At 45.0% G+C, this 41,963-nt stretch carries 38 protein-coding genes, 1 pseudogene and 1 riboswitch; of the genes and pseudogenes, 13 read left to right on the forward strand and 26 right to left on the reverse strand.

All coding sequences use genetic code 11. From position 1 onward, the window contains the following. Window positions 1-411 precede the first annotated feature (411 nt). The gene (locus AB4405_RS21475; protein ID WP_372062760.1) at window positions 412-858 is read left to right on the forward strand and encodes an RNA recognition motif domain-containing protein; all 447 of its coding nucleotides are present in this window, start codon (window positions 412-414) and stop codon (window positions 856-858) included. Here AB4405_RS21475 and murI read toward each other — a convergent pair. From murI to AB4405_RS21490, 3 genes are all read right to left on the reverse strand, one after another. Continuing rightward, window positions 827-1,630: a glutamate racemase gene (murI, locus tag AB4405_RS21480; RefSeq protein ID WP_372062761.1), complete on the reverse strand. Its 804-nt coding sequence runs from the start codon at window positions 1,628-1,630 to the stop codon at window positions 827-829. The genes AB4405_RS21475 and murI overlap by 32 nt on opposite strands. A 70-nt stretch (window positions 1,631-1,700) precedes the next feature. Then, the gene (locus AB4405_RS21485; protein ID WP_372062762.1) at window positions 1,701-2,363 is read right to left on the reverse strand and encodes an ATPase; all 663 of its coding nucleotides are present in this window, start codon (window positions 2,361-2,363) and stop codon (window positions 1,701-1,703) included. A gap of 33 nt (window positions 2,364-2,396) precedes the next feature. Beyond that, window positions 2,397-4,244 (reverse strand): TonB-dependent receptor domain-containing protein, encoded by a 1,848-nt coding sequence (locus AB4405_RS21490; protein WP_372062763.1) that lies wholly within the window; start codon window positions 4,242-4,244, stop codon window positions 2,397-2,399. A 58-nt stretch (window positions 4,245-4,302) separates the two neighbouring features. Continuing rightward, window positions 4,303-4,508, reverse strand: a riboswitch (cobalamin riboswitch). Window positions 4,509-4,663: 155 nt separating this feature from the next. On the opposite strand from AB4405_RS21490, the gene trmA reads away from it, so the two are divergent. Then, on the forward strand, window positions 4,664-5,776 hold the full coding sequence (gene trmA / locus AB4405_RS21495) for a tRNA (uridine(54)-C5)-methyltransferase TrmA (protein WP_102470929.1): 1,113 nt from the start codon (window positions 4,664-4,666) through the stop codon (window positions 5,774-5,776). Between the two features lie 58 nt (window positions 5,777-5,834). On the opposite strand, the gene AB4405_RS21500 is transcribed toward trmA, so the two are convergent. After that, entirely contained in the window at window positions 5,835-6,206 is a 372-nt protein-coding gene (locus tag AB4405_RS21500) for a YijD family membrane protein (protein ID WP_102470928.1), read from the reverse strand. Further along, window positions 6,206-6,847 (reverse strand): HTH-type transcriptional repressor FabR, encoded by a 642-nt coding sequence (fabR, locus tag AB4405_RS21505; protein WP_102470927.1) that lies wholly within the window; start codon window positions 6,845-6,847, stop codon window positions 6,206-6,208. The genes AB4405_RS21500 and fabR overlap by 1 nt, the downstream gene beginning before the upstream one ends. 417 nt (window positions 6,848-7,264) lie before the next feature. Between fabR and sthA the strand changes: the two genes are divergently transcribed. Continuing rightward, a complete protein-coding gene (gene sthA / locus AB4405_RS21510) occupies window positions 7,265-8,665 on the forward strand; it encodes a Si-specific NAD(P)(+) transhydrogenase (protein WP_372062764.1) in 1,401 nt (466 codons plus the stop codon). Between the two features lie 117 nt (window positions 8,666-8,782). Here the strand turns inward: sthA and dinF are convergent, their stop codons facing one another. The 3 genes from dinF to AB4405_RS21525 all read right to left on the reverse strand — a co-directional run bounded on the left by dinF (window position 8,783) and on the right by AB4405_RS21525 (window position 12,444). Next, the gene (gene dinF / locus AB4405_RS21515) at window positions 8,783-10,129 is read right to left on the reverse strand and encodes an MATE family efflux transporter DinF (protein ID WP_372062765.1); all 1,347 of its coding nucleotides are present in this window, start codon (window positions 10,127-10,129) and stop codon (window positions 8,783-8,785) included. A 120-nt stretch (window positions 10,130-10,249) separates the two neighbouring features. Next, the gene (locus tag AB4405_RS21520; protein WP_372062766.1) at window positions 10,250-11,062 is read right to left on the reverse strand and encodes a class I SAM-dependent methyltransferase; all 813 of its coding nucleotides are present in this window, start codon (window positions 11,060-11,062) and stop codon (window positions 10,250-10,252) included. Window positions 11,063-11,826: 764 nt separating this feature from the next. After that, the gene (locus tag AB4405_RS21525; protein ID WP_102470923.1) at window positions 11,827-12,444 is read right to left on the reverse strand and encodes a cytochrome c; all 618 of its coding nucleotides are present in this window, start codon (window positions 12,442-12,444) and stop codon (window positions 11,827-11,829) included. A gap of 197 nt (window positions 12,445-12,641) precedes the next feature. Between AB4405_RS21525 and yihA the strand changes: the two genes are divergently transcribed. Next, window positions 12,642-13,322 (forward strand): ribosome biogenesis GTP-binding protein YihA/YsxC, encoded by a 681-nt coding sequence (yihA, locus tag AB4405_RS21530; RefSeq protein WP_198593073.1) that lies wholly within the window; start codon window positions 12,642-12,644, stop codon window positions 13,320-13,322. A 697-nt stretch (window positions 13,323-14,019) separates the two neighbouring features. Here yihA and polA read toward each other — a convergent pair. The 3 genes from polA to hemB all read right to left on the reverse strand — a co-directional run bounded on the left by polA (window position 14,020) and on the right by hemB (window position 18,981). Further along, a complete protein-coding gene (polA, locus tag AB4405_RS21535; RefSeq protein ID WP_372062767.1) occupies window positions 14,020-16,815 on the reverse strand; it encodes a DNA polymerase I in 2,796 nt (931 codons plus the stop codon). Window positions 16,816-17,430: 615 nt separating this feature from the next. Further along, window positions 17,431-17,883, reverse strand: a complete 453-nt coding sequence (locus tag AB4405_RS21540; RefSeq protein WP_372062768.1) for a GNAT family N-acetyltransferase — start codon at window positions 17,881-17,883, stop codon at window positions 17,431-17,433. Between the two features lie 60 nt (window positions 17,884-17,943). Continuing rightward, window positions 17,944-18,981 (reverse strand): porphobilinogen synthase, encoded by a 1,038-nt coding sequence (gene hemB, locus AB4405_RS21545; protein WP_372062769.1) that lies wholly within the window; start codon window positions 18,979-18,981, stop codon window positions 17,944-17,946. Between the two features lie 184 nt (window positions 18,982-19,165). On the opposite strand from hemB, the gene AB4405_RS21550 reads away from it, so the two are divergent. Then, entirely contained in the window at window positions 19,166-19,927 is a 762-nt protein-coding gene (locus AB4405_RS21550; RefSeq protein ID WP_372062770.1) for a TatD family hydrolase, read from the forward strand. Window positions 19,928-19,993: 66 nt separating this feature from the next. Here AB4405_RS21550 and tatC read toward each other — a convergent pair whose 3' ends face one another. The 15 genes and pseudogenes from tatC to AB4405_RS21625 form a co-directional block, all read right to left on the reverse strand. Continuing rightward, on the reverse strand, window positions 19,994-20,746 hold the full coding sequence (gene tatC, locus AB4405_RS21555; RefSeq protein WP_372062771.1) for a twin-arginine translocase subunit TatC: 753 nt from the start codon (window positions 20,744-20,746) through the stop codon (window positions 19,994-19,996). 80 nt (window positions 20,747-20,826) lie between these two features. After that, window positions 20,827-21,210 carry a Sec-independent protein translocase protein TatB gene (gene tatB, locus AB4405_RS21560; protein WP_372062772.1) on the reverse strand — a complete coding sequence of 128 codons (384 nt, stop codon included), beginning with the start codon at window positions 21,208-21,210 and terminating at the stop codon, window positions 20,827-20,829. A 3-nt stretch (window positions 21,211-21,213) separates the two neighbouring features. Beyond that, a complete protein-coding gene (gene tatA / locus AB4405_RS21565) occupies window positions 21,214-21,483 on the reverse strand; it encodes a Sec-independent protein translocase subunit TatA (RefSeq protein ID WP_102470918.1) in 270 nt (89 codons plus the stop codon). A 47-nt stretch (window positions 21,484-21,530) separates the two neighbouring features. After that, window positions 21,531-23,165, reverse strand: coding sequence for a ubiquinone biosynthesis regulatory protein kinase UbiB (gene ubiB, locus AB4405_RS21570; RefSeq protein ID WP_372062773.1), 1,635 nt, complete (start codon window positions 23,163-23,165; stop codon window positions 21,531-21,533). Continuing rightward, window positions 23,162-23,812 (reverse strand): SCP2 domain-containing protein, encoded by a 651-nt coding sequence (locus AB4405_RS21575; protein WP_372062774.1) that lies wholly within the window; start codon window positions 23,810-23,812, stop codon window positions 23,162-23,164. The genes ubiB and AB4405_RS21575 overlap by 4 nt, the downstream gene beginning before the upstream one ends. A gap of 11 nt (window positions 23,813-23,823) precedes the next feature. Then, a complete protein-coding gene (ubiE, locus tag AB4405_RS21580) occupies window positions 23,824-24,606 on the reverse strand; it encodes a bifunctional demethylmenaquinone methyltransferase/2-methoxy-6-polyprenyl-1,4-benzoquinol methylase UbiE (protein ID WP_372062775.1) in 783 nt (260 codons plus the stop codon). Between the two features lie 47 nt (window positions 24,607-24,653). Beyond that, a pseudogene (rmuC, locus tag AB4405_RS21585) lies at window positions 24,654-25,979 on the reverse strand (DNA recombination protein RmuC); the annotation flags it as partial. A 256-nt stretch (window positions 25,980-26,235) separates the two neighbouring features. After that, a complete protein-coding gene (gene fliJ / locus AB4405_RS21590) occupies window positions 26,236-26,670 on the reverse strand; it encodes a flagellar export protein FliJ (protein WP_372062776.1) in 435 nt (144 codons plus the stop codon). A 42-nt stretch (window positions 26,671-26,712) separates the two neighbouring features. Beyond that, a complete protein-coding gene (locus AB4405_RS21595) occupies window positions 26,713-28,068 on the reverse strand; it encodes a FliI/YscN family ATPase (RefSeq protein WP_372062777.1) in 1,356 nt (451 codons plus the stop codon). Continuing rightward, complete coding sequence (gene fliH, locus AB4405_RS21600; protein WP_372062778.1) at window positions 28,061-28,900, reverse strand: flagellar assembly protein FliH; 840 nt, start codon at window positions 28,898-28,900, stop codon at window positions 28,061-28,063. Before fliH ends, AB4405_RS21595 begins: the two co-directional genes overlap by 8 nt. A 3-nt stretch (window positions 28,901-28,903) precedes the next feature. Then, entirely contained in the window at window positions 28,904-29,920 is a 1,017-nt protein-coding gene (locus tag AB4405_RS21605) for a flagellar motor switch protein FliG (protein WP_372062779.1), read from the reverse strand. Then, window positions 29,886-31,637 (reverse strand): flagellar basal-body MS-ring/collar protein FliF, encoded by a 1,752-nt coding sequence (gene fliF, locus AB4405_RS21610; RefSeq protein WP_372062786.1) that lies wholly within the window; start codon window positions 31,635-31,637, stop codon window positions 29,886-29,888. Before fliF ends, AB4405_RS21605 begins: the two co-directional genes overlap by 35 nt. 3 nt (window positions 31,638-31,640) lie before the next feature. Continuing rightward, window positions 31,641-31,997, reverse strand: coding sequence for a flagellar hook-basal body complex protein FliE (gene fliE, locus AB4405_RS21615; RefSeq protein ID WP_102470909.1), 357 nt, complete (start codon window positions 31,995-31,997; stop codon window positions 31,641-31,643). Window positions 31,998-32,009: 12 nt separating this feature from the next. Further along, window positions 32,010-33,365: a sigma-54-dependent transcriptional regulator gene (locus AB4405_RS21620; RefSeq protein WP_372062780.1), complete on the reverse strand. Its 1,356-nt coding sequence runs from the start codon at window positions 33,363-33,365 to the stop codon at window positions 32,010-32,012. Next, window positions 33,362-34,249, reverse strand: coding sequence for an OmpA family protein (locus AB4405_RS21625; protein ID WP_372062781.1), 888 nt, complete (start codon window positions 34,247-34,249; stop codon window positions 33,362-33,364). The genes AB4405_RS21620 and AB4405_RS21625 overlap by 4 nt, the downstream gene beginning before the upstream one ends. A 544-nt stretch (window positions 34,250-34,793) precedes the next feature. On the opposite strand from AB4405_RS21625, the gene AB4405_RS21630 reads away from it, so the two are divergent. The 8 genes from AB4405_RS21630 to AB4405_RS21665 all read left to right on the forward strand — a co-directional run bounded on the left by AB4405_RS21630 (window position 34,794) and on the right by AB4405_RS21665 (window position 41,944). Beyond that, the gene (locus tag AB4405_RS21630) at window positions 34,794-35,627 is read left to right on the forward strand and encodes a FliM/FliN family flagellar motor switch protein (protein ID WP_372062782.1); all 834 of its coding nucleotides are present in this window, start codon (window positions 34,794-34,796) and stop codon (window positions 35,625-35,627) included. Beyond that, complete coding sequence (fliN, locus tag AB4405_RS21635; protein WP_102470905.1) at window positions 35,624-35,992, forward strand: flagellar motor switch protein FliN; 369 nt, start codon at window positions 35,624-35,626, stop codon at window positions 35,990-35,992. The genes AB4405_RS21630 and fliN overlap by 4 nt, the downstream gene beginning before the upstream one ends. Window positions 35,993-36,058: 66 nt before the next feature. Further along, window positions 36,059-36,790 (forward strand): flagellar type III secretion system pore protein FliP, encoded by a 732-nt coding sequence (fliP, locus tag AB4405_RS21640; protein ID WP_372062787.1) that lies wholly within the window; start codon window positions 36,059-36,061, stop codon window positions 36,788-36,790. A 15-nt stretch (window positions 36,791-36,805) separates the two neighbouring features. Next, a complete protein-coding gene (gene fliQ / locus AB4405_RS21645) occupies window positions 36,806-37,075 on the forward strand; it encodes a flagellar biosynthesis protein FliQ (protein WP_102470903.1) in 270 nt (89 codons plus the stop codon). Further along, a complete protein-coding gene (gene fliR / locus AB4405_RS21650) occupies window positions 37,075-37,851 on the forward strand; it encodes a flagellar biosynthetic protein FliR (RefSeq protein WP_102470902.1) in 777 nt (258 codons plus the stop codon). Before fliQ ends, fliR begins: the two co-directional genes overlap by 1 nt. Then, window positions 37,848-38,975, forward strand: coding sequence for a flagellar biosynthesis protein FlhB (gene flhB, locus AB4405_RS21655; protein WP_372062783.1), 1,128 nt, complete (start codon window positions 37,848-37,850; stop codon window positions 38,973-38,975). Before fliR ends, flhB begins: the two co-directional genes overlap by 4 nt. 70 nt (window positions 38,976-39,045) lie before the next feature. After that, a complete protein-coding gene (locus tag AB4405_RS21660; RefSeq protein ID WP_372062784.1) occupies window positions 39,046-41,139 on the forward strand; it encodes a flagellar biosynthesis protein FlhA in 2,094 nt (697 codons plus the stop codon). Then, the gene (locus AB4405_RS21665) at window positions 41,132-41,944 is read left to right on the forward strand and encodes a diguanylate phosphodiesterase (protein ID WP_372062785.1); all 813 of its coding nucleotides are present in this window, start codon (window positions 41,132-41,134) and stop codon (window positions 41,942-41,944) included. The genes AB4405_RS21660 and AB4405_RS21665 overlap by 8 nt, the downstream gene beginning before the upstream one ends. The last annotated feature ends 19 nt before the right edge of the window (window positions 41,945-41,963 follow it).

Genomic DNA, 41,963 nt, shown 5'->3' on the forward strand with positions numbered 1-41,963 from the left:
CCACACAGATTGATATAGGTCTATATTTTTAAAGAACATTTCTAACTCACTTGAAGCTAAGCTTCTCGTCGTTAGGGGTGCGAATCTTACGCTTCCCAGCTGGATAGTCAAGAGGTTTTTTCAAACTTTCTTTTTACCTTCCAGACCGACTCTTCTTTGTGACTTTCGTCTCATTCCGTGTCGATGAGGCGGCATTATAGAGATCAATCACTTGATGACAAGCCTTTTTTTGAAATTAATTCTCGTTTGCTTAAAATGCCATCAAAAGGCCGTTTTGCCGATAAAAATCCAACATTTGAAATACATCACATCAATTAATTGGAAAAATCCCTCTCAACTACGTAATATTCTTATATCTATTTATTAACGATAGATGCCATTATTCGCAATTAAGAAAAGTAGTATTTATATATGGATTCTAAAAAATCAATCTTTATGGTGATCGCAGTAGCTGTATTAGGGGGAATTATATTCTCTCAACTAGCAGTATCACCAGCTCTCGCGTTTGTTATTGGTGTGGTTGCCACTTTTTTCGTCGTAAAGCTTTCCACCTCTACACCTAAACAAGTATCCGAATCATCGAATTCCACTAAAACGCTCTATGTAGGGAATCTACCTTATAAAGCCAACGAATCTCACGTCAGAGATTTGTTTGGTGAATATGGTGAAGTCTTTGCCGTGAGATTAATGAAGGATAAAAGAACAGGAAAGCGCCGAGGCTTTGGGTTTGTTGTTATGGCAAGCTCTGATGTCGATGCCGCGATTAGTGCTATCAATGAGAAAGACTATATGCAGCGCACATTAAAAGTACGTGTTGCCAATGACCCTAAGCATCCTGAAGGGGAAATAATTGAATAGGTGGAAAGCCTAACAATTGTATTGCTTTATTTAGTGCCGCCTCCTCTTCAGGGGGCGCACTACAAAACATGGCCATCTCTCCTGCCTGTTTATATTGAATCCTATCTCCTAACAAACACTCTACTCTTCGTGCTATTGCTTCTCCAGAATCAATCAATTCAACATTCTCACCCAGCGCAACCCCAATCTCCTCTTTCAATAAGGGAAAATGCGTACACCCCAATACAGCGACATCAATACAGCCATTGAGAGTAGATAAAATCTGGTTAACCTCCTCCTGCGCTATTTTCTCGCCTCTTAGCTTACTTTCCGCCAATTCAACCAAACGTGTAGATCCTAGTAATTTAACTTCTCTATCGGTAGAAAAGTCCCGAATAAGATCATGCGTGTATTGTCTAGTAATCGTCGCGGGGGTAGCAATCAAGGCCACCGCTGTCTTTGATAACAATGACGCAGGTTTAATAGCAGGCACAACGCCTACAACAGGGGTAGAGGTTTGTTGACGTAAATGAGGCAACACAATAGTGCTCGCGGTATTACAGGCGATAACAATGATATCAACCGTTCTAGTGGTCAACATGCGCTTGATAAGCGTGCAGGTTCTATCGATTAAAGTCTCTTGACTCAATTCGCCGTACGGGTAGGCTTCGTTATCAAACAAATAGATGTAGTTCTCTAAAGGAAGTCGGGTATAAATTTCCTGAAAAACGGATAAGCCACCGACCCCAGAGTCAAAGATAAGGATATTTTTTCTATTTGTTAGATTCGACATCGCAATTAAACATTAATGGGGTTCTCATCAATCATACTGAGAACCATCAAGAGCGTAAACCAGGTAGTTTTCAATCTGACACAACTTTGTAGCGGAGATGACTAAATCGCTCACCCGTCTCAATGGCGTCATACTGAAGAGTAATCGGTGTGGAAAAGTATCGAGAATTTACCACTAGGGTATGAAACTCTCCATCCTCTCCACAGGGATCAACATTTTTAGGCAGAGCATCAATTAAATCACGAGAATAGACTTGCCCACATAACTCTTCAGGCAATACACCTCTATCTACTGTAACCATCACTGTCTCGATGCCACGCTGTATGATTTCATTCGCGAGATCATGGCTATCTTGCCCCAGCAATGGAAACACCGCTTCATAACCAGCTGGCTCGACATAGCTTTTGCGATAGTCGACAATGCCATTACAAAACATATCGCCAAACGCGATTCCGTCAACCACTAATCCCGAGGACTTTATACCTTGGATGACGAGGGATTGATAAATTTCATTCGAAGGGAAAACCTCTGGCAACTCAATCGCCACTAATGGCAAATCCAGTCTTTGTGCTTGCATCTTCACGACATTCAATGGCGTAACTTGAAATGGAACTTCGCCATTCACATGAGTCGTGTACAAACCAACAACATGATAGTGCTCAGATTCGATTAAGCGTTCTAACGTTAACGTAGAGTCTTTGCCAGAAGACCAACTGATTATGACGTTTTTCATAAAATAAATATGGGCGCTGGGCGCCCATCCTCATTAAAATTTATATCCAGCAGTAGCGAAAAAATTACGTCCCTGGGCTTTGTAATAATTACCGTTAGAACCTAATGCTGTGAATATCTCCTCATCAAACAAGTTATTTGCTTTTAAAGAGACGTCAAACTGTGAATTGATTTGGTAACCCAAAGCAATATCTACGGTGAGGTAAGGGTCTAACGTTCCACCGGCTTTATCTTTTCGTTCACCTACATAATTGGCAATCAATGCAGTACTGAAGTCATCATAAGTAAAGTCCGAAACTAGCTTATAGTTTTGCTTTGCTCGGCGAATCAATTGAGACCCATCTTTCTCATTAACAGGATCTTTAAAATCAGCTGATATCCGATGGTTAACCAACCATGTAGAGAACTTAGCTTGGAGCTCTATTCCTTTTACTGAGGCATTGTCGACATTGCTTGGTGTCCATATTCCAGATTGATTAGGAGCCCAATCAATTAAGTCCTTGATATCAGTCTGATAAGCAGAGATTTCCCACTCAATCAATTGATGGTAGCCTCGAATTCCCAACTCTGAAGATTGAGATGTTTCTGGCTTTAGGTTTTCATTACCTGCATTAGGCCAGTACAAATCGTTAAAAGTAGGCGCCTTGAACGCACTTCCGGAGCTTGCAAGTATTTGAACTGAATCAGTCACAAAATAACCCGCACCTACATTCCAAGTATTATGATTTCCAAAAGCACTATCTTCATCACGACGAACACTTCCATCTAAAGTGATTTTGTCATACTCAAACAAAGCCGTCATAAAAGCAGCTTTGTTATCTTTAGATGTTTTTCCATAGTCTTGAGTATTCGATCCACCTCGATTGGCTTTTTCTAAATAATAATCGAGACCTGCATTGAGAGTGATGTACTTAAAACCAGTGTAAGTATTTGCCCATAATATTGAATTTCTTGTCGACGTTAACTCTGACTTGGCCGCTGTTCCTGCAGCGTCTCCATCTTTTCCATTATTGTAACTAGTACTAACTTGGAACTCAGATAGATAACTTTCGTTTTTATAGTTAACTTCACCGGCCAGCTGATAATTATTAGATTCACTTTCTTGCTTTGAACCATCAAAACTATTGGCATATTCGACATGAGACAACGAAGATAAACCATTAAACTTCAGTGACCAATTATCATCAATAATATGCTTTAGGTTGCCTATTACGACCTGGCTATCATACCCATGTGAGTCACTTTCTGGTGACATTTGATAAATATTATAACCATCGCTTCTCTCTGCTTGGAGAGTGATGCCACCAGTTGTATTTTCAGATATTGCTCCTGTTGAACGCCATCCCAATTGTTTAGTGTTGTTCGACCCATACCCAACTCTGGCTTCATGATTATCAGTTGATGATGCGGTCGTTATATTAATAACACCACCAATTGCATCGGAACCATAGACTGCAGCCCTAGGTCCACGCACCACCTCAATTCTCTCAATGGCAAATGCTGGAATCAACCCAATAGAAGCACCACCGTTGGTCGCTGAATTCAATCTAACGCCATCAAGTAACACCAATGCATGCTTCGTCAGTGTTCCTCTAATATAAATGCTTGTCTCTTGAGCATTACCGCCTGAAGAATTGATTTCAATTCCTGGGACAGTTTTTAAGACGTCAAGAATACTGTTTGCTTTAATTGTCTCAATATCTGCACGAGTCATTACCGTAGTCGAAGCTAAAACCGAAGACTTTGTTTGTTCTACCCTGTTCGCCGTCACAATCATAGTGTCATCGGCTGTTGAAGCAGGAGCTTGCTCTTGCGCCAGTGAAAAAGAAGCATAAGAAGAGAGCGATGCAGCCACTGCTATCGCCAAAAAAGATTTGTTCATTTTTATATTATCCTAATCGCGTAAGTCCTTCCGAGCCGCTCACATTATTATTTGTTGAGTTAACGACCTGGTTGCTGGCAGGTATTCGGACTTGAGAGCACAAGACTAACCATCTTATCTACGACTCGACTTCCCGTAACGATCTACAGTGTCTAATGAGTTTTCGTTCTCTCTTACCGCTGCGCGTCAGTTCTGGATTTACACCAGATTCCCTATTACGTGAGGTTCCATTTAACATCTCACACCAGCTAGGTCGAAATGGTATTCACAGAATGGTTACTTGTCTATATCAGATTGAACTAACCTATAAATATCCTGTTTTATTGGTAAACAAGCATGGGAAAAACTGGACAACGACAGGAGATTGAATAAAATCTGCCCTCTTCATCAATACACATTACCGACGATAGGCAATTATCATGGCAAATCTCGACTTCACACCTGAAGGCTACCAAGTTCAGCTAGAAGAAAAAGCACAACGTTTAACTACGATGATGTCCCCGTACTCTGCGCCAGAACTTGAAATTTTTACGTCTCCAGAAAAGCATTATCGCATGCGTGCTGAATTTAGAATTTGGCATGAGGGTGACGACATGTACTACGTCATGTTTGACCAAGAAACTCGTCAAAAATATCGTGTTGACCAATTTCCTGCGGCAAGCCGACTCATCAATGATTTAATGCCTTTGCTAATAGAGGCGATGAAAGGTAACGACGCCCTAAGAAAAAAATTGTTCCAGGTCGATTTTCTATCCACCTTAAGCGGAGAGGTATTAGTTTCACTACTGTACCATCGCCAACTAGATGAAGAATGGAAACAAGAAGCGACAGCATTAAAGCAGCGTTTGAATGATGAAGGATTCAAGCTCAACCTAATTGGTCGCGCACGAAAAATGAAAATCGTCCTTGATCAAGACTATGTACTCGAAACGCTTCAGGTGCATGACAAACCTTTTACCTATCAACAGGTAGAAAATAGCTTCACCCAGCCTAACGGCCCTGTGGCTCAAAAAATGTTGGAATGGGCCGTTGATTGTACTCAAGAAAGCTCCGGTGATCTGTTAGAGCTTTATTGTGGTAACGGTAACTTCTCATTAGCACTTGCTCAGAACTTTGAACGCGTATTAGCGACTGAGCTTGCTAAACCTTCGGTGGATTCAGCGCAGTTCAATATCGCGGCTAATAAAATTGATAACGTACAGATTGTTCGTATGTCAGCTGAAGATTTTACTGAAGCGATGGAAGGTAAACGGGAGTTTCGCCGCTTAAAGCAACAAAACATCGACCTAAAAAGCTATAATTGCAATACCATTTTCGTTGATCCACCACGCTCTGGAATGGATATCGACACCTGTAAAATGGTCCAAGGCTATGAACGAATTCTCTACATATCTTGTAATCCAGACACACTGAAAGACAACCTTGATGTACTCAGTGAAACCCATACGATTACTCGCTTTGCGCTATTCGATCAATTCCCGTTCACACACCACACCGAGGCCGGTGTCATGCTAGAACGGAAAACAAAATAATAAATTTTGATCAAAAAAAACGAGCCGTACGGCTCGTTTTTTTATTTGCGTGTATTTTTTAAGCTTCTTTCATGATGTAGCCGAGCTTCTTACCGATCCAGAACAACAACACGAGAACAACAATAATCGCGAAAAAGTTCCCACCGGCATCCGGGTATTGAGCTTTAGTAAATGCTGAATGACCAAAAGCACCCACAAAGAATGCGGCTAAACCAACCATTGGAAAGTCTTCAGGGATTGGGTTCTTTAAATACTCTTGATACAGAGCTTGCAGTGATAGCACGAGTGCAATCAAAGGAAAAATAGAGAATACTACTTCGCTAATCGTCAACCAAGACAACATCGCGTTACCACACATACCAGCAATCAACGCCAATACGAGTGTTTTTTTACCGCTGTTATTACTTTCAGAGGAAATTTCTTTAGACATTAGTTCGACCCTTCTTTTAGACGGTTTCGTTCACGTTCTTTACGATACCAGTATGCGCCCTTGGCCACGATTCTTAATTGGACAATCAACCTTTCAGCGAGTTCATATCTTTCCACCTTACTCAGATCTAGAGCCTCGGCGCCAGAGCTGAATACCAAAATAACCGATGCTTCAGCTTGAGCAAACGCCTCATCACGGTCCATTCCTGTGCTCACCAAATACTCGGTCAGCTCGGCAGAAAAATGCTGCATTTCCCTCACTACTGCTGCACGAAATTCAAACGATGTTCCCGAACGCTCTCTTAACAACAGTCGAAAGACGTTTGGACTACTCGCGATGAACTCCATGAAGGTTTCAACCGAGGTGCGAATCACACTGCCTTCTTTGACAATACGTTGCCGTGCTTGTCGCATTAACTGCCTAAGCAGCAAGCCTCCTTCGTCTACCATGGTGAGACCCAGTTCATCCATGTCTTTGAAGTGGCGATAAAAAGAAGTCGGTGCAATCCCCGCTTCTCGAGCCACTTCGCGCAAGCTCAAATTCGAAAAACTGCGGTCAGCACTGAGTTGGCTGAAAGCAGCATCAATCAATGAACGACGCGTTTTTTCTTTTTGTTGTGCACGGATTCCCATTGATTTCATGTTTAACCTAGGTGTACTTGTTGTTTACCATTTATAACGGTAATCGTGGGAGAGCCAATAATATAGCGCGAATAGCCACTTTGTATAAGTGTCGATAAAGGGATTTTTGCCAAAACCTTTTACATATCTCACATCACTTTGTAAGCAATCGCAACTCGGTTACGCTCAATATTAAAATATCTGAATACGTGTCATGCTGTCATTTAGGCGTAAAGTCCGTGATCACTCACACTGTATCGCCTCTGGTTCATTTACCTACGTTAATAATACGTTAGAATCCCGATAACATAAATTTACGTAATGTTAATTACCAATATCGTTCATCATCTTGGATTAACGCCCCCCTCCCACTCATCAGCAATCTTTCACACGAGAAGGGGATAGGCTTGGTATTATTAGCAAAAAGAGGATTACTTTATGAGTCGCTCCAAACACTTTGATGCCATTGTTATTGGTAGTGGTCCAGGTGGCGAAGGTGCCGCTATGGGTTTGACCAAGGCAGGTCTAAACGTCGCGATCATAGAAAAAGAAGCAAGTGTCGGCGGTGGTTGTACACACTGGGGGACTATCCCATCTAAAGCACTCCGTCATGCCGTGAGTCGTATTATCGAATTCAATAGCAACCCACTGTTTTGCCATAACAATACCAGCTTGCACTCAACATTTTCCAATATTCTCGGTCACGCCAAATCGGTGATCGATAAACAGACCCGTTTACGTCAAGGATTTTACGACCGCAACGAATGCAGCCTTCTATTTGGCACTGCACGTTTTCTTGACGAAAAAACATTAGAAGTCACCAAGAAAGACGGCACTATCGATACCTATACTGCCGACAAGTTTGTTATCGCAACTGGTTCACGTCCTTATCGACCAAGTGATGTCGACTTTGATCACTCACGTATCTACGACAGTGACTCTATTTTATCACTGGAACACGACCCACGTCATATCATCATCTATGGTGCTGGCGTTATTGGTTGTGAATATGCCTCCGTATTCCGAGGCCTGGGTGTAAAGACAGACCTCATCAATACACGAGATCGACTACTGGCATTTCTCGACAATGAAATGTCTGACTCTTTATCTTATCACTTTTGGAACAGTGGCATGATGATTCGCAATGACGAAACCTATGCGAAAATAGAGGGTACCGAAGATGGCGTTGTCGTACACCTAAATTCAGGTAAAAAGATGCGAGCCGATTGCATCTTATTTGCCAACGGACGGACTGGTAATACCGATGCCCTTAATCTATCTTCGGTGGGTTTGACGCCGGATTCTCGTGGGCAATTAAAGGTAGACGGAAACTATCAGACAGAAATCGATAACATCTATGCCGTAGGAGATGTCATTGGCTACCCAAGCCTTGCCAGTGCCGCCTATGACCAAGGTCGATTTGTCGCCCAAGCTATTACACAAGGCGAAGCAGAGGGTACCCTTATCGAGGATATTCCAACCGGGATCTATACGATTCCAGAGATCAGCTCAGTGGGTAAAACCGAGCAAGAGTTGACGGAAGCAAAAGTACCGTATGAAGTGGGGCGCTCTTCATTCAAACACCTTGCTCGAGCACAGATTGCGGGTAAGGATATCGGCAGTTTAAAGATACTATTCCATAGAGAAACCAAAGAAATATTGGGCATACATTGTTTTGGTGAGCGTGCTGCAGAGATCATTCATATTGGACAAGCTATTATGGAACAAAAAGGTGACGCGAATACCATCGAGTATTTTGTGAATACCACATTTAACTACCCGACGATGGCTGAAGCCTACCGGGTTGCAGCGCTCAATGGTTTAAACCGTTTATTCTAAATACAAACAACCCAAACTGCATTTAGATCATGATAGGACGAAAGCTATTTCGTCCTATCTCCTTCCTCCAAGATACCCAGCTAACCCTTTATCTATAAGGTATCGAATCAATAATAGCTAAGCCTCGAGAAACTCGCCTTTACGCCACTGTAGTATAAAGATCATGGCTAACCCTACGCCTCTCATCAGCATAAAACCGAGCATTGAGAACCATAGTGCGTGGTTGCCCCAACCTGAAAAAAGCGCAAACATAGCAAAGAAGCAGCAGGTTGCGATAAACATACTATTACGCATTTCTCGCCCTTTGGTTGCTCCTATAAATATGCCATCAAATAAAAAACACCACATCGACACAAGCGGCATCGCTATTAGCCAAGGGAGATAATGTTGGGCCTGAAGCTGAACGGTATCAATGGAGGTGATCATCGCAATCAAGCTTGCACCGAAAAGCCAAAAGAGCAGGGTTAACACGCAACAGATCACTAAACTCCAGAAAAAGGTACCGATTAACGACTCAACCAATTCACCGCGATTCCGCGCCCCCATCGCTTTGCCGACCATCGCTTCCATCGCATAGGCGAACCCATCCATGCCATAAGAAATAATCATGAGAAAACTCATTAATACCGCATTGGCCGCCACGATATCATCGCCAAACGCAGCGCCTTGGAAAGTCATAAAGCTGAACGTCGCTTGCAAGCATAGTGAACGTAAAAATATATCTCGGTTGAGCCGTACAAATCGCGCTAGGTCCTGCGTAGCTTCTGTATATAAAGAAACCAACGTTGGTAGATTTTGGGCTTTCCATGTCTTGCGAACACACAATAAGCCAAATAAACAGCCACTATAATCGGCAATCACCGAGGCCAATGCCGCCCCCTCCACTTGCCATTCAAAACCAATCACAAAAATGACATCAAGCACAATATTGACGACATTCGTAATCAGTACCATCCACATTGGTGCTTTGGCGTTTTGCGTCCCAAGTAACCAACCTAAAAGCACAAAGTTCATCAATGCGGCAGGCGCGCTCCAGGCTCGAACCACAAAGTATTGAGCGCCATAATGCTTAACCTGTTCACTCGCGCTGCTTAATGAAAAAACAGCATCTGACACCCAAGAATGAAACAACAAGAAAATGGCGGCAAAACCTAGGGCCATCACGCTGCCTTGCACAAAAACTAGGGCGAGTTGACGCTGATCTTGACCACCAAACGCTTGCGCAGTTAACCCTGTCGTGGACATTCGAAGAAAACCAAGCAACCAGAATGTCACGCTGATCATCGTACTGCCTAAAGCGACACCGCCTAGGTACCAAGCGTGTTCGAGGTGACCAATGACCGCCGCGTCCACCAAGCCGAGTAATGGGACCGTGATATTAGACAGCACCATAGGTATAGCAAGTAAGAGTACTCTGCGATGCAAGTCGAGATGAAACAAAGAATGGAAGGGATTGGACGGCACGTCGACCTCGATACCTCACCATGTTTTGAGCAATCATGGTGAATAAACACAATAAAGGTGCTTATGGTATCGCTAAACGCACGTTGTAAACAGGGCGAACAACTTTAATTCCTTTCACGTTTACCAATGAATATTGACCACATTAGGCGTAAGTCGATTTTTATAATTAGGTAACTTAGCCAATATTCTTTGCCAGCGACTCCAGCGCTGACAGTGCTGGTCGATGGGTGAAACTAAGATTGCGCGATGGATCCAGGGTAACCAATTCAGTAGTGACTGAGTCGCATTTTTAAAGCCATGAGCATAATCTTCACAGCCCATTTTCATACCTAAACGGCTCTGACTATGATCGCCCGCTAACACGACACATGCTTGTGCATGTTGAAAATGACAACCGATCGATTGAATGAAATGAGCGACTCGATTCTCTCTGCGATCAAGTAATGCCTGTTCACATACCACTAATATTGGCTGAGATTGTTCATTTGGTAGTTCTTGCAACCATGACATGTCATCAATCGAGCCGCACATAAGTTGGTAGCGCTCACTTCGATGGAATAAGCGCTGACGCCAAACTAAATGCTCATTGGTATCAATCTCAATCCATCGGCAACGGCCATTGTCGAGTCGATAAAAGCGCGTATCTAATCCAGCACCAACGTTTATCACCCACCCATTAGGATTTACTTCTAAAAAGCGCTTAACGTGTAAATCGCAAACCTGCGTTAATGTTGCATGTAATAGCTGGCTTTGATCAATATTCCCAGATAGGCAATCCGATGCAAGATGACAACGACGACACGCGTATGACGCGATGGGATCGTAGACTAGCCCATCGTCTAACAAGCTTTCACGACTTCTGAACCATAGTGGTCTCAGTAATTTTGCCGGAACATTCAGATGTTTACTTTCGGGTTGCTTGGTCGTTCTCATTTGTCACCCTCCATAGAGATGAAAATGATAATCGATATCAACAATCATCGCAAGTTAAATGATATAAACTCTCATTTAACTTATTGGAGACGTAAAAAAAGCGACAGAATAACCTGTCGCTTTCTATCGCCAGATGGCGAAACCGGTCAGCATTGACTAATGCCTCACAAATATCCATTTATTATTATTGCTTCCACTGCTAATTCTTGTTGGTCATCGTCCTGATGCGTTTTCGTAATCCCTAGCAAAACCATCTGCGAGAGTTCTTCCTAAACCCTGTCCCTAATATTTCTCAACCGTGAGATAGGTTACCATCCGTGTCAACTTGAACTCCAAGTCCAAGTTCTCCATCTATTCTTCTTAGCTTCCAAGCCAAGCATCCCTGGTCGTCTTCATGACGCCTAATCCTTGGGCCGACGTCCTGTCGACAGCGATTAATTTACTAGAACACTCAATGAAAACAACCTGCACAAAAGAATTCACACTTTCAATTCTAAAATAAAAAAAAGAAATCTTATAATTCATAACGTTAAAATAAGCGCTTACTTTTAGACGAAGAAACTATGGCGAATGTCGCACAAAGTCTCCAGATAAATAGCCTTTCTTTACTCATGACAAAGAGTGTGGATGAATGCTCAAGCTCACAAAAGCACAAAGCCCTTCAAGAGAAGGGCTTTGTGTGCTCGGATACTGGCAATAAAAGAAACAAACGTTGGACTACTGTTTTCTAACCTAGAGTGTTCGAAACGATGTCAAACTGTCGGTTAATGCAGGCCACCAACGTATTTCGACAACGTTGTAATATCTTCGTCGTTCAATTTTTTTGCGATATCTCGCATCATAGCATTCATATCGTTTTCTCGATCGCCGCTACGGAATTTTTCTAACTGAGATTGAATGTAATCAGCATGTTGCCCAGAGATCTTTGGAAAACCTGAAAGTTCAGTGCCATTCCCTCTTGGTCCATGACAAGCAATACAAGCCGTAATCCCACGTTCTGCATCGCCTGCCGTATACAAGGTTTTACCTTGTGCAACCACATTTTCGGGAGTGCTGTTGGCAGAGATTGGCATCGACGCATAATACGCGGCCAAATCAGACATGTCCTCTTCAGATAATGGCATTGCCATTGCACCCATTACAGGTTCATAACGGCCTTGCTTACCCGCACTCGTCATACCTAGCTTTAGGTCTTTTAATTGCTTTTCGATGTATTTTGCATGCTGACCGGCGATTTTAGGGTACATCGCCAACTGACTATTACCGTCAGCACCATGACACGCAACACAGGTTTGAGATTTTGCTTTACCAGCTTCAATATTACCTTCAGCCCATACTGAACAGCTGGCTACAAGGCTCAAGATTAGCGCTAATTTTTTCATGACATTCCATTATAATTATTAAGCTTCCAGTACCACTATCCATCAGAGTTACGTCGTTATTATTATTCGTTTGACGAGCAAAATAAGGTAACTCGGGCAATTAACACCGTTCATGGTACAATGTGTGGCCATATGCCGAGCACGGTTATTTTACACAATTTCACAAAAAAGTAATCAATCGACTACACAAAGTCGAGATGGAGTTAACAGTGAGCGTAAAAATTCATTATCAAAACACGCATTTCATAACAAGTGCGCCCGATATCCGTCATTTGCCAGAAGATGAAGGTATCGAAATTGCGTTTGCAGGACGCTCCAACGCAGGTAAGTCAAGTTCGTTGAATCGACTCACCAACCAAAGAAGTTTAGCAAAAACCAGTAAAACACCTGGTCGTACTCAGCTTATTAACCTTTTCAAAGTGGATGAAGGGTGTCATATCGTCGATCTACCGGGTTATGGCTTTGCACAAGTCCCGTTGGAATTGAAAAAGAAATGGCAGCGATCGCTAGGTGAATACTTACAAAAGCGTAAATCCCTAAAAGGATTGGTTGTACTCATGGATATTCGCCATCCAATGAAAGATCTCGACCAACAACTTATTGTTTGGGCCGTTGAGTCTAATATCCCTGTCCAAGTTTTGTTAACAAAAGCAGATAAGCTAAAAAGTGGGGCTCGCAACGCTCAGATACTTAAGATTCGAGAGCAAGCTGAAGCGACATTTGATGGCGATGTTCAGGTAGATGGATTTTCGTCATTAAAAGGCTTAGGTGTCGAACAACTACGTCGTAAGCTTGATACCTGGTTTGCGCCAGCATTTGAGGTGATAGCAGAGGATGAAGAATTAGATCAAAACGAAGCGTCGCAATCAGAAGATTGAGGCGCGTAAAAAGCACAATGCGAACAACGTATTTTGCGAAGTAAACCCATACGATAGAAACAAAACGCCCCGCCGTCCTGGCAGGGCAATGGGAGAGAGAAGATTTAGTTATTGTTTGATGCAAGAGTCCATCAAAATAGCTATTTATTCAATTCAAAGGTCTGCAAAGTGTGACCTCTTCAACTCTCCCTCTTTACATCCTGCCTTGTATCAAACTCAAAAAATAAAAACTTATTTCAACATATTCAATGCGTTAATAATTTAACCACTAAAAATCACGTAACTTGATTTCAATCTGAAATTATTAAAAGTGTGAAGGTTGTTTAATTACAGGAATAACTGAGTTCGTAAAAGGAGATGAATAGTAAAACAAGGTGAAGGCATGAAAGATAATGGGATTATTTTTCTTTCGCACAAGAAAAAACGCCCCAGTCAAATACTGACTGGGGCGGCTGAATCAGCCTAATCCAATAACGTGAAACAAAAGGTCTGAAAGATAGAACATCTTACCTCTGTACCCTACGCAACCAATGTACAACAACTGATCTAAAAATGAAACTAATTTTGTAGTTTATTTTCACTATAGTTTTATTAACACACCGAATATTTTCTCTTTAAATAACTTTATTATTGATAAAAAAAAGCCAGCGTTTGTGCGCTGGCTCATGAATTACGCTAGAAATTGCTCAATAATTGACTAGTGAGCCTGATCCCAGTTATCACCATGACCACTATCCGCGACAAGAGGCACCGCTAAGTCTGCTGCAGATTCCATCAACTTTTGTATTTTACTTTCAATTTCGCCTAAGAATGACGATTCTACTTCAAATACCAGTTCATCATGAACCTGCATTAGAATTCGAACTTTACCATCACCCTCATTTTCTACCCATTCATCAACCAGTAGCATTGCCTTTTTAATGATATCGGCTGCCGTGCCTTGCATCGGTGCGTTTATCGCTGCACGCTCAGCCGCTTTACGTCGCATCGCATTACGAGATTTAATCTCGGGAAGATGCAGACGACGACCAAAAATAGTTTCAACATAACCATTCTCAGATGCAGCCGAGCGAGTGTCTTCCATATATTGCATCACACCAGGATAACGCTCAAAGTACGTATCCATATATTCTTGGGCTTCTCGACGAGGGATACCTAACTGTTTAGATAATCCAAACGCACTCATTCCATAAATAAGGCCAAAGTTAATGGCTTTTGCTCGGCGACGCTGTTCAGTCGAGACGTTCTCAATATCTACACCAAGAATCTCTGCAGCGGTTGCAGCATGGATATCCTTACCATGTTTAAAGGCATCTAAAAGAGCCGGATCTCCAGATAAATGCGCCATAATTCTCAATTCAATTTGGGAATAATCGACCGCGAGAATTTTCCACCCATGCGGAGCCACAAATGCTTGGCGAATACGACGTCCTTCTTCATTCCTAATAGGGATATTCTGTAGATTTGGATCGGTGGAGGATAAACGCCCCGTCGCGGTTACGGCCTGATGGTATGAGGTATGAACTCTTCCCGTTTCAGCATTAATCATTTTTGGTAACTTATCGGTATAAGTCGATTTTAGTTTTGCCAGTCCACGATACTCTAAGATCAACTTTGGTAATGGATAGTCAAGGGCCAACTCTTGTAATACTTCTTCATTCGTCGAAGCGGCACCTGACGGCGTTTTCTTAATTACAGGTAACGCCATTTTTTCAAATAAAATCGCTTGCAGTTGTTTTGGCGAACTCAGGTTGAACTCTTGTCCTGCCACTTCATAGGCTTCTTTCTCTAATTCATCCAGCCTAAGCGCCAATTCTTGAGATTGAGCACCTAGCAGCATGTCATCAATCAGTACGCCAGTTCTCTCAATGCGAGACAGTACAGGGACCAGTGGAACTTCTATTTCTTTATAGATACGCTGCAAGGCTTCATTTTTTTCTAGTTCAGCATTCAAACGCTGGTGAAGTCTAAGCGTTACATCAGCATCCTCTGCGGCATAAGGAGAGGCTACATCTAATTCTATTTGATTGAATGTCAGTTGGGATTTGCCTTTACCTGCCACTTGCTCGAATGAAATGCAGCTATGTTGTAGGAATCTTAATGCCAAACTATCCATGTCGTGCTTACCACCGACACTGTTGTACACATAAGACGCGAGCATCGTATCAAACTCAATGCCCTTGAGTTCAATATCGTAACGCGCTAATACACTCGCATCGTACTTTAGATTTTGACCGACTTTCTTTAGACTCTCATCCTCAAGTAACGGCTTAAGCTGGGCAAGCACCCAATCACGATCAAGTTGCTCTGGCGCACCCATATAGTCATGAGCCACAGGCAGGTAAGCGGCAACGCCTTCTTCTGTCGCAAAGGACAAGCCTATAAGATTCGCGACCATATAATTTAGGCTGTCAGTTTCGGTATCAATAGCGAATACAGGGCAGGATTTTAATTTTTCAATCCAGACTGCAAACTGCTCTTGCGTCAAAATGGTCTCGTAACGGCTACGATCGACCGTCACCGCAGACACATCCATCTCGGATTCCGCCTGAGTAGAAGACGGGTTTGAGCGATTTGCTGCACTCCCATCCGCCACCACTTCACCTGTCCCGCCTTCCAGCAGTTCATTCAACCACGATTTAAAAGTCAACTGGGCAAAAAGCGCCGTCAACTCATCGGTATTAGGGGTCTGTTTTAATAACTCTTCCGGTTTATAGTCAAGCTCAACATCCAGCTTAATCGTGGCCAGGTCATAAGACAGCGTTGCATTTTCTTTATGTTCAATAAGCTTTTTAGCCATGGTTTTAGAGCCACGGAAGCCTAACGCTGCAATATCATCAAGGCGCTCGTAAATATGCTTGATACTACCGATACCTTGCAATAAAGCCGTCGCTGTTTTATCCCCCACCCCAGGAATACCTGGTATGTTATCGACCTTATCCCCCATTAGGGCAAGGTAATCGATGATCAATTCAGGTGGAATACCAAATTTTTCGATGACACCTTCCGTATCCATCACGACATTCGTCATGGTATTGATCAACGTGACGTTTTCATCAACCAGCTGCGCCATATCTTTATCACCAGTACTTATTAATACTGGCATACCGGCTTGGGAAGCTTGGTGAGCCAACGTACCAATCACATCATCGGCCTCGACACCCGGGACACAAATTAACGGTAGGCCCATCGCTCGAATCACGTTGTGTAGGGGTTCGATCTGGCAACGAAGATCATCCGGCATTGGCGGTCGGTTAGCCTTGTACTCAGGATACATCTCATCACGAAATGTTTTACCTTTGGCATCAAACACAACAGCAATACGATCAGAAGCAAACTGTCGCATCATGCTTCGCAGCATATTCACTACACCATAAACCGCATTCGTTGGTATCTCACCGTTACTCATGGTTTCAGGGTAAGCGTGGAATGCACGATAAAGATAAGAAGAGCCATCAATGAGAATCAGCGGGTTGTCTGGTATATGAGCCATGTCTAGTCATCCAAGATTGGGGGATTTCGTATAAGGATGCCACGTCTGTTTATACTATGCTACGACCTTTCACTGGTTAGATACACAGCGCTAGAATTTTACTCTCTCCAACGGTGCTAAGAACTGTGGATAAGTCTGTTTATAGTGTTGTTAACGTAAAAGAATAACTTTGCGAGCATTTACAAAAACACATCGTAACAATATGTTTTAAAAGGAAAATAATACAGATCAAAGCCGCTCAATATGATCCTCTGCGGATCACGTAATGTGGAAAACCATTTTGAAGGTAAACCTCAGCAGGTAGGATAATGTGCTGAAGTGCATTGCTGATAGAACGAACAATTTTTAGATAGAAAAAAAGCGACATCATAGATGTCGCCTAGCATAATTGAAGGAGGGGTATCTCTAATTTGAGACCAACTACCCAACCAAACGCTATAAATACACTGGAAGCAATGTGAGCAATGTCGTGTCAAAAAAGAATCCAACTTATGATTTTTGAGTACTACCGCATAATGCGGTGAGGGCTCAGTAAAACAAAAAGTGTTTCCCCTTAAGACAAGATAATAGTAATCGTTCTCATTTAAGTCGTCAAGCCTTAATTGCGAATAGTTATCACTTACTGTCATTGCTCACATCGAATAGACATTTACTAAACATAATCCGCGAATCAACAAGTGGGGTTCTCTTGTCAACCCCTTCAATTAAATAGCCATTTTTAAGCAATAAGCGCAGCATAGAAGGATACTGGTTGCGTGATTTAACCGTTATCTTCTTATATTCATGCTCCTTTACCCACTTTTCCTGGTAGTCCAAGAGGGCTTGTGCGACGCCACGGTGACGAGCGTGGCGAGCGACACCACCAAACCAGCTATAAAATATCGTCGAATCAATCTCATAACCGATCTTAAATCCTAGTAATTGCCCATCATGTTCAGCGACAAGAACCAAACCACGTTTATTGCCAAGGCGAGACTGCAAACTTATTACGGTTTCCTTGTGAACAAACTCGTCCACGTCTTCAACAACCGACACAACCTCAGCTAAGCTTCCTTCACGAACTAACATTTCGACCTCGATAAAAAAAGGCCAGCAAATGCCGACCTTTTCCAGACTATTTGTCATTAACTAACGAAGATGAGAACTTGCCTCACCATTTTCTTCTGCAAGCCACTCTGCCACGTCTTTGGCAAAATAAGTTAAAATGCCATCGGCACCCGCTCGCTTAAAACACACTAAGGATTCCAGCACGGTTTCGCGCTCTTTAAGCCAACCATTTTCAATTGCCGCTTTGTGCATCGCGTACTCACCAGACACCTGATAAGCAAACGTCGGGACTTGTAATTCACTTTTCACGCGACGGACGATATCTAAGTATGGCATGCCGGGCTTCACCATTACCATATCAGCGCCTTCATTGATGTCCATTGCCACTTCGTGCAACGCCTCATCACTGTTCGCGGGATCCATCTGGTAGTTTTTCTTGTCGCCACCCTTCAAATTTGAGGCTGAACCGACTGCATCACGAAATGGCCCATAATAGTTAGACGCATACTTGGCTGAGTAAGCCATAATTTGGGTGTGAATATAACCGGCGTCTTCTAACGCTTCACGAATTCGTCCAATACGGCCATCCATCATATCCGATGGAGCCACAACATCCGCCCCCGCCTCAGCGTGAGACAAAGCCTGCTTAATAAGAACTTCTGTCGTTTCATCGTTCTGAACATAGCCACTGTCATCAATAATGCCATCTTGGCCATGCGTGGTGAACGGATCAAGCGCCACATCGGTAATCACCCCCATGTCAGGCACATTTTGCTTGAGCAGTTTAACGGCTCTTTGAACAAGCCCTTCTGGGTTATAAGCTTCCGCGGCGCAAATGCTTTTGGCATCTTGGTTCACAACAGGGAACAAAGCAATCGCAGGCACACCCAACTTGGCGAGGTACTCGGCCTCTTCTAGCATCAAGTCGATAGATAAACGCTCGACACCTGGCATGGATTCCACCGATTCACGACGATTTTTTCCCATTAAAATAAACATAGGATAAATTAGATCATCTACTGAAATCTGGTTTTCCGCCATCAAACGACGGCTAAAATCGTGCTTGCGCAAACGGCGCATACGTCTTGCTGGAAATTGACCTTGAATCGATACAGACACCTTGCTCTCCTTGTCTGGAAAATGCGAAAACTAAGCATATCACTCTCAAGTCATCATGCTAGTAGTAAAACAGCAAAATGCTCATCCAAAACGACAACCTAACGTCCGATCCGCTCATCGATTTTCGTTAGCGTCACTTGTGTATATACTTACGCTATTATTTACACACTTAAGCAGCCTTTTAATGATCGATACCCACGCCCACATATACGCAGAAGAATTTGATGCTGATAGAGACGATGTTGTAAAGCGCGCTCTCGCAGCAGGTGTAAAACAAATATTGCTACCCAATATTGACCTCAACTCTATAAAACCGATGCTTGAGACTGAAGCCGCCTACCCATCGGTATGTCGCTCCATGATGGGATTGCACCCTTGTTATGTCGATGGCAACGTGAAAGAGACCTTGAATGAGATTCTGGGCTGGTTTGATAAACACAATTTTATCGCTGTGGGGGAGATTGGTATCGACCTATACTGGGACAAGACCTACAAGGCTGAGCAAGAATATGCTTTTATCACTCAGTTAAACTGGGCAAAAGAACGCGGCCTTCCTGTTGTGATTCACACTCGAGACTCAATTGAAGAGACCCTAACGTTATTAAAAAAAGAGCAAGACGGCACACTGCAAGGCGTCTTCCACTGTTTTGGTGGGAGCCTAGAAGAAGCCAAAGCGATCAACGCTCTCGGTTTTCATTTAGGGTTAGGGGGGGTATCAACATTTAAAAATTCCGGAATGGATAAGGTTATCCCTGAATTGGATATGGACTGGGTCATCCTTGAAACAGATTGTCCATATTTAGCGCCAGTTCCTCATCGCGGAAAACGTAATGAACCGGCTTATACGTCGTTGGTTTTAGAACGTATTGCACAATGTCGTGACAGTGATTCTCAGTCATTGATCAATATTACGACTCAAAATGCTAAGGCACTATTCCAGCTTTAACAGTGCGAGGTCATTCGTAATACCACCGACACCTGAAAATAAAAAAACGGCCATTCGGCCGTTTTTTTATTCTTCTTCTTGCTCATCGAGGTCATCTTTTTTACGGGTATAAAATCTCGCAAAAAATAACCCAACCTCAAACAGCAGACACATAGGGATCGCGAGCAACGTTTGAGAGATCAAATCTGGAGGCGTGAGCATCATACCCACAACAAATGCCCCAACCACAATATAAGGGCGTTTCTCTTTCAGACTTTCCACATCGGTTGCGCCAGTCCAACACAATAGAATGATCGCGACAGGCACTTCAAATGCGATACCAAAGGCTAAAAAGAGCGCCAAGACAAAATCGAGGTAACTCGAAATATCCGTCGCAAAATCAACACCATCAAGAGAGATAGCGGTAAAGAAACTAAAGACAAGTGGAAAAACAACAAAATACGCAAAAGCAACGCCGCAGTAAAAAAGCAACGAGCTAGAAAACATCAGTGGCATCACCAAGCGTCTCTCATGCTTATACAAGCCAGGCGCAACAAACGACCAGACCTGATGCAAAATAAACGGAACTGCGATAAAAACAGAGGCGACTAACGTCAGTTTTAATGGCGTAAAGAATGGTGAGGCAACATCCGTAGCAATCATCGTTGCGCCAGCAGGCAAGCGCTCAACTAAAGGTTTAGACACGAAATCATAGATATCGCCAGAAAAATAAATTAAGCAGAGAAAAACAACCAATACCGATGCAATGGCACGTAACAGTCGATTTCTCAGTTCAAGTAAATGACTGATCAAAGGTTGCGTCTGTTCGACGGTAGACATGAGAACCTCAAAGAAATAGGAAGATGACTAAGTATGGGCGATCTTCGATATACAAAAAAATAAGGGCGAATCATCCGCCCCTATTCAACTTTTTTATCTGGAGACTCATTTTCCGCAGGCTTAACATCAGCAGCCACTGAAGATGCTTCCTCAGTGGTTCCCACCTTATCTTTCGCATAAGGACGAGTGACGTCTTGTGCTGCACGCTTTAATTCTTCTACAGAACTTTTAAGCTCTGGAGACAGGTCTTCCATGCCCATTTTTTCAGCTTTACGCAAATTGTCTTGTAACTCTTGAACCTTCAACTCATGTGAAAGTTCATCTTTGACATTATTTGCCATGCTCTTTGCTGAACTAATAAAGCGAGAAACACTGCGAATTGCCGTGGGTAAACGCTCAGGTCCGAGGACAACTAAACCAACCACAGATATGAGTACCAGTTCCCAAAAACCGATATCAAACACAGATTAACCCTGCTCTTTGTCTTTCTTAGTTTCCATTGGTTCTGCTTGAGCCTCTGTTTTTTGTTGCTCAAGATTCTTTGGTTCAAAATCCGCATCGTTTTCTTTGGATTTTGCTGAAGATTTCTCTGAAGACTCTTCTTCACTCATTGCTTTTTTGAAACCTTTGACTGCACCACCTAAGTCACCACCAATACCGCGTAGTTTCTTGGTGCCAAATAGCAATACAACGATGACAGCAATAATAAGAAGTTGCCAGATACTAATACCACCCATTTTCTTTACCTCGGGTCTTACTCAATAAATAAAAAGAAGTTTATCGCTTAACGTCGATAAGCACGCCAACTTAACAGCCAAAATGTGATACCGACAACACCAGAAACAATGGCGAACTGCTGGTAGGAGCCCTCAAGCAATATGGCCGAGCATACGATTAATGTTGCACCCACACCAAATAAAAACTTACCAGTCCCTTGTTGCCGTTTTGTTTCACGATAACCGTGATACAACATGTCAACACGTTGATTCATCATACGACCTTGTTTCAAGCTATCGTACAACAACTCCGGTAATTCAGGTAATTTTTCTGCCCAAAACGGCGCGCGTTCCTTAATGCCATTAATCACGGCTTGTGGCCCAACTTGATTGGCCATCCATTTTTCTAAAAATGGCATCGCGGTTTCCCACAAATCAAGTTGAGGATAAAGCTGGCGGCCTAACCCTTCAATATAAAGCAGCGTTTTTTGCAACAAGACTAACTGAGGCTGAACTTCCATATTAAAGCGGCGAGCCGTGTTGAATAGGTTCAATAACACGTGACCAAAAGAAATATCACACAATGGCTTGGCAAAAATAGGCTCGCATACCATGCGAATAGCAAACTCAAACTCATCCACATTGGTGTCGGCGGGAACCCAGCCTGAATCAACATGCAATTCAGCCACCTTGCGATAATCACGATTAAAGAAGGCTAATAGATTCTCGGCTAAATATCGTTTGTCTTCACTATTTAGCGTTCCAACGATACCGCAATCTAGTCCAATCCACTTGGGATTCTCTGGATGTTCATAACTAACAAAAACATTTCCGGGGTGCATATCAGCATGGAAGAAACTATCGCGGAATACTTGCGTGAAGAACACCGTCACACCACGCTCAGCTAACAGCTTCATATTCGTGCCGTTTTCTTGCAGAGTAGGAATATCACTGACCTGTATGCCGTAGATCCGCTCCGAAACCATGAGGCTTTCACTGCTAAAATCAGGGAGGACTTCTGGGACATATAGCTCTTCACTGCCCTCAAAGTTACGCCTAAGTTGAATAGCATTCGCAGCCTCTCGGCGCAAATCTAACTCATCAAGCAGGGTTTTCTCATATTCTCGCACTACCTCGACCGGTTTTAATCGGCGCGCTTCAGGCAAGGCTTTGGCTACGATACCGGCCAACCGGTACATTAGCTTTATATCCGCGTCAATCACTGGGCGGATATCAGGGCGAATGACTTTAAGAACGATCTCTCGACCATTCTCTTTTAACGTCGCCGTATGTACTTGTGCGATCGAAGCAGAAGCCAGCGGCTGAATATCAAAATCACTGAACCACTGTTCAACAGGTCCACCAAGCGCTTTTTCAATGTGAGTTTTCGCAAGTTCCCCATCAAATGCCGACACCTGGTCTTGCAATAAAGCTAGCTGATCCGCGATATGAGGAGGAAATAAGTCGCGACGCGTTGACATCATCTGACCAAACTTAACCCACACAGGACCAAGCTCTTGCAGCGCCAGACGTAAACGCTCACCCAATGGCTTTTCTGGGTGCACATTCTTAATCCAAAACAAAGATTTACGAGCTAGGATTGGGACTTTGGTTAATTGGTGAGTTGGAATGAGCTCGTCCAATCCAAATTCCAATTGAACTTTAACAATCTGATACAGGCGCTTTATTTCACTCGGAGTCATAGTGGCTCCGGGTGATTGTCTGAGAGTTCAATGACAGGCGCTGTGGTTGATTCCAGCAGACGTTCAATACGAATGGAAAATTTATCCACTGCACTGCGTACATCATCTACTTGGTCACAAAATGCCGCAATTTCCAATGGCGCCGGTGCAATTTTCCACTCTTCAGTCAGCACTTGCCCAAAATGGTCTTGATGCTTACTGACCTGAGAAGAAACCAAACTCAATGCGCCCTTAGCACTTTGTACCAAGCTATGAGCAACAACATCTCCTGTGACTCGAGACAGCCATTCCTCTAAATCAGGTTTACTATCTGTCATTAACTGAGCGAATTTTTGCGCGAGCTGAATATCCCCCTCTAATTCAAGCTTATCTTGCTTAATCAGTTGGGTAATATTGGCTTGCTCTTTGAGCTCCGGTAATACCGACAAATTCAGTGACAATGAGCAATCCGCCACGCCTTCATAGTTAGCCAGGACATCGATTTGATGACTGAAAATAAAGGTCAGCGATTTATTAAACTCACGCAAATGAATTTGAATCGCTTGACCTTTCAGACGTGATACGCGCTTAACAAGCTCATCATCATCTTGAATTAAAGTATTGAGTGTGGTTTCCACCACCGCTGTCACTAATGGATCAAATGGCATCTTGCTATCCCTTAGAATTTGTAGCCACGGTGCAAGGCAACAATACCACCGGTCAGGTTGAAGTATTTAGTATGCTCAAAACCGGCGTCTTGCATCATGCTTTCTAGGGTGACTTGATCGGGATGCATACGAATAGATTCAGCTAGGTAGCGATAGCTTTCCGCATCATTTGCCACCAAATCACCAATTTTAGGCAACAAGTGAAAGGAGTACGCGTCGTAGATTTTTGACAACGGCTCTAGAATTGGTTTAGAAAACTCGAGCACCAACAAACGGCCACCGGGCTTAAGGACACGGTACATTGAACGCAAGGCTTTATCTTTGTCAGTCACATTACGAAGACAGAAGCTAATCGTAATACAATCAAAATAGTTATCAGGAAACGGCAACTCTTCGGCATTTGCTTGTACGTAATGTACATTGCCGACAATCCCGGTATCTCTAAGCTTATCTCGGCCGACATTTAACATTGAGTTATTAATATCAGCCAAAATCACATGGCCTTGGTCACCAACAATACGAGAGAATTTTGCAGTCAAATCCCCTGTGCCGCCACCCAAGTCAAGAATGCGCTGGCCAGGTCTTGCGCCGCTGCAATCAATCGTAAAGCGTTTCCATAAACGATGGACACCGCCCGACATCAAGTCGTTCATAATGTCGTATTTAGCCGCTACTGAATGAAAAACCTCGGCCACACGTGTGACTTTTTCACCCTTAGACACGGTTTCGAAACCAAAATGCGTGGTTTCATCTTGTTGATTTACTTGATTCGATTGTGCGTTAGTATCCGTCATTATTCTTCCTCATACGCAGCGCGACATTACCCCGGCGCTGCCGACGGTCAGTTTACTTTATCCGACTCTGGTTGTCTTTCCACCAGCGCATCATTTTGTGCAATTTCTGTGACCGACGATGAAATTGAGCGTTTCACCTCCACACCTAGTTGTTTAAAGCTTTCAGCCTGACGAATGGCATTGCCACGCCCAGTGGCTAACTTGTTCATTGCGCCTTGGTAGTTTTGGTTGGCTTTATCCAGTGCGCCACCCAAGGCTTCCATATCATCGACAAACAATCTTAGCTTGTCGTAAAGCTTGCTTGCCTTATCGGCAATGACCTGAGCATTTTGGTTTTGTCTTTCATTGCGCCAAAGGTTGTCTATCGTCCGTAACGCTACGAGCAGAGTCGTTGGACTTACCAAGATAATATTGTGCTCCATCGCGTCTTTGACTAAGCTCGGATCTGCCTGAATCGCAAGCTGAAAAGCGGGTTCTACAGGGATGAACATCAAGACATAATCCAAAGAACGGATCCCACGCAATTGGTGATAGTCTTTTTGTGATAGACCGCGAATGTGGTTTCGCAATGCCGATAAATGGTCTCGCAACGCCTGCTCTTTTTCTTCGTCCACTTCCGCATTGAAGTAACGCTCAAAAGCAACCAGCGCCATTTTAGAATCCACGACGACTTGTTTATCTTGAGGAAGGTGCACAATGACATCGGGTTGAAAGCGTTTACCTGCTTCATTTTGCAGATTCACTTGGGTTTCATATTCATGCCCCTCTCGCAGTCCTGACTCTGCCAGTACGCGCGCAAGAACAACCTCACCCCAATTGCCTTGTTGTTTGTTGTCCCCCTTAAGCGCCTGTGTCAGGTTCATCGCTTCTCGGGTCATTTGGTCATTTAGTTTCTGTAAGTTTTTGAGTTCATGGACCAGCGTATGGCGCTCTTTCGCTTCTTGGTTAAAGCTGTCATTCACTTGTTTTTTGAAGCCTTCGAGCTGCTCTTTTAGTGGCGTCAAAATACCATCAAGGCTCTGACGGTTTTGCGCATCCACTTTGTTTGTGTTCGCTTCAAGTACTTGATGGGCCAAACGCTCAAACTGCTCTTTCAGCCTTTGCTCTGACTGCTCAAGTAGATGGCGCTTTTCATTGTCTGAACGCTGTTGTTGCTGGAACGTCGCAATCTGCTCACGCAATTCTGTTTCCGAAGCAGAGCGGGCCTGACGGACACGTTCAAGCTCTTCAGCGTATTGCTGACGCTCTAATTTCACCGCCTCAAAGTAACGCAGTTTTTCTACCGCCGCCATGACCTTGCCATGAGCTTGCTTAAGCTCAAAAGCCGATTTGTCGCGCTCATCATCGAGCTCATCAAGTTCTTGTTTGGCGTCTTTCAATGCAGATTGTAAACGATCGATGTCTTGCGTCATTGCCATATGCGCCATTTGCGCTTTTTGTTCCATCATTTCCGCCATTTGACGGGCTTTAAAATGGAAAATGGCTGCCGCAGAAAACCCTAAGCAGGTTGAGACAGAAGTGATTGAAAGTAGGAGGGTTTGATGTTCAATTATCCATTGCATTGTTGGCCAGCCATCAGCATTTCTCTAACGCTAATGGTAATTTATACTGGATAAATGTCCAGTTTAATTACAGTTTTCTCAGCTTCAAGCGTGAATTAATGATGTCTTCGGTTAACTTCTGATCGCGTTTTGCCTTTTCATACTTTTGTTTGCTTTGCCAGCGCTCAAGGACCAGCTCTAAGCCATGCACCCTCTGAGATTTTTTTTGCAGCTGGTTTTGTATGGCATGACATTCAGCCTGCATAACGGCCTGCTCGTGCGTCTGGTGATGCAGCATGGTTTGCAGCATTCGGTCTACCATCGTCATATTCATTAAACTCAGTCGACAAGACCTTGATGGTCCCTGTGCCTGATGAAACGACTTAAGCTCCGTGAGTGCATTGAGTCTGGCTTGCAAGGCTTCGCTTTGTTGTCGTGCACATTCTAATTGCGAACCAATCCGATCACGCTGCGCCTCTTCAACAAGCGTCAGAGTCCCTACCGCTCTAATTTTACTCTCCATGATGGCAGTCCTTATGATTAAAGCTTGGCCGCAAACGCATGATTAGTTCATCGCCTGATCGTCAGCAAACATGTGCGCTAATTGCGCTAAGCTATCGGTATAACTTACGGCTTCCTGCGCGCTCTGCAATAAATAGGTTTTTAACTGTGGATGCATTGCAACCGCACAATCAAGATCAGGGTCTTGTCCTGGTTGATACCCCCCCAAGGGCAGTAACTCTTTCACCTGAAGGTAACTTGCATAGCGTTGCCTAAATTGGTTCGATATTGTTTGATGGGCAGGTTGTGTACAAGCATTCATGCATCGGCTAATAGAGGCATTGATGTCGATGGCCGGGTAGTGTCCTTGCTCTGCCAGGGCTCGTGACAACACAACATGGCCGTCTAATATCGCACGTGCAGAATCAACAACCGGGTCTTGCTGGTCATCCCCTTCCGCCAATACAGTATAAATCGCGGTAAGACTGCCATCTGGATGTTCACTGTTACCTGCTCGTTCTAACAACTGTGGTAAGACGCTAAAGACAGAAGGTGGATAACCACGTGAGGCAGGGGGTTCGCCTAATGCTAAGGCGATCTCTCTTTGTGCCATGGCGTAGCGCGTTAATGAGTCCATCAGTAGCAAAACATCTTTTCCTTTGTCACGGAAGTATTCCGCGACACGATGGCACAATAAGGTTGCTCTGAGTCGCATCAATGGCGACTCATCCGCCGGGGCCGCAATAATAATCGCTTTACGTCTTGCCTCTGGGGTGAGATTGCGCTCTACAAACTCTCGAACCTCACGACCTCGCTCTCCGATAAGCCCAACCACAATGACGTCGGCCTGTGTATTTTGCGTAATCATCCCCATCAAGACACTTTTCCCTACGCCACTGCCTGCCATCAGTCCAATGCGTTGCCCTTTACCCACCGTCAACAACCCATTGATCGCACGAACACCCACGTCTAATGGGGTATCGACTGGTCGGCGTTTTAAGGGATTAATGGGCTGCGGTTCAAGAGAAACACGATCCCCCCCAGTTAAAGGAACACCATCATCCAATACCTCACCCAAGCCATTCACAACTCTTCCAAGCCAGTGATAGCCTAAATGCACATGGCTATCCCCCTCCAACGGAATCACTTTTGCGCCTGCAAATAAGCCACCTAAGCGGCGGATAGGCATAAGATAAGCTACGGTATGATCAAACCCGACAACCTGCGCTTCAATCATATCGCCTTCTGCGGTTTCGACTAAGAATCGTTGTTCTAGTTTAAAACGACAACCGACCGCTTGTAGCATCAAGCCATTAACCTTGACCAGCCTCCCCGTCACCTTTGCAATTGGGACAGTCTCTAGCGACGCCATCGCATCATGCAGTCTATTGGCCAGTGGCACCGAAGAATAACTAGTCATTATCATGCTCATTGGTGGCGGGTAACGCCTCATCAAGAAGGTGAGTTTTAACGTTATCCATGCAGGTTTCTAAACGCGAATCACAGCTAGCATCCGCTTCGGCATCATCGGTAACCAAATGACACCCACCAACCGGCAGCTCTGGCTTGGCGACCAGCTTCCAATGAGCCGGTAAATCAGCATTAATATTGGCAATACGCTCTAGGTCCTGCGGGTTAAGATGTACCATCACTCGCTCTGTTTTACCCGGCATCGCCTCAAGGGTTTCATCGACTAGCGCCAATATTTGTTGTGGCATAAGCGTGAGCTCTGCGCGAATCACTTGTTGGGCAACCTTTTGTACCAACTCACAGATTACGTGTCTCTGCTGTTGCTCCTTTTCTTCTTGCCAGCGTTCTAGGTGATGGTGGATCTCATTCACGGGTTTAATCGCATCGAGAAAGGCCTGTTTCCCTGATTGCTCTCCAGAGACAAACCCTTTTTGAAAACCTTCTTTTTGCCCGTCAAGTGCGCCTTGAAGACGGCCTTGCTCCATGCCTTGTACAACGCCTTCCTGGTGCCCTTGCTCAAGGCCTTGCTGAAACCCTTCCTCCAATTTTTGCTGTACATCGGCTTGTGACGGCCCGTCACCCCACGTCATGTCCGATGAAAAGTCATCGTCTTGAATGGCGGGCGCAACCGGAGGAAAGCGATGTGGTCGATAATCCGACGCCGCCAGTCTCAGTATTGGTTTACTCGTTGTTCGCCCTTGAACTGAGCATCTTTGGGTCAACCGCTCTTGAGTGGTGAAAGCACCATGCTCTTGGTTATGCATTCTGGTTTTCTGAGACATGCGTTATTCCACCGTTTGTTCTTCGTACAACAACAGCTCGATTTCTCCAGCCTCAGACATCGCCTTGACCAATTGCATGATCTCGGTGCGCGCACGCTCTACTGCACTGACAGGTACCGCGCCTCTCATCTGCATGTCGTCTTCCAAGGCCTGAATTAATCGTTGTGGCATTGAGCGTTTAATGGCTTGCTGTAAGGTAATGTCGGCACCTTTCAAGGCTGCCCCCCACAATTCAAGCGGTATCTGTTGTACCAGTCGGTCCATCGTGTCTTCTCGCTGCCTGCCGAGAACCATAAAGTCGAACATGTTCTCTTCTATCTCATTCACCACGTCTTCATCGTGAAGCTTAAGCATTTCCATCAGCATGGCTTTGTCACCCGAGAAACGATTAATAATATCGGCAACCTGTTTCACCCCCGACAGTGGGGCGCTTTGACTACTAGAAACATGTTCAATACAACGCTCAATTAAATCATTTAAATCGTTGGCAACATCATGCTCAATCTCTTGTAGACGGGCGATGCGATACAACAGCTCATCGTGATAGTCTGCGGGCAAATGTTCCAACACCTTCGATGACGTTTCAGCCGGCAAATAGGCCAAGAATATGGCCTGCATTTGAGGATGCTCTTGTGAAATAAATCGCGCCAGAATTTCTGCATCGACCCACTGTAGTCGCTGCATATTATTGCGAATTTCATCGCCATACAGGTTATTGAGCAGCCCTTTCGCTAAATCATTACCCAGTGCCTTGCGAAGCGTATTAGATAAATAAGCCTTAGAGGCACCACGAATCCCACTATGCTGACGAAAATCATCAAAGAAGTGTTGGATGACCTGCTTAGCGCTGTCGCTTTTGATCCCACTGAGCTTTGCCATAGCCTTCGTCACACGTTGTGTTTCATCACGAGTAAAGTGTTGGAATACTTGCGCGGCTGCATCCTCCCCCATCCCAAGAAGCACCAGTGCCGTGCGCTCTACATGACTAAGCGTTGCTGGTTTTAACTGCGCTGTTTTCATTCACATTCACCCATTGTTTAAGGACTTCGGCAACACGCTCAGGTTCTTCATTGGCGATAAGTTGCAAGTGCTTTAATTGAATCTCTAATGGCGAACCAGCTGGCGGCAGCATGTCGCTGCTGGCGTCCAGACCTGAGGAGGTTGACGTAATGCCTTTTTCAGACAATTTACGATTGAGCATCTCTTCTCGCGCTCGCTCTTCTTTGGTTTGCAGGTTTTCTTGATAATCATCTTGTGGAGGGTCGGCAAAATCGAGCATGTCATTACGCTGATCAGCGCCAGTGAGATGCATAATCAATGGCCGCAATACAAAGAAGATCATCGCCATGCCCAACAGCCCACCGATGACATATCGTAGTGGCTGCTGCACCGTTGGGTCTTGCCACCACGGCATTGTAGGCGCCGCTTCAATCTCGATCGGGGTAAAACTAAAACTCATCACATTTAAGCGATCGCCTCGTGCAGTGGATATCCCAACCGCATCCATGACCATCGCCGAAATTTGTGTTCTCTCTGCTTCCGTCCACGCGGTTCCATTTGGTGCCGCCGCTTCATTGAGCAACACTGACACACTCAGCTGTTCGACTGCACCTTGTTGATATTGTGTACGACGAATGCTACTTCCGACGGCATACTGACGATTCAACTCACTGCGTGCATTGGTATTCTTGCTGTCTTGTGTCGCGACCTCGCCCGTTACCGGCGGTTGGTTACTGAGCGCGCCGGGGATCCCGAGTGCAATATTATCAATGCTGTTATTTTGAATACTGTGTTCTGTTCGCACAACGGGCGCCGAGTCAAGAATTTCCTGCGTCTCTTCGACTTGACTAAAGTTAAGATCGGCAGCGACCTGCACTCGGTAATTACTTGGGCCGACAATCGGCGTCAGCATATCGGCAGCACGTTGTATCACCTGCTTCTCTACGCTTTTTTGATAATCTAAGTACTTGGCATTGACCTTACCGGCCTCCATTGAACCGATATCAGCACTGAGCAAACGACCATACTGGTCAATCACTGAGACAAATTCCGGCTTCATTGCGGTCACACTGCCTACCACAAGATTGATAATCGCTTCTACTTGTTCCGGTTTAAGATCATCGCCTGCTTTTAACTCAATCATGACCGAGGCTGATGGCTCTTCACTTTGCTGACGAACGAACAGCGTTTGACGTGGAATGGCGAGATGCACTCGTGCATTGGTAATCGCATTTAAAGAAATGATGGTGCGAACCAATTCCCCTTCTAATCCATGTCGATAGCGAGCGTTTTCCATAAACTGACTGGTGCCCAGCGAGCTGTCTTCTTTCAGTGCATCTAAACCCGTTGGCAGTTGCGCTTTTACTCCCTTTGCGGCCAAGAGCATACGAACCTTAGCCACTTGGCCTTCGGCCACCATCACCTGCCCGTTCTGCTCTTGGAGGCGATACGCAATGCCTTCAGCTTCCAATACTGAAATGATTTCACCAATATCGAAACGCTCTTGTTGGCTATACAGTGATCGGTAACTTTGTGAAGAACTCCATAGCGCTACGACAATGATGGCAGCAACAATGGCGGCTAATACTGCAGAAAGCACTAGGTTTCGCTGTGAACTCGACCACAGCTGTTTTAGCTTATGATTCATATCACCCGCATTAACAAACGTCTGTTTTTTTGCGGAAGAGGGCTCGGAAGATGCCGAAGCTGGTATCACTTGTGAGGTTAATTCTGACATCATCTACACCGGCATCTTCATGATTTCATCAAAGGAAGACACCACCTTGTTGCGAACCTGCATCAACGCGGAGAATGATAAGCTCGCTTTTTGGCTGGCAACCATCGCGCCAACGAGGTCATCACTTTGCCCCGTTTCAACCGCCGACATTTTATTGCTCGCCAACGACTGGTGTTCATTCACGCGATCAAGTACCCCTTTCATTGCACCAGAAAAAGACATGGGCGCAAGGGGTTGCAATGTGTCCACCGGATTAGAAGACACGACAAAATCTGGTTGTATTTGATGCTGCATGGATTGCAGCTTGGTCAGCATGAGTTGTTCCGCTGAGACCATATTACTGATAGGTTGCATCGCCATCACACTTCTCCTTTATGCAGCCGACCCTAACGCCGACTGTAAATCAATTCCTTGCTCGCGCATCGCCGCTAGTTTGTAGCGCAGTGCTCGTGTTGACACCCCAAGGGCGTCGGCTGTTTTGGTACGATTGCCGCCAAAGTGACGCAGTTGTTCTAAGATAAATTGGAACTCTGCTTGCTTCTTCACCTCAACATGACCAAAAATGGCACTGCCTGTGCCACTTCTCACCGGCAATTCTGATTTACCCCCCTGTTTCATCATGGAGGCGTCACCTGGCAACATCAGATCATGGGCCGTAATGTAATCACCGTGACGCATCACCAGCGCACGCTGAATCACATTCTCAAGTTCACGGATATTACCGGGCCAGTGATACTGGCTTAGGGCAGACTGTGCATCTTCCGACAAGTGGCAAGACGTCTTTTCTTTGTATTTATTAATGAAGAAATGACTGATCGGCAAAATGTCATCTTTACGCTCTCGCAGTGGCGGCCAATACAAAGGCAATACATCAAGGCGATAATAAAGATCTTCACGAAAGAGGCCTTTTTGAACCTCACTTCTTAGGTCTTTATTGGTGGCAGCAATCACTCGAATATCGAGCTTTATCGCCTTGTGACTGCCCACTCGCTCTACTTCTCTTTCTTGTAAAACACGCAATAGTTTGGCTTGCACAGCCGGTGACATTTCGCCGATTTCATCCAACAAAATCGTGCCACCATTGGCCTCTTCAAACTTGCCACTTTGAGAGGCTAACGCCCCAGTAAAAGCGCCTTTAACATGACCAAACAGGACCGCCTCCAACATGGATTCGGGAATAGCAGCACAATTCACCGCAACAAACGGCCCCATCGCACGAGGAGACTGATCGTGTACATAATGGGCTAATACCTCTTTGCCCGTTCCCGATTCGCCAGAGATCAACACGCTTGCGTTGGTACAGGCGGCTCGGTGGGCCAACTGCAATACCTGTTTGCTACGCCAAGACTCCGCGACGATATTCGCCATCGGCTTCTCTAACGCCTCGACTCGATGAAGCAAATTGGTTAGCTGCCTATCCTCAAATGGGCGTAATAAATAGTCCGTCGCACCCGCTTTCATTGCCTCAGCCGCTAACAGGCCCTGATCTTGACCGACAATCGCGATTGCGACCCCTGAGTTAGCCTTGCGCTGCTGACAAATGATCCACTCACGAACACTCATATCCGGCAGGTTTGAACTCACCAAGTTAATGACGGCAGGCGCTTCCATTAATGCCGCACGCCCTGTTTTAACATGTCGAACAGTGAAGCCTTGTTGATGCAAAACTGTCATCAAGGCGCGAGCGTCGTTGTCGCAAGGCTCTACCAGTAAAATGTCCTTATTCATTTCAGCGCTACCTCTGTTTTCTCATCCTGAGAAGACATTAATGGATGTATCGATTTATCTACCGATTGACGAATAACTCTCACGGTCACCCGTCTATTCTTAGCCTGCCCAATTTGAGTCGTGTTGCTGCTGATCGGATAGCGGTCCCCGTGTGCTCTAACTTCAATTAACGGATCGGGTATCCCTAGATCGAGCAATATGCTGGCAACGTCATCGGCTCGAATTCGTGATAGTTGCAGATTGCCCATTGATGACCCCACGTTATCGGTATGCCCATCGATCAGTACGCGCTGCACCGTCTTATCTGATTGGATATAACCCGATAGAGACTTCAACACCGCGCGTTGTGAGGCATCTATCACACGCTGCCCGACTCGAAAGCTCAGCTCGATATCTCGAGCCTGCTCATAAGACATGCTCGGTAACGTACGTCGACATTGGTTGAATTGTGTATAAGCGTGATCAACTCGTGTAGAAGGGATGGTTAAGCTGTCGCTAGAGGGTTCACGAGGGGATGATTGCTTATAGTTTGATGAAGCGTTCGCTGGGTTAGACATTGCGAGAGCAGTACCGACATGACGAGATTCTATGCGCATCCACGCACCATTAGAAAATGCTTTAATGAAGGATTCTATTCCCTGTTGAAATTCCAGCATTTCTGTCTGATTACGTATTGAACTAGCAACTTCTCGTCTTTGGGCAGGGGTCTGCCATGGAGGGGATAGTTGAACTAAAACGGCCTGTGAAAAGTCACCCATTGTCACCATTAATGACATGGGGCGATTAGGTTCCGCTAGAAAGGAAATATATTCCGCATCCGATGCTGAATAACGAAGCTGACATTTAAATTCCGTGTCAATAAACTCCCACTCAACAACATCCATTGGAATAATAACATCATTAGCAAGTGAGATATTACCCCCAAAAAATGCACTTAAAAATAGCAAAAGCGGAAGTATAACTTCCGACCGGAATATGCCATACAACTTCCTAAATGAAATAGATTCATTTAAATAAACATAACACTCTCTAGTAAAGCAAATAATCATATTTATACCAGTTCTGATATGTAACAATATGTATAATAACTCACAACCAGTCATTAACATAAAACAAAGCGATAGAATAACTTACAAAAACAATACCTTAATAATCCAAAGATTTTTTTAAGCCTATTTTTAATACTGGCCTGCATTGTTTTTATATTTTTTAATATTTATTATTCCATCAAACTAACCTCATTCATTTATTATTTAAAGATGCTTTCATAAGACACAAACAAACATATGAACCAAGTTCACACATTTATATATTTCAACTAAAAATAAATAAAAAAAACAGAGTAGACTAATTAAAACACGCCTGACTAATAATTTAGATTATTGATATTTAGTCACGTCAATATCTTAATCATGTTTTGGTGAAATTATGAGTACTGTTCATTCTTCAACGTCACATCAAGCCCCATCACTCAGTGTCGAATTGCTGGGTAAGCCGATTCATATTGTCAAAAACAAGTTAGAGCAAGAATGTTTACACGCCAGTCATACACTACGCCAAGCGTTACAATCTTGGCTCAATAGTTCTGACGTTTATGTCAACGTCGAAACGCTGACATTAACTGAAGAACCACCCGCGGCAACCAATCTCATCAGCTATAGTGTCCTGCAGCACAACTCTGGGGGACGGCTTTCCGTTAACCTCACTGATTCATTGCTCGTGCGTCTTGCTGATCATTTTTATGGGGCAAGTATCGAACGCACGACTCAAATACTGACCGCGAGTGACTTACGGTTACAAGAACGGATCGCACAGCTGATCAGCACTTGGGTGGCACCAACCGAGCAATGGCAAACCACCGAGACTCCTCCCCACAATGGCATGGGGATCATCGCGACTTTACGTATCCGTTATCCACACCCTACTCATCATGATGCTGAGGCCGTACTCATGATTCATGTGGATAGTGTCTTGATTCAGACGCTCATTGATGAATTGGCGCTGACGCCCAGCCCACATATTGCTAGCGACTTTCAATATGCTTTACAAAGCACACCAGTACGACTCAACGTTCAACTGAGTAAGACAGAGCTGCCTTTGACACAAGTGCTCAATCTTCAACCGAACGACATTTTACCGATTGATTTGCTGACCTCTGCCCCCGTCCATATTGGCAAAGAGCGCCTATTTACGGGCCGTGTGGCGGAGCAAGATGGACAACTGGTTTTGATTTTAAATAATGACAAGGAAAGCAACCAATGAGTGATACCCCTGACCACACTGCATTTGATGGTGATGAGCTACGATTTGATGACTTTCAATTAGAAGGATTTGATACCGATGCGCCTATCGGTGATCCAACGCCCGCCGAGCGTGATCTTAGCTTTTTTAAGAGCATTCCAGTTACCGTGACACTTGAGGTCGCGAGTAGAGAGATCGCCCTTGGCGAATTAATGAGTGCAGGAGAAGGCAGCGTTATTGAATTGGACAAACTGAATGGCGAACCACTGGACGTTAAGGTCAATGGCTCTTTAATGGGTCACGCTGAGGTTGTGGTTATCAATGATAAATATGGCTTGCGATTGATCGATGTTGTGGATTCAGCACTAACGACGATGGGCCAATAAGTGCGACAGTATTGCCTCATCGGTTCTAACCCCGCACGCACCTCACGCAGGCCTTCATTTGGGGGCATGCTAACGTGGTGCGTCATTGCCTTACTTTGTGCAATGAGCCTTCCCGCTGCGGCTGATAATGGATTAACCTTTCTCACCGTCAACGATGGTCAGTCCGATCAAGCGTACAGCGTTAAGCTACAAATATTACTATTGATGACCGCGCTCAGCTTTTTGCCAGCGTTCATTTTAATGGCCACCAGCTTCACCCGCATCATTGTCGTTCTGGCCATCCTTCGACAGGCGCTAGGCTTGCAACAAAGTCCACCCAATCGTGTTTTAGTAGGCATCGCTCTCAGCTTAAGCATCCTCATCATGCGTCCTGTCTGGACTGAGGTCTACGACGACGCTTTTCAGCCTTACGATAATGGCAAGATCACGCTGATGCAGGCTTTTTCCACCGCAGAGAAACCGGTCCGGAATTTCATGCTCGCACAGACTCAACAAAACGCTTTAGAACAGATGTTGCGTATTGCCAACGAGCCACTCGACCAAAACGTCGAAGACATTTCTTTTGCTGTCATACTGCCTGCCTTTGTGATCAGCGAGCTTAAAACGGCTTTTCAGATTGGATTTATGCTGTTCATTCCGTTTCTCATCATCGATCTTGTGGTTGCTAGTGTCCTCATGGCGATGGGGATGATGATGCTATCACCGCTCATCGTCTCACTGCCATTTAAGCTTGTGGTGTTTGTATTAGTCGATGGCTGGGCCATGACGGTTGGCACCCTCTCAGCCAGTTTTGGTTAGCATAAAGGAAGCACGATGACCCCAGAAATGACCGTCACGCTGTTCTCCAATGCCATTTGGCTGATCATCAATATCGTGATGGTGTTGGTACTGCCCGGACTGGGAGTGGGCTTAGTGATTGCTATCTTTCAGGCGACCACTCAAATCCAAGAGCAAACCTTAAGTTTTTTACCACGACTGATTGCCACGCTATTAATGGTGATCTTTACCGGTCATTGGATGCTACGAAAAATCATGGAATTGTTTGATTATTTATTTCATAACATTCCAGGAATGATCGGCTAATGCAGCTTACTTTTGCCGATCTCTCACAATGGCTTGGACAGCTTTGGTGGCCCTTCTTTCGAATTGGTGCCGCCTTTCTTTCTATGCCATTTTTTGGTGACGCGCTGATTCCACTTTGGGTAAGAAGCCTGTTAGCACTCTCTATCGTGGTCATCACCGCGCCACTCATGCCAGTCATGCCAGCGGTTGATTTATTCTCAATGACATCCTTATTCCTAGCCTTCGAACAAGCCTTGTGGGGGCTATTTTTTGGGTTGATTCTGCATCTGTTTTTTTCCATTTTCACCATGCTAGGTCAAATTGTCTCCATGCAAATGGGACTTGGCATGGCCATTATGAATGACCCCGTCAACGGACTCTCCGTGGCTATCCTCGGGCGTATTTTCTTGTTGTTATCAACGCTGCTCTTTCTCGCCCTAGAGGGGCACTTATTGGTCATCGATATTCTCGTGCAGAGCTTTGTCATTTGGCCTGTTGGCTCAGGGCTAAGTATGAACGCGCTACATCAAGTCATTGCTTTGTTTGGTTGGATGTTTGCGTCGGCGCTGGCTTTAGCTCTACCTGCGATCGTCTCTATGCTTTTGGCGAACATCAGTTTTGGTGTGATGAACCGTGCAGCGCCTAGCCTTAATGTCTACGCGCTTGGTTTTCCAATGACCATGTTGCTTGGCTTGTTTAGTATTTTACTCACCGTCAGTGGTATTCCTAGCCGCTACACGGCGCTGGTTCATGAGGTGTTGCGTCACTTAAATACCTTTGTTGTGGGGGCGATATGAGCGAACAATCGAGTCAGGATAAATCTGAAAAAGCGTCACCACAAAAAGTTAAGAAGGCCCGCCAAGAAGGACAAATCCCACGCGCCAAAGAATTCACTTCAGCGGTCATATTTGTTGCGGTTGCCTTGTATTTTAATAGCCAACTGCCACAAATATGGATGCAGATCTCTGGGGTTTTTCGTTTCAATATGAGCCTAACTCGTGAGGACCTCGACAACCCCATGCAGTCAATTGAGCACCTTGGTCATAGCCTTGGCATTATTATCGAGCTGCTGTTGCCGATGTTTGTGGTCATTGTCATTGTGGCCGTGGCGAGCAGTTTACTGTTAGGAGGCTGGATATTTCGTCCGGCCAACGTTCAACCTAAATTGAGCAAAATCAGTCCGCTTGCTGGGCTAAAACGCATGTTCTCAACACGTTCTATCGCGGAGTTGCTCAAGTCGACCTTCAAGGTGGCTATCATCTTCGCCCTGCTTTATAGCTACCTCAATAGCAATATCCAAAACCTCTTAGGCATGCAGCAACTTACGCTGAATCAAGGCGTAACGCTCATTATGAGCATTTTATTTGAAGGATTACTCTTGATGGGCGTGGCGCTATTAATTTTTGGGGTTGTCGATATCCCTTACCAGCGCTGGGAGCACCTTAAACAACTAAAAATGACCAAACAAGAACTCAAAGAAGAATACAAAAGTAACGAAGGACGTCCAGAGGTCAAGCAACGCATTCGCCAAATCCAACAGCAATTTGCCCGCAGAAAAATTGAAAAAACCGTGCCAAAAGCTGATGTGGTGATCACAAACCCCACTCATTATGCTGTCGCTCTTAAGTACGACACCACTTTATCAGACGCCCCGTTTGTCGTGGCAAAGGGCGTTGATGAAACCGCGATGCATATTCAACGCATTGCCCGAGAAAATCATGTGGAGATCTTGCACTCACCACCACTCACGCGATCGATTTACCACACCACCGCCATCGAGCAAGCGATACCGAGTCAGCTGTACATCGCGGTCGCGCATATTCTCACGTATGTCATGCAGCTCCGGTCATTTCGCAATGGAGCCGGAGGCAAACCTTTACCCATACCATCATTTTCAATCCCCAAGCATTTGCGGCACTGACGTATGACGTTATTCACGAATTGACTGACACACTTATTAACGCACGAACGAATAGAGAAAAGGAATCTTCATGTTAAACCGACTCAAGCACATTCAGCGGTCCAGCAAAGGGTACATTGCTATCCCTGTGGTGTTGCTGATGATCCTGGCGATGGTCATTTTGCCACTGCCCCCTCTATTACTCGATGCCTTATTTACCTTCAATATTGTGCTCGCCATATTGGTTCTTCTTGTCAGTACCACCGCGAAGCGCCCATTAGATTTTTCTATCTTTCCAACCATCTTGCTTATCGCGACCCTAATGCGGTTAACCTTGAACGTCGCCTCTACTCGCATTGTCTTACTCGAAGGGCACCAAGGAGGCGATGCCGCGGGTAAAGTCATCCAAGCCTTTGGTGAGGTCGTAATTGGCGGCAACTACGTTGTCGGTATGGTGATTTTTGTTATCCTCATGATCATCAACTTTGTGGTGATTACCAAGGGTGGCGAGCGTATCTCCGAGGTATCAGCACGTTTCACCTTAGATGCCCTACCCGGTAAACAAATGGCGATAGACGCCGACCTTAATGCTGGCTTGATCGATCAAGAGTCAGCCAGACAACGTCGTCAAGAAGTCGCCAACGAAGCCGATTTTCACGGCTCAATGGATGGGGCCTCTAAGTTTGTGCGCGGCGATGCCATTGCCGGATTAATGATCCTATTCATCAATATCATTGGTGGTATCAGTATCGGGGTGTTTGAACACGGATTGGCCGCGTCAGAAGCCTTCAAAACCTATGCACTACTCACCATTGGTGATGGCTTAGTTGCACAGATCCCATCCCTGCTCCTCGCCACTTCTGCCGCCATTATCGTCACGAGAATCAACGACAGTGACAGTGGCATGGCCGAAACCATGCAAAAGCAACTGCTGGCCACACCCTCAACATTATTTACTGTTGCTATTGTCATGCTGATCATTGGCATGGTGCCGGGTATGCCGCATCTAGCCTTCTTCACTTTCGCCGCTGCCTTGGGTTTTGCCGGCTGGCGACAATCCAAATCCATCCCTGCCGATCCCCAACTCGACGAAGTGGCCGCGATCTCCCAAGCCATGCACGACAATCCCGATGTCGCCTTAGTGTGGGAGGACATTCCTCACGTGCAAAGCCTATCGCTTGCCTTGGGTTATCGCTTAGTGCATTTGGTCAACAAAGAACAAGGGGCGCCCCTTACACAACGTATTCGCGGCGTGCGTAAGAATCTCTCAGAGCAAGTAGGCTACCTGCTGCCCGAGGTGGCGATTCGCGACAACCTGAACTTAAAACCCAACCAGTACACCTTATCGCTGAATGGCGAGATTATTGAAGAAGGGATGATTGAACCCGACCGTTTAATGGCGATTGCCGTCGGCGAAACGTATGGTGAGATCGATGGCATCTTAGGCAGTGACCCTGCTTATCACCTTCCAGCCGTGTGGATCACCCATCAGGATAAAGCCAAGGCATTGAATATGGGCTATCAAGTCGTGGACGATGCGACAGTGATTGCCACTCACATCAGTAAAATCATGAAGACGCACCTAGCCGAGCTATTCAATCATGATGATGTGGATGCTATGAATCTACGGCTTACCCAGCAAGCCCCCAAGCTTTCTGAGGCACTGAGTGCAGCATTAAGCTTGTCACAACAGTTAAAGGTGTACAGACAACTGCTTGCCGATCAGGTTCCTCTCAAGGATATTCGCACCATTGCCAACACCATGCTGGAATCCGCCGAGAACACCAAAGACCCCATTTTATTAGCCGCTGATGTTCGTTGTGCTCTGCGACGTACCTTGGTCAATTTGATCGCTGGCCAGCGCAAAGACCTCAACGTGTATGCCTTATCGGATGAACTAGAACAGATGCTAATGACCTCACTGCAACAAGCACAGGCCAGCGGTACCGTCATGCTTGATAGCTTTCCTATCGAGCCCAACATCCTCAATCAATTCCAACAAAACATGCCGCTTATCAAGCAACAACTTAAGCAGCAAGGGCTGGCACCGATTTTATTGGTGATGCCGCAATTAAGACCGTTGTTGGCACGCTATGCTCGCACCTTTTCGCAAGGTTTAGCTGTCCTGTCATATAACGAAATACCCGATAACAAACAAATAAATGTGGTAGGCAACCTTGGATAATCTCACTTCAAATCAAGCGCTGTATCAGTATCTCAGTGAGTTGATTGGTCAACATGTTGTCACAGAAGATGACCAACTGATTTTTTCTGCATTCAAAGCCAATGACATCCATCATGCATGTCAGGCCATTCGAGATACCAACACCGGCGATATCGTCTATCAGCACCTGACGCTTCGTTTCGGCAGCCAAAGTGAGCAAAGTGTTTACCTATTTGATCTCTCGCCTTGCATGCGATTTTGTCTCGATCTCTACAGCCTTTATCTCGCGCTGCGCCAAACCAAGTTTCAAATAGAAACCTTCCATCCCAACTTCATCAGCAATGTGGTCGTCCCCATCAGTCATGACGCGTTGATTTGGGCGCCGGGGCATTATTATTTCAATCAAATTATCCGCTTTCATGCCGGCGCGTTTTACCACATCATCCCCTCGCTGCAACTCGGCGAGACCAGTACATTACATCCAACCACCTTAGCCATTACGAATACGATCAAAGAATTCGCCTTTGCCTTGTGGGTCGACATCGCACCATCCCAATCCACATTCGATGACCTACTTCCCCTTTCTCCTGATGCTTTTAAGGTCGCGGTGACCATAGAAAGCAAACAAGACCGAACCGCGTTATTACCACTCGTCCGTTTTTGCCGTCGCAATAACATTCAATGGATTGCAGGCCGAATCTGCAATCAAGAGGAACTCACTCAATTTAAGCGACTGGGTGCGAGTTATTACTTTGGTTATTTCAGCGACCTCCCCACGGCAATGTCATTTCGATCATTTGGCGATGCACATAATGAAGAGATATGAGGGTCTAGGGTCTAGGGTC

Source organism: Vibrio sp. 10N.261.51.F12, assembly GCF_041471725.1.
In the GTDB taxonomy this organism is placed as follows: Bacteria; Pseudomonadota; Gammaproteobacteria; order Enterobacterales; family Vibrionaceae; genus Vibrio.

Bases quoted from the DNA above. Each gene is read 5' to 3' on its own strand.
- AB4405_RS21475 (WP_372062760.1), top strand. From the start codon at position 412: ATGGATTCTAAAAAATCAATCTTTATGGTGATCGCAGTAGCTGTATTA.
- murI (WP_372062761.1), bottom strand. From the start codon at position 1,630: ATGTCGAATCTAACAAATAGAAAAAATATCCTTATCTTTGACTCTGGG.
- AB4405_RS21485 (WP_372062762.1), bottom strand. From the start codon at position 2,363: ATGAAAAACGTCATAATCAGTTGGTCTTCTGGCAAAGACTCTACGTTA.
- AB4405_RS21490 (WP_372062763.1), bottom strand. From the start codon at position 4,244: ATGAACAAATCTTTTTTGGCGATAGCAGTGGCTGCATCGCTCTCTTCT.
- trmA (WP_102470929.1), top strand. From the start codon at position 4,664: ATGGCAAATCTCGACTTCACACCTGAAGGCTACCAAGTTCAGCTAGAA.
- AB4405_RS21500 (WP_102470928.1), bottom strand. From the start codon at position 6,206: ATGTCTAAAGAAATTTCCTCTGAAAGTAATAACAGCGGTAAAAAAACA.
- fabR (WP_102470927.1), bottom strand. From the start codon at position 6,847: ATGAAATCAATGGGAATCCGTGCACAACAAAAAGAAAAAACGCGTCGT.
- sthA (WP_372062764.1), top strand. From the start codon at position 7,265: ATGAGTCGCTCCAAACACTTTGATGCCATTGTTATTGGTAGTGGTCCA.
- AB4405_RS21520 (WP_372062766.1), bottom strand. From the start codon at position 11,062: ATGAGAACGACCAAGCAACCCGAAAGTAAACATCTGAATGTTCCGGCA.
- AB4405_RS21525 (WP_102470923.1), bottom strand. From the start codon at position 12,444: ATGAAAAAATTAGCGCTAATCTTGAGCCTTGTAGCCAGCTGTTCAGTA.
- yihA (WP_198593073.1), top strand. From the start codon at position 12,642: ATGGAGTTAACAGTGAGCGTAAAAATTCATTATCAAAACACGCATTTC.
- polA (WP_372062767.1), bottom strand. From the start codon at position 16,815: ATGGCTCATATACCAGACAACCCGCTGATTCTCATTGATGGCTCTTCT.
- AB4405_RS21540 (WP_372062768.1), bottom strand. From the start codon at position 17,883: ATGTTAGTTCGTGAAGGAAGCTTAGCTGAGGTTGTGTCGGTTGTTGAA.
- AB4405_RS21550 (WP_372062770.1), top strand. From the start codon at position 19,166: ATGATCGATACCCACGCCCACATATACGCAGAAGAATTTGATGCTGAT.
- tatC (WP_372062771.1), bottom strand. From the start codon at position 20,746: ATGTCTACCGTCGAACAGACGCAACCTTTGATCAGTCATTTACTTGAA.
- tatA (WP_102470918.1), bottom strand. From the start codon at position 21,483: ATGGGTGGTATTAGTATCTGGCAACTTCTTATTATTGCTGTCATCGTT.
- ubiB (WP_372062773.1), bottom strand. From the start codon at position 23,165: ATGACTCCGAGTGAAATAAAGCGCCTGTATCAGATTGTTAAAGTTCAA.
- AB4405_RS21575 (WP_372062774.1), bottom strand. From the start codon at position 23,812: ATGCCATTTGATCCATTAGTGACAGCGGTGGTGGAAACCACACTCAAT.
- ubiE (WP_372062775.1), bottom strand. From the start codon at position 24,606: ATGACGGATACTAACGCACAATCGAATCAAGTAAATCAACAAGATGAA.
- fliJ (WP_372062776.1), bottom strand. From the start codon at position 26,670: ATGGAGAGTAAAATTAGAGCGGTAGGGACTCTGACGCTTGTTGAAGAG.
- AB4405_RS21595 (WP_372062777.1), bottom strand. From the start codon at position 28,068: ATGACTAGTTATTCTTCGGTGCCACTGGCCAATAGACTGCATGATGCG.
- fliH (WP_372062778.1), bottom strand. From the start codon at position 28,900: ATGTCTCAGAAAACCAGAATGCATAACCAAGAGCATGGTGCTTTCACC.
- AB4405_RS21605 (WP_372062779.1), bottom strand. From the start codon at position 29,920: ATGAAAACAGCGCAGTTAAAACCAGCAACGCTTAGTCATGTAGAGCGC.
- fliF (WP_372062786.1), bottom strand. From the start codon at position 31,637: ATGTCAGAATTAACCTCACAAGTGATACCAGCTTCGGCATCTTCCGAG.
- fliE (WP_102470909.1), bottom strand. From the start codon at position 31,997: ATGGCGATGCAACCTATCAGTAATATGGTCTCAGCGGAACAACTCATG.
- AB4405_RS21620 (WP_372062780.1), bottom strand. From the start codon at position 33,365: ATGAATAAGGACATTTTACTGGTAGAGCCTTGCGACAACGACGCTCGC.
- AB4405_RS21625 (WP_372062781.1), bottom strand. From the start codon at position 34,249: ATGGATGTTGTTGAGTGGGAGTTTATTGACACGGAATTTAAATGTCAG.
- AB4405_RS21630 (WP_372062782.1), top strand. From the start codon at position 34,794: ATGAGTACTGTTCATTCTTCAACGTCACATCAAGCCCCATCACTCAGT.
- fliN (WP_102470905.1), top strand. From the start codon at position 35,624: ATGAGTGATACCCCTGACCACACTGCATTTGATGGTGATGAGCTACGA.
- fliP (WP_372062787.1), top strand. From the start codon at position 36,059: ATGCTAACGTGGTGCGTCATTGCCTTACTTTGTGCAATGAGCCTTCCC.
- fliQ (WP_102470903.1), top strand. From the start codon at position 36,806: ATGACCCCAGAAATGACCGTCACGCTGTTCTCCAATGCCATTTGGCTG.
- fliR (WP_102470902.1), top strand. From the start codon at position 37,075: ATGCAGCTTACTTTTGCCGATCTCTCACAATGGCTTGGACAGCTTTGG.
- flhB (WP_372062783.1), top strand. From the start codon at position 37,848: ATGAGCGAACAATCGAGTCAGGATAAATCTGAAAAAGCGTCACCACAA.
- AB4405_RS21660 (WP_372062784.1), top strand. From the start codon at position 39,046: ATGTTAAACCGACTCAAGCACATTCAGCGGTCCAGCAAAGGGTACATT.